The 57,671-nt window shown below is 64.6% G+C and carries 43 protein-coding genes (2 of these 43 only partly in view); 25 read left to right on the plus strand and 18 right to left on the minus strand.

Going from position 1 to position 57,671, the window contains the following annotated elements:
• Both IEW58_RS00275 and IEW58_RS00280 read left to right on the plus strand, forming a co-directional pair.
• Positions 1-301 carry the 3' portion of a response regulator gene (locus IEW58_RS00275; protein WP_188643299.1) on the plus strand. It extends 62 nt beyond the left edge of the window, so 301 of the gene's 363 nt are visible here — the last part of the coding sequence; the start codon falls outside the window, past its left edge; it ends in the stop codon at positions 299-301.
• On the plus strand, positions 298-567 hold the full coding sequence (locus tag IEW58_RS00280; protein ID WP_188643300.1) for an Hpt domain-containing protein: 270 nt from the start codon (positions 298-300) through the stop codon (positions 565-567). The genes IEW58_RS00275 and IEW58_RS00280 overlap by 4 nt, the downstream gene beginning before the upstream one ends.
• On the opposite strand, the gene IEW58_RS00285 is transcribed toward IEW58_RS00280, so the two are convergent.
• From IEW58_RS00285 to IEW58_RS00315, 7 genes are all read right to left on the minus strand, one after another.
• Positions 564-2,003 carry a glycosyltransferase family 2 protein gene (locus IEW58_RS00285; RefSeq protein ID WP_229658345.1) on the minus strand — a complete coding sequence of 480 codons (1,440 nt, stop codon included), beginning with the start codon at positions 2,001-2,003 and terminating at the stop codon, positions 564-566. The two genes, IEW58_RS00280 and IEW58_RS00285, sit on opposite strands and share 4 nt — an antisense overlap.
• Positions 2,000-3,034, minus strand: coding sequence for a HEAT repeat domain-containing protein (locus tag IEW58_RS00290; protein ID WP_188643301.1), 1,035 nt, complete (start codon positions 3,032-3,034; stop codon positions 2,000-2,002). Before IEW58_RS00290 ends, IEW58_RS00285 begins: the two co-directional genes overlap by 4 nt.
• Positions 3,031-4,056, minus strand: coding sequence for a YaiO family outer membrane beta-barrel protein (locus tag IEW58_RS00295; RefSeq protein WP_188643302.1), 1,026 nt, complete (start codon positions 4,054-4,056; stop codon positions 3,031-3,033). The genes IEW58_RS00290 and IEW58_RS00295 overlap by 4 nt, the downstream gene beginning before the upstream one ends.
• Complete coding sequence (locus IEW58_RS00300) at positions 4,056-4,439, minus strand: response regulator (protein ID WP_188643303.1); 384 nt, start codon at positions 4,437-4,439, stop codon at positions 4,056-4,058. The genes IEW58_RS00295 and IEW58_RS00300 overlap by 1 nt, the downstream gene beginning before the upstream one ends.
• Before the next feature lie 626 nt (positions 4,440-5,065).
• On the minus strand, positions 5,066-6,442 hold the full coding sequence (locus IEW58_RS00305) for an alpha-amylase family glycosyl hydrolase (protein WP_229658346.1): 1,377 nt from the start codon (positions 6,440-6,442) through the stop codon (positions 5,066-5,068).
• Positions 6,435-7,952 (minus strand): MFS transporter, encoded by a 1,518-nt coding sequence (locus IEW58_RS00310; RefSeq protein ID WP_188643304.1) that lies wholly within the window; start codon positions 7,950-7,952, stop codon positions 6,435-6,437. The genes IEW58_RS00305 and IEW58_RS00310 overlap by 8 nt, the downstream gene beginning before the upstream one ends.
• A gap of 101 nt (positions 7,953-8,053) precedes the next feature.
• Positions 8,054-9,088 carry a LacI family DNA-binding transcriptional regulator gene (locus tag IEW58_RS00315; RefSeq protein ID WP_188643305.1) on the minus strand — a complete coding sequence of 345 codons (1,035 nt, stop codon included), beginning with the start codon at positions 9,086-9,088 and terminating at the stop codon, positions 8,054-8,056.
• Between the two features lie 256 nt (positions 9,089-9,344).
• Between IEW58_RS00315 and IEW58_RS00320 the strand changes: the two genes are divergently transcribed.
• The 7 genes from IEW58_RS00320 (at position 9,345) to IEW58_RS00350 (ending at position 21,695) form a co-directional block, all read left to right on the plus strand.
• The gene (locus IEW58_RS00320) at positions 9,345-12,041 is read left to right on the plus strand and encodes a TonB-dependent receptor (protein WP_188643306.1); all 2,697 of its coding nucleotides are present in this window, start codon (positions 9,345-9,347) and stop codon (positions 12,039-12,041) included.
• 64 nt (positions 12,042-12,105) lie between these two features.
• The gene (locus IEW58_RS00325; protein ID WP_268237089.1) at positions 12,106-13,623 is read left to right on the plus strand and encodes a tryptophan halogenase family protein; all 1,518 of its coding nucleotides are present in this window, start codon (positions 12,106-12,108) and stop codon (positions 13,621-13,623) included.
• Positions 13,620-15,461, plus strand: a complete 1,842-nt coding sequence (locus IEW58_RS00330; RefSeq protein ID WP_188643308.1) for an alpha-amylase family glycosyl hydrolase — start codon at positions 13,620-13,622, stop codon at positions 15,459-15,461. The genes IEW58_RS00325 and IEW58_RS00330 overlap by 4 nt, the downstream gene beginning before the upstream one ends.
• The gene (locus tag IEW58_RS00335) at positions 15,434-17,083 is read left to right on the plus strand and encodes an alpha-amylase family glycosyl hydrolase (RefSeq protein ID WP_188643309.1); all 1,650 of its coding nucleotides are present in this window, start codon (positions 15,434-15,436) and stop codon (positions 17,081-17,083) included. Before IEW58_RS00330 ends, IEW58_RS00335 begins: the two co-directional genes overlap by 28 nt.
• A 50-nt stretch (positions 17,084-17,133) precedes the next feature.
• The gene (locus IEW58_RS00340; protein ID WP_188645589.1) at positions 17,134-19,131 is read left to right on the plus strand and encodes a glycoside hydrolase family 97 protein; all 1,998 of its coding nucleotides are present in this window, start codon (positions 17,134-17,136) and stop codon (positions 19,129-19,131) included.
• Positions 19,128-20,045, plus strand: a complete 918-nt coding sequence (locus IEW58_RS00345) for an alpha/beta hydrolase (RefSeq protein WP_188643310.1) — start codon at positions 19,128-19,130, stop codon at positions 20,043-20,045. The genes IEW58_RS00340 and IEW58_RS00345 overlap by 4 nt, the downstream gene beginning before the upstream one ends.
• 210 nt (positions 20,046-20,255) lie before the next feature.
• Positions 20,256-21,695, plus strand: coding sequence for an MFS transporter (locus tag IEW58_RS00350; protein ID WP_229658348.1), 1,440 nt, complete (start codon positions 20,256-20,258; stop codon positions 21,693-21,695).
• A gap of 20 nt (positions 21,696-21,715) precedes the next feature.
• Here the strand turns inward: IEW58_RS00350 and IEW58_RS00355 are convergent, their stop codons facing one another.
• Entirely contained in the window at positions 21,716-22,951 is a 1,236-nt protein-coding gene (locus IEW58_RS00355) for an MFS transporter (RefSeq protein WP_188643311.1), read from the minus strand.
• A gap of 49 nt (positions 22,952-23,000) precedes the next feature.
• Positions 23,001-24,506 (minus strand): tryptophan halogenase family protein, encoded by a 1,506-nt coding sequence (locus IEW58_RS00360; RefSeq protein WP_188643312.1) that lies wholly within the window; start codon positions 24,504-24,506, stop codon positions 23,001-23,003.
• 231 nt (positions 24,507-24,737) lie between these two features.
• Between IEW58_RS00360 and IEW58_RS00365 the strand changes: the two genes are divergently transcribed.
• From IEW58_RS00365 to IEW58_RS00415, 11 genes are all read left to right on the plus strand, one after another.
• Positions 24,738-27,890 (plus strand): TonB-dependent receptor, encoded by a 3,153-nt coding sequence (locus IEW58_RS00365; RefSeq protein WP_188643313.1) that lies wholly within the window; start codon positions 24,738-24,740, stop codon positions 27,888-27,890.
• 277 nt (positions 27,891-28,167) lie between these two features.
• Complete coding sequence (locus IEW58_RS00370; protein ID WP_188643314.1) at positions 28,168-29,223, plus strand: LacI family DNA-binding transcriptional regulator; 1,056 nt, start codon at positions 28,168-28,170, stop codon at positions 29,221-29,223.
• 125 nt (positions 29,224-29,348) lie between these two features.
• Positions 29,349-31,826, plus strand: a complete 2,478-nt coding sequence (locus tag IEW58_RS00375) for a glycoside hydrolase family 3 protein (RefSeq protein WP_308419243.1) — start codon at positions 29,349-29,351, stop codon at positions 31,824-31,826.
• Positions 31,827-31,849: 23 nt separating this feature from the next.
• On the plus strand, positions 31,850-33,142 hold the full coding sequence (locus IEW58_RS00380) for a sugar MFS transporter (protein WP_188643315.1): 1,293 nt from the start codon (positions 31,850-31,852) through the stop codon (positions 33,140-33,142).
• 155 nt (positions 33,143-33,297) lie between these two features.
• On the plus strand, positions 33,298-34,092 hold the full coding sequence (locus tag IEW58_RS00385; RefSeq protein ID WP_229658349.1) for a glycoside hydrolase family 16 protein: 795 nt from the start codon (positions 33,298-33,300) through the stop codon (positions 34,090-34,092).
• A gap of 50 nt (positions 34,093-34,142) precedes the next feature.
• A complete protein-coding gene (gene zwf / locus IEW58_RS00390) occupies positions 34,143-35,582 on the plus strand; it encodes a glucose-6-phosphate dehydrogenase (RefSeq protein WP_188643317.1) in 1,440 nt (479 codons plus the stop codon).
• Positions 35,575-37,389, plus strand: coding sequence for a phosphogluconate dehydratase (gene edd / locus IEW58_RS00395; protein ID WP_188643318.1), 1,815 nt, complete (start codon positions 35,575-35,577; stop codon positions 37,387-37,389). The genes zwf and edd overlap by 8 nt, the downstream gene beginning before the upstream one ends.
• Positions 37,389-38,360 carry a glucokinase gene (glk, locus tag IEW58_RS00400; RefSeq protein WP_188643319.1) on the plus strand — a complete coding sequence of 324 codons (972 nt, stop codon included), beginning with the start codon at positions 37,389-37,391 and terminating at the stop codon, positions 38,358-38,360. Before edd ends, glk begins: the two co-directional genes overlap by 1 nt.
• On the plus strand, positions 38,357-38,971 hold the full coding sequence (eda, locus tag IEW58_RS00405) for a bifunctional 4-hydroxy-2-oxoglutarate aldolase/2-dehydro-3-deoxy-phosphogluconate aldolase (RefSeq protein ID WP_188643320.1): 615 nt from the start codon (positions 38,357-38,359) through the stop codon (positions 38,969-38,971). The genes glk and eda overlap by 4 nt, the downstream gene beginning before the upstream one ends.
• Positions 38,968-41,739, plus strand: a complete 2,772-nt coding sequence (locus IEW58_RS00410) for a phosphoenolpyruvate carboxylase (RefSeq protein WP_229658350.1) — start codon at positions 38,968-38,970, stop codon at positions 41,737-41,739. The genes eda and IEW58_RS00410 overlap by 4 nt, the downstream gene beginning before the upstream one ends.
• 130 nt (positions 41,740-41,869) lie before the next feature.
• Positions 41,870-43,327 (plus strand): helicase HerA domain-containing protein, encoded by a 1,458-nt coding sequence (locus IEW58_RS00415; RefSeq protein WP_188643322.1) that lies wholly within the window; start codon positions 41,870-41,872, stop codon positions 43,325-43,327.
• 514 nt (positions 43,328-43,841) lie between these two features.
• Here IEW58_RS00415 and IEW58_RS00420 read toward each other — a convergent pair.
• A complete protein-coding gene (locus tag IEW58_RS00420) occupies positions 43,842-46,085 on the minus strand; it encodes a S9 family peptidase (protein ID WP_229658352.1) in 2,244 nt (747 codons plus the stop codon).
• A 144-nt stretch (positions 46,086-46,229) separates the two neighbouring features.
• Here IEW58_RS00420 and IEW58_RS00425 point away from each other — a divergent pair, with 144 nt between their 5' ends.
• Positions 46,230-48,914: a M1 family metallopeptidase gene (locus IEW58_RS00425; protein ID WP_188643323.1), complete on the plus strand. Its 2,685-nt coding sequence runs from the start codon at positions 46,230-46,232 to the stop codon at positions 48,912-48,914.
• A 139-nt stretch (positions 48,915-49,053) separates the two neighbouring features.
• Here the strand turns inward: IEW58_RS00425 and IEW58_RS00430 are convergent, their stop codons facing one another.
• The gene (locus IEW58_RS00430; RefSeq protein ID WP_188643324.1) at positions 49,054-50,040 is read right to left on the minus strand and encodes an NAD(P)/FAD-dependent oxidoreductase; all 987 of its coding nucleotides are present in this window, start codon (positions 50,038-50,040) and stop codon (positions 49,054-49,056) included.
• A gap of 11 nt (positions 50,041-50,051) precedes the next feature.
• Positions 50,052-50,663 (minus strand): GTP cyclohydrolase I FolE, encoded by a 612-nt coding sequence (gene folE / locus IEW58_RS00435; RefSeq protein ID WP_188643325.1) that lies wholly within the window; start codon positions 50,661-50,663, stop codon positions 50,052-50,054.
• A gap of 178 nt (positions 50,664-50,841) precedes the next feature.
• Between folE and IEW58_RS00440 the strand changes: the two genes are divergently transcribed.
• Entirely contained in the window at positions 50,842-51,432 is a 591-nt protein-coding gene (locus IEW58_RS00440) for a PAS domain-containing protein (protein ID WP_188643326.1), read from the plus strand.
• A 56-nt stretch (positions 51,433-51,488) separates the two neighbouring features.
• On the opposite strand, the gene IEW58_RS00445 is transcribed toward IEW58_RS00440, so the two are convergent.
• Positions 51,489-52,064 (minus strand): fasciclin domain-containing protein, encoded by a 576-nt coding sequence (locus IEW58_RS00445; protein WP_188643327.1) that lies wholly within the window; start codon positions 52,062-52,064, stop codon positions 51,489-51,491.
• 141 nt (positions 52,065-52,205) lie between these two features.
• Positions 52,206-52,655 (minus strand): PaaI family thioesterase, encoded by a 450-nt coding sequence (locus IEW58_RS00450; protein WP_188643328.1) that lies wholly within the window; start codon positions 52,653-52,655, stop codon positions 52,206-52,208.
• 246 nt (positions 52,656-52,901) lie between these two features.
• On the opposite strand from IEW58_RS00450, the gene IEW58_RS00455 reads away from it, so the two are divergent.
• Positions 52,902-53,087: a DUF3606 domain-containing protein gene (locus tag IEW58_RS00455; protein WP_188643329.1), complete on the plus strand. Its 186-nt coding sequence runs from the start codon at positions 52,902-52,904 to the stop codon at positions 53,085-53,087.
• Between the two features lie 21 nt (positions 53,088-53,108).
• Here the strand turns inward: IEW58_RS00455 and IEW58_RS00460 are convergent, their stop codons facing one another.
• On the minus strand, positions 53,109-54,026 hold the full coding sequence (locus IEW58_RS00460; protein WP_188643330.1) for a sulfotransferase domain-containing protein: 918 nt from the start codon (positions 54,024-54,026) through the stop codon (positions 53,109-53,111).
• Between the two features lie 164 nt (positions 54,027-54,190).
• On the opposite strand from IEW58_RS00460, the gene IEW58_RS00465 reads away from it, so the two are divergent.
• Positions 54,191-54,814, plus strand: coding sequence for a thermonuclease family protein (locus tag IEW58_RS00465; RefSeq protein ID WP_188643331.1), 624 nt, complete (start codon positions 54,191-54,193; stop codon positions 54,812-54,814).
• Between the two features lie 162 nt (positions 54,815-54,976).
• On the opposite strand, the gene IEW58_RS00470 is transcribed toward IEW58_RS00465, so the two are convergent.
• The 3 genes from IEW58_RS00470 to IEW58_RS00480 all read right to left on the minus strand — a co-directional run bounded on the left by IEW58_RS00470 (position 54,977) and on the right by IEW58_RS00480 (position 57,348).
• The gene (locus IEW58_RS00470) at positions 54,977-55,159 is read right to left on the minus strand and encodes an excalibur calcium-binding domain-containing protein (RefSeq protein WP_188643332.1); all 183 of its coding nucleotides are present in this window, start codon (positions 55,157-55,159) and stop codon (positions 54,977-54,979) included.
• 117 nt (positions 55,160-55,276) lie between these two features.
• Complete coding sequence (locus IEW58_RS00475) at positions 55,277-56,284, minus strand: hypothetical protein (protein ID WP_188643333.1); 1,008 nt, start codon at positions 56,282-56,284, stop codon at positions 55,277-55,279.
• Positions 56,284-57,348 (minus strand): ribonucleotide-diphosphate reductase subunit beta, encoded by a 1,065-nt coding sequence (locus IEW58_RS00480; RefSeq protein ID WP_188643334.1) that lies wholly within the window; start codon positions 57,346-57,348, stop codon positions 56,284-56,286. Before IEW58_RS00480 ends, IEW58_RS00475 begins: the two co-directional genes overlap by 1 nt.
• A gap of 173 nt (positions 57,349-57,521) precedes the next feature.
• On the opposite strand from IEW58_RS00480, the gene IEW58_RS00485 reads away from it, so the two are divergent.
• Positions 57,522-57,671: the 5' end (the start) of a hypothetical protein gene (locus IEW58_RS00485; protein ID WP_188643335.1), read on the plus strand. 159 nt of this gene lie beyond the right edge of the window; 150 of the gene's 309 nt are visible here — the first part of the coding sequence; the start codon lies at positions 57,522-57,524; the stop codon falls past the right edge of the window.

The raw sequence follows: 57,671 nt of genomic DNA on the forward strand, positions 1-57,671 counted from the left end.
GTCGCTCGATCCCGAGTTCGACGTGCGGGTCGCGGCGAGCGGCGCCGAGGCCCTCGCGCAGGCGGCGGAGTGGCAACCCGACCTGGTCCTGCTCGACGTCATGATGCCAGAGATGGACGGCCCGGCGGTGCTCACGCGTCTGCGGCAGGATCCGGCGACCGCCGCGATCCGCGTCGCCTTCGTCACCGCTCGCGCCCAGCGCAGCGAGATCCAGAACTTCATCACGCTCGACGCGGTCGGCGTGATCGCCAAGCCGTTCGATCCAATCACGCTCGCGGCGCAGGTCCGCACAATGCTGTGAGCGAGGCGCTCAAGGCCAAGCTCGCCGAGCTCGAGCGGCGGTTCGTAGAGCAGGCCGGCGAGCACCGCCAGGCAATCGCCGGCGCAGTGGCGACGGGTAACCGGCAGGATTTGGCCGAGCGCGCCCACAAGCTGGCCGGCATTGCCGGGATGTTTGGCCAGCCCGAAATCGGCGCAGCCGCACTGGCGCTGGAAGAGGTGGCCGACAGCGGCAGCGATCCGCAGCCGGCCGCCGCGCGCCTGATCGACCTCCTCGGAGCACTTTAACCGGCGCTCGCGCCGCCGAAGCCCTTGCGGGTCATCGTGCCCCAGCTCTGCTGCTTGCGCAGGAACTGCCACCAGCCCTGCAAGCGCCAGATGTTGGACAGCTGACGATAGCCGAAGTTCTCGATCACCGCGATCCCCGCCAGCACCGCGATGGCGCGCGCGTGCGGGAACCGCCGCAACTGGATTTCCTCGAGCACTAAGGTCGCGATGCTGACGAACACCCCGAAGGTGAAGGTCACCGCCAGGAAGGCGAGCAGCCACGGCAGGGCCAGCAGCCCGAGCCCATACAGCAGCGGCACCAACACATAGCCGAGCACCTCGACCAACGGCCCCAGGACATCCACCAGCAGGATCTGGCCGAAGCCGAGGAAGCCGATCCGGCCGTAGCGCGGATTGAAGCACATCGCCTTGTGCTTGGCGAAACACTCGAGCGCGCCACGTTGCCAGCGGCTGCGTTGCCGTCCGAGGACCGCGGCGTCCTCCGGACACTCTGTCCAGCACACGGGCTCCGCGATGAACTCAATGCGGTACGGCTGGCCGCGGTCACGCATGTAGCGGTGCAGCTTGAGCACCAGCTCCATGTCCTCGCCCACCGTCGCGTGGCTGTATCCGCCCACGTCGACCACGTACTGGCGCCGGAACAGCCCGAACGCTCCCGAGATAACGGTCAGCACCTGCATCTGGCCGAGCGCGAGCCGCGCCATCAGGAACGCTCGCAGGTATTCCATGATCTGCACGAGCGCCAGGAAGCTGCGCGGCAGGCGGACGTTGACGACCTGCCCGGAATCGATCTTGCAGCCGTTCGCAATGCGGATGGTCCCGCCGGCCGCGATCGTCAGCTCGGGCTCGTCGATGAACGGACGAACTACTCGCAGCAGGGCGTCGGGCTCCAGGATCGAATCCGCGTCGATGGCGCAGAACAGCTCCGTGCGGCAAGTGTTGATACCAGCGTTCAGCGCGTCGGCCTTGCCGCCGTTCTCCTTGTCGATAACCAGCAGGCGGGGTAGCGCCGGGCTGGCGTAGAAGCCCCGGATAGGTGCGTTTTGCATCCGGTCGTCCACGTAGCGCTGCACCGGCCGCAGGTCGAACGCCGCGATAACCCGTGCCAGCGTATCGTCCTTCGATCCGTCGTTGATCAGCAAGACCTCGAAATTGGGATATTGCAGCGCCAGCAGCGAGCGGACGCTCTCGACCACCGTTAGCCCTTCGTTGAACGCGGGCGCGAGCACGGAGATCGGCGGGGCCTGATCGGAATAGCGGCGCCAGAGGGTCGCGCCGCGCGGCACCGGCGGGCGGCTCAATAGCGCCGCGGCTGCGAAAGCCAGCTGTACGATATAGAAGCCGACCTGGAGCAACCCGGTAACGATGACGATGAGCGCGATCACCTCCGCGGTGCCGACCATCCACGGCGCGGCCCAGGCTGGCGCGGCGATCATGCGATGCTCCGTTCGGCGAGCGTCGCCTTCGCCGCACTGCGCGCAACGGGCGCGTCTCCCAAGGCCGCGTGGTGCAGAGCGAGCCGTCCTGTCGAACCAAGCCGGGCGAGCGCCTCGCCCGCGCGCAGGCGTACCCACCACTCGTCGTCGTCGAGCAGCACGGCGAGTTGGGGCACCGCGGCCTTCAGCGCCGAACGGGCGGCGGCTTCCGCGGCGGAAGCGCGCACACGCCAGTCCGGGCTATCGAGGCCGGCAAGAATCGCGCCGTGTCCTGCGGGGTGGCCGATCCGTCCCAGCGCGCGAAAGATGCGCGGGCGCAGTTCGCTTTCCTCGTCCGCCGCCTCGGACATCCACGCGACCAGCAGCGCGTGATCGACCGCGCCGCTTTCAGCCAGCGCATCTGTCGCCGCCAGCTTGACCGCGTCTGGCAACTCGAGGTCGTAGAGCAGCGCCTCGACCGCGTGCGGATCGGTGCGCGCCAAGTCGCGCATCAGCGAAACCGCGAGTAGCGAATGCTCCGTCGTGCCGATGCCCAGACGGCGGACCAGTTCGCCAACAGGCGGCGCACGTCCCTCGTGCGCGAGCGCAAGCGCCGCCCCCAGCCGCACATCGGGATTGCGATCGCCAAGCGCGACTTTGGCCACGGCTTCGGCGTGTTCGGGAAACAGGGCCAGCGCCTCAGCAGCGAGCAGCCTCTCCTGGGGCGCTCGCGCGCGCAGGCGGCGAACGAACTGGTCGGCAGCGCCCGCCGCCCTTGCCGCCGCAATGAGCGAGTCGCGATCGGACCCCCGGACGAGTTCCGCCAACTCGACCGTCAGCCCTGCGGCCACTTCGCGCGAGAGGCGTGTGCCGCCGATGCCGACCGTGTCACCGCGCAGCATGGCGGGCAACAGCATGCGCCGCATCGCCTCGCGCCGCCCGGCGCGGCGTCCTCCTACTCCGCGCGCCAGCAGCAGGCCGCCGACCGCCACCAGCGCCAGCGCGCACAGAAACAGCGAAAACTCCCACAGCGCCTGAAGCGTAGTGATCAAAAGCGCGCCTTCAGTCCCAGCCGCATCTCGGTTCGGTCAATCCCGGCATCGCGCCATTCGCGGCTCAGCGAGCCGGTGAGCGCAAACGGTTTGCCGAGCGGCGCTTCGAGCCCCCCAAACAGGCTCGTTACGCGGGTGACGATCCCCAAGTCGGTGTCCGGCCCATTGGCGGCGCCGACGAAAAGCCGCCAGCGGTCGGCCGGCACGTAGTCGCCGCGCAGCAGTCCGCCCACCTGCAACGGGCCGCCATCGGCAATCGTGCCGATGCCGCGTAACGTGATCCAGGCCCTTCCGCCGGGCAGGTATCGGGCGAGGCCGGGGTTTACCGTGACCACGTCCTGCAAGGGGAACCGTTGATAAGCGGCATCAAAGGTCAACACCGTCTCACGCGCGCTCGCCAGTCGCAGGTCGAACCCGCCGCCGACCTCGATCTCGGGACGAAAATCGGCCTTGGGCGTACCGCCCAGATGCGCGCGGAGCCACAGGTTATCGCTGGGGTGCAGGCCGATGCGGCCGCCCAACTCGACGTCTGTTAGCCCGAACCGGCGGTAGTGCCCGGCGTGTGCGCCCACGGTTATCCGTTCGCCGGCTGGTATCTCGATATCCAGCGCGACTTCGCTCCAGTCGCGCACCCCGGCGGATAGGTCGCTCAGTCCGCTGTCGAGCGCGACAAACCCGCGCCCTTGCGCCACAGATCCCTGCCGGCGCGCTGCGACCAGGCCGAGGCCATCGCGCGCATCGCGATAATCCGGTGCCTCGGCAAGCACCGCCGCGAAACCGGCCTCCGCGGCTTCGAGATTGCCGAGCGCGAGATCGACGTAGGCGAGCTGCAGGTGAGCATCGAGGTCATCGGGATGCGCCGCGAGCCATTGGCCGAGCAGCCGGCGGGCCTCGGCGGGATGGCCCGCCTGCCGCGCGGCGACGCCGGCCTCGTATGCGTTCCGCTCTTGCGCCGCGCCGGGCGCTGCCGCCAGCGCGATTGCGCCCGCCAAAGCCAGGGCGAGCATGTGAAAACGGCCCATCACTTTCTCTTTCCGGCGAGCAGGCGGGCAAGCCGGACGAGCAGCTCCTCGGGCAGGAACGGCTTTACCAGGTAGTCGTCGGCCCCCAGTTCGAGCGCGCCGATCACGTCGGCCTCGCCGCGCCGGGCGGTAAGCATTATGACCGGGGTTGCCGCATGGTCCGCGCTAGCACGCATCCGGCGGAGCACTTCGAGCCCGTCGTGGACCGGCATCATCATGTCCAGGACCACAGCCTGTGGATGAAACTCCTCCAGCTTGGCGAGCGCTTCGCGGCCATCGTGCGCGACGACCGTCTGGTAGCCCCGCGCGCCGAGTCTGAACTCGAGCAGCTCGGTCAGCAGCGGCTCGTCGTCAGCGATCAGGACCAGGGGAGAGGTTGTCATGCCGGCCGATTTATCGTGGGGCAGATGAGCGGTCGGTAAAGATTGGCATAATACATGACTCGAAAGGTCGTGGTCGATGGCTGAACTAGGCGCAAGGGCTGAAGGCGGTAGGAGGTTGGAAACTCGGGACGATTTCTGAGTTTTCGAGGGCGGCCGCGGGTTCAGGCGGTTTGCCATCTGCGCTAGTCTGGACGGACGACGGCTTTCGGGCAAAAATCGCATTCACTCCAATGGCCGAGATCGGATGCGAAGCAGTCATCGGAGGAGCGATTCGGCAGACCAATTCAACGGTCCGGGACTCACACCCTATTCGCCTACAGGGCCATGGGGCCACTATCGGGGCTTCAGTAAAAGCAGGCGTAAGATGTCTTAGTAAATTCAGATAGTTGGATTGCTATGGCGAGTCCTCTTCCGGGCACCATTGGTTCTTCCGCCGCGGTTCGCTGGCGGTCGACAAACCCCCTGTTTTCAGATGGAAAATCGCCAGTTTGATCGCTGGCATTCGCTGCGTTCTTTTCGATCTGAGGGCCTAGGGGCCTTTCTTTGCCTGAGGCCCCGACCGAAAATGGGTCAAAAATGCTGACTTCAGAAGGTGAGGCCCCCATGGCGTCGACCGATCTGTGGTTTCAGCGTCCCGAAAGCAGCCGGAACCCCCAAGCAGGCAGCGTGACTGTGTCGCCTGCGGCAATCGTCACTGGTTCACCGCTCGCGAAGTCCCTGTAACGGGACGCCGGCAAGGCATCGGCGAAGCGCGCGGTCACCGAGGTGTCCGACAGGTTGAACAGCGCCAGCACCTTGTCTTTCCCGCGCTGCCGTACCCAGGCCAGGACCTGCTGAGGCTTATCTGTTTCAACCTTCTGCATGACTGCGCCCCACTGTCCATTGTCGAGCGCGGGGTTGGCTTTACGGAAGGCGATCAGGCGCTCGAGAAGCGTTCCGTACGCGCAGCTTTTCGTCTTGCTCCAGTCGATGGGGTCTTTCTCGAAGAAGGCGAGCCGCCGTTCATTGCACGCCTCCATCCCGTTGTAGACCAGCGGGATGCCCTGGCCAGTGAAGGCCAGTGCAGTCATCGCCGGCAGCGCCGCGGCGTAATTCTCTGCGGTGGTGCCTTCCCACGCGTTGCTGTCGTGGTTCTCGATGTAGGTCATGCGCATGGACTGCCGCGGCCAAAGGCTCTCGTTCTCGGCGTAGTATCCATAGAAGCTCGTCGCATCGCCCTGGCCCTTGGCCACCTTGACCGAAGTGTTGTGCCAGTCCCAGGCGTACGTTGCGTCGAAGGCGGCGAAATGGAAGGCGGTTTGCTGCACTTCCCCGAGCATGAACACTGGGCGAATTTTCTCGAGCCGGGTGCGCATCGTCTCCCAGAAATCGAGTGGGATATAGCCGGCGACATCCGCTCTGAAGCCATCGACCTGAAAGTCGCGCACCCAGTGCTCCATCGCGCCGCCTACATGCGCGCGTACGCCGGGCTTCGACCAATCGAGGTCGATGATGTCGGACCAGTCCCACCACGGGGTGGGGCGGAAGTTGCCGTCCCACGTCTTTTCGTACCAATCGGGATGATCCTTCGCGAGGCGATTGTCCCACGCGGTGTGATTGGCCACGAGATCGAGGATGACGTGCAAGCCTTGCGCATGCGCCGCATCGATGAAGGCGTGCAAATCGGCCTCGGTGCCGAACTCGGGATTGACCGCGTAATAGTCCTGCACCGAGTATGGACTGCCGAGAGCTCCCTTGCGGTTCTCCATGCCGATCGGATGGATCGGCATGAGCCACAGGATGTCGACTCCCAGTGCCTTCAGCCGCGGCAACTGTGCCTGCGCCGCCCGGAATGTCCCTTCGGGCGTGAACTGGCGGGTGTTGATCTGGTAGAGCACGGCCTGCCGGGACCATTCGGGGTGGCTCAGTGTGACCTTGTCGACCGGCCGCCAAGGATCGCCGGGCATGGCCGAGGCGCTCGTCGCGCAACCCAGCAACGCGGCGAATACGAGCGCCTTAAACACAAGCCGCTCCCCCCGGGAGCGCGGCGCGCACCCGCAGCATGGCCGTCGCAGCGACCAGCCAGGAAGCGGCAGCGAACAGCATCGTCCACACCGGCTCTCCCGGGAAGAATGCGAGCATGATCGACCCCATCACCGTCGCCACGAGGAGCTGCGGGATCACGATGAAGACGTTGAAAAGCCCCATGTAGATGCCGAGCTTGGCTTGCGGCAGGCTTGAAGCGAGGATCGCATACGGCATCGCCAGGATGCTTGCCCAGGCGATGCCGATGCCGATTTCGGCCACCAGCAGCGCCTGGGCGTCGCGCACGAAGAAGAAGATGGCGTAGCCCGCAGCGCCGAGCACCAGACAGGCCGAGTGAGTGGTTACCGGCCCGAACCGGCGGCTCATCCAAGGCAGCAGCGCAAGCGCGGCAACCGCGGCAACGCCGTTGTAGACCGTGAACAGCACATTCACCCAGTTGGCACCCGCGTTGTAGGCGGCGCTCGAAGGGTCGGTGCTGCCGAAGACGTATTGCGTCACCACCGGCGTGGTGTTGATCCACATGATGAACAATGCGCTCCAGCTGAAGAACTGGACGACTGCGAGCCGCTTCATCACCGGCGGCATCCCGGAAAAGTCGCCGACGATACTCGACAGCATGTTCGCCGCGCGCCCCTGCTTGGCCATCGAGATCGCGACTGCGCTGAGAAGCCCGTAGAGCGCGAGAAGACCCCCGAGCAAATAGATCTCTTTCTGCAGGCCGAGCGCATCGACCGAAAGGGCAACCGCGAGCCCGGCGACGACCCACAGGAAGCTGCTCGCGTAGCCCTTGGCGGCGAGCGCGCGCAGCGGCTGGACCGTGTCTGGCCTCGCCTCACCGTCGAAAGCTGCCAATTCCTCGGGGCTGTATTCCTTTGTGGTGAGAACGGTCCACAGCACTGCCGCGAGCAGTGCTACCCCCCCAACCCAGAAGCTCCAGCGCACCGTTGCAGGCAGTGATCCCGTGGGCGCGACATTGGCGACGCCTAGGTGTTCCAGCACGAACGGGAAGATGGAACCCACCACCGCGCCCGCGCCAATGAAGGCGGTCTGTACCGCGTATCCGGCGGCATGCTGATCAGTGCCCAGCATGTCACCCACAAACGCCCGGAAGGGTTCCATCGAGATGTTCAGCGAGGCATCCAGCAGCCACAGCAGGGTCGCAGCGAAAATCAACGGCGCAGCCACGGAAGGCGCCAGCGGCATCAGGAAAAGCGCCATCGCGGAGAGCACCGCGCCGGTGAGAAAATACGGACGCCGCCGGCCCAGCCGGTTCCAGGTGCGGTCCGAAAGGTGGCCGATAATGGGCTGGACGATCAGCCCCGTCAGCGGCGCGGCGACCCACAGTGCGGGCAAGTCGTCTATCGAGGAGCCGAGCGTCTGGAACACCCGGCTCATGTTCGAATTCTGTAGCGCGAAGCCGATCTGGATGCCGAAAAAGCCGAAGCTGATGTTGCACAGGTGCGCAAACCCGAGGCGCGGCTTGTCCATTCAGCGATCCTTATCCCATGCAGCCCGGCGCACTCACGGCGCCTGGACGGGCTCACGGCTCGCAGAATAGGGGGCTGAACACAACACGCATACGAATGTGATCAGCCGCCGCTGCTGTTTCGAATGACCAGCTGGGTCGGAAGGGTGGCCGGCGGCCGGCGGTGGCCTTCCACTTGCGCGAGGAGGGTGTCGAGAAGCCGCTCGCCCGCGCCGCGCACGTCCTGCATGACCGTGGTGAGGGGCGGGTTCGCGAGGCTGGCCGCAGGAATGTCATCAAAGCCCACCACCGCGACATCGTCCGGTACGGTCCGTCCAGCCGTCGCCAGAGCCCGCATCGCGCCGATCGCGATCAGGTCGCTCGCGGCGAAAATGGCGTCGAACTCCGCTCCGCACGCCAGCAGTCGCCGGGCTGCCTCGAAACCGGCTTCCTCGGTCGTGATGGCATCGTGCTGAAGTGCCGCTTCCGAAGCAATTCCGGCATCGGTGAGCGCCGCGCACAGCCCAGCATAGCGGTCCGCGAATTCGGGGTAGTGCCCGTCGGCATGGCCGAGGAATGCAATCCGCCGACGCCCGTTGGCGAGCAGGTGCTCGCCTGCGAGGCGGCCGGCGCCGACGTTGTCGGACCCCACGGTCGTGCCGGTGAGATCGCTCGAGACCGAACCCCAGCGGGCGAAATGCGTGTTCTGCCGGTGCAGCTGCTCGAGCCGCTGTTCGTACAGGGTGTAGTCGCCGTAGCCGAGCAGGATCAGCCCGTCGGCACGATGGCTGTCCTGATACCGGACATGCCAATTGTCCTCCATCCGCTGGAACGAAACCAGCAAGTCAAGTCCGCGATTGGCGCAGGCCCGCGTGATCGACCCGAGCATCGCAAGGAAGAACGGGTTGATCATGCTCTCGTCGGGGGTGGGATCCTCGAACAGGAGCAATGCGATGGTATTTGCCCTCTGCGAGCGCAGCGAACTGGCGTTCTTGTCGACAGTGTAGTTGAGGTCCCGGGCAATCTGCTCGATGCGGGCGCGCGTGGCGGCGCTGACCGAACGGTCTCCGCGCAGCGCACGGCTGACCGTTGGCTGCGAGACGCCCGCCATAAAGGCGATGTCGAAGCTCGTCGGTTTCCCGGTCGGCGTACGACCCATTTGCCCTCCTTTGCCAAGCCTAGGCGCACGCATCCGGGTTGGCAAACGCCTGGGCGAGCGGGCGGGCCCGGGGGCCTTTGATGCAACCGGGCCACACCAGAGTATGCTGCGCTGCAACAACATACGTATGCCGGGTTTCGCCCGGCCCCCTGCCACCCGTATTGCGGGCGCCAAGTTCGCGAAAGGGCACAGCCTTTGCGCGCGTAAATGAGAAAAACGAGCCGTCGGGCACGGCTGGGGACTGGGAGAATAATCTGTGGCTTACCGCAAACTTCTTGCTGCCGGCATCAGCGGCACGGCATTGGCATTGTCGCTGACGCCGCAGATCGCGTTGGCGCAGGACTCGGCCGACACTACCGCGGCCGACGCCAACGCAAGCGAGACCGATGACGGGGCGATCGTCGTCACCGGCTTCCGCGCCTCCCTGGCGAGCGCCGTGAGCACGAAGAAGAAAGCGGACGCGGTTGTAGAATCGGTGTCGTCGGAAGATATCGGCAAGCTTCCCGACAACGGCATCGGGGAATCGATTGCCCGGCTTCCCGGCATTTCCGCGCAGCGCAACGCCGGACGCGCCAATATCATCTCGATCCGCGGTTTCGGCCCCGACTTCTCGACCACCACGCTCAACGGCCGCGAGCAGACGACCACCAACGACAGCCGCGCCGTCGAATTCGACCAGTTCCCGTCCGAAATTCTCGCCGGGGTCGATGTGTATAAATCGTCGCAAGCGAACCACACGGCGGGGGGCTTGGTCGGCAGCATCAACCTGCGGACCATTCGCCCGCTCGATTACGGCAAGCGCGTCTTCGCCGTCGGTGCGCGCGGGACATATGTCGATCAGAAGCTGCAGCCGGATTCGACCGACAAGGGCTACCGGGTCTATGGCACGTTCGTCGACCAGTTCGTCAACGACACGATCGGGGTCGCACTCGCGGCAGCCTATTCCGACGAACCTTACCAGACGCGCGATTGGAATGCCTGGGGCTACGGTGGTTACGGCCCCGACGTCTACGGCATGAATGGTATCAAGACCTGGTCGGAATCGGACAGCCTGAAGCGCCTCGGCCTGAACGGCACGGTCCAGCTCAGGGCATCCGATGCACTTATCGTGACCCTCGACGGGTTCTACTCGCATTTCGTCGACCGGATCGACCAGCGCGGTTTCGAGATGCCGTTCAACTGCGGCGGGTATTGCGGCGCCGATCGCATTGTCAGCTATACGGCGGATGAGCGCGGCCTCGTCACTTCCGCGACGATCCAGGGCACCCCGGTAATCGAGAACTACGCCAGCGACCGGGTGGCGGACAGCTACTCGTTCGGCGGCAATATCGCCTGGGACAACGACACCGGTCTGCGCGCCATGCTCGACGTCAACTGGTCGCGCACCAAGCGCACCGACGACCGGCTGGAAACGACTGCCGGTCTGCGGCGCGGCCGCAACGGGGCTGACGGCAAGTTCATCTACCCCCCGACGGCCACCGTTTCCTACTCGCTTACCAACCACGGGCCGGAATTCGTCAGCAACTACGACGGCGCCAGTTCGGCGCTGGTGCTGACCGACGTCGAAGGCTGGTCGGGTGCCACCAACCAGGCCGGGTACGACAAGGTCCGCCGCAGCACCGACGATCTGAAGGCGATCCGCGCCGAAGTGGAACAGGACATTGGCGGGTTCCTCAAGTCGGTCACCGTCGGTGTCGACCACACCTATCGCACGAAGTCGCTGACGCAGGACGAGGCATTCCTGATCCCGCCGGGCGGGGCAGATGGCGCGGTGATCCCCTCCGAACTGCTTCTCACGCCGATCAATCTCGACCGCGGTCTGGGCCCGATCCTGGCCTACGACCCGCGCACGCTTGTCGAGAACGGCGTGCTTAACTTCGTCGCCAACCCGTATGGCGCCTCGCAAGCGTTCGATATTACGGAGAACGTCTGGACCCCGTACGTCATGGGCAAGATCGACGCCCAGCTCGGCGAGAACGTTCTGACCGGCAACTTCGGCGTCCAGGCGGTGCACACCAGCTTGACGTCTCAAGGTGCAGTCAACCCGACGGTCAAGGATGGGTACTGGATGATCCTGCCCAGCGTGAACCTCGCGCTGCGCACCCCGTTCGACATGGTCATCCGCTTCGCCGCGTCCGAACAGATGATGCGCCCACGCATGAACCAGATGAACAACATCGTCTCGTTCGGATATGACCAGCAGCTCAAGACCTATATCGGCAGCGGCGGCAATCCGCTGCTGCGGCCCTACAAGGCCAAGGCGCTCGACCTGAACGTCGAGAAATACTTTGGTGGCACCGGCTACGTCGCCGTGCAGCTCTTCTGGAAGCACCTGGACAAGTATATCGACCCGAGCGGCATCGATTTCGCCTACGATTACTCTCCCTACCCCGTGCCGCCGGGCCAGGTGCCCGCCACGCCGATCGGCGTGTTCAACGGGCCGGTGAACACCAAGGGCGGCTACATCATGGGCACCGAATTTGCCGGGACCCTGCCGTTCGAGGTCATCAGCCCCTCGCTCGACGGCTTCGGCCTGACGGGCGGCCTTGGCATCACCTGGACCAAGGCGACTGACTACAAGGGCGATTCGACCGCCATTCCGGGCTATTCGAAGTACGTCGCCAGCCTGACCGCGTTCTACGAGAAGTACGGGTTCAACTTGCGCGGCAGCATGCGTTACCGTTCGGGCTTCCTGGGCGATTTCGCGCTGTTCAGTGGCGGGCTCGATCGCCAGCAGGTGCTCGCAGAGACCATCTACGACGCCCAGATCGGCTACGACTTCCAGGACGGCAGCGCGCTGCAGGGGCTTTCGCTCTACATCCAGGGTCAGAACCTGACTGACGAACGCTCGGCCACCGTGGCCGACGTTAACGGTGGCGCCTTCCCCGGTGCCTGGCTCAAGTACCAGGCTTACGGTCGCCGGTTCGTCGCCGGGTTCACCTACAAGTTCTGATGCGGCTGAAGCGGGCGCGGCTGGTTTGACCGGCCGGGCCCGCACCGCCATGACCCGAGGTCGCGTGAACACTTTCGATCCTATCCGATCCGGCCCGCTCGACATCGTGATCGCCGGTGGAGGGACGGCCGGCTGGATGGCCGCGGCGGTGCTATCCCGCTTCCTTGGTAACCACGCGACGATCACCCTCGTCGAATCGGACGAGATCGGCATCGTCGGAGTCGGCGAGGCGACGATTCCGCAGATCCACAACCTGCTCATCTCGCTCGGGCTCGATCAGGCCGAGTTCGTCCGCAAGACGGACGCCAGCTTCAAGCTGGGCATCGAATTCGCCGGCTGGACCAAGCCGGGCGACACTTACATCCACAGCTTCGGAACGGTCGGACGGGGAGCTGGACTGATCCCCTTTCGCCAGCTCTGGCTCCGCGGCCGCTCGCTGGGCGTATCCGGCGATTATGGCGACTACAGCCTCAATGCCGCCGCCGCGCACGCGGGGACGTTCGCTCTTAACGAGCCCGGCGCCGAACTCTCGTACGCATACCATTTTGACGCTGCTCAATTCGCGCCCCTTCTGCGTCGCTACGCCGAAGAGCGCGGGGTGCGTCGGGTCGAAGGCAAGATCGAGGCTGTAGAGCGCGATCCGACAAGCGGCGACATCCGCGCCCTTGTTCTCAACGGCGAGCGGCGCGTCCCCGGCAAGCTGTTCATCGACTGCACGGGCTTTCGCAGCCTGCTGCTCGGCGATTCGCTCGGTGTCCCTTATGTCGACTGGACGCAGTGGCTTCCGTGCGACACCGCGCTCGCGGTCCCGAGCGCGCCGGCCGAGGCGATCCGGCCGTATACCCAGTCGATGGCCCGGCCCGCCGGTTGGCAGTGGCGCATCCCGCTGCAGCACCGCACCGGCAATGGGCACGTCTTTTGCTCGCAGTTCATGGACGTCGAGCGGGCGCGCGAGCTGCTGCTCGATTCGCTTGAAACCGCACCGCTGGCTGACCCCCGGCCACTCCGCTTTACCTCAGGTCACCGGCGGGAGTTTTGGTCGCACAATTGCATCGCTCTGGGTCTTGCGGCGGGGTTCATGGAGCCGCTTGAATCGACGAGCATACATCTCGTCCAGTCGGGACTGTCGCGACTGCTCAGCCTGTTGCCGCGCGGCCCGGGCGAGCTTTCCCACGCCCGCGCCACGTTCAACCGCCTATCGAACAGCGAATGGCGGCGGATCCGCGACTTCATCGTGCTGCACTATGTGGCCAACGGGCGCGAAGGAGAGCCGTTCTGGGACCACTGCCGCCGGATGGACGTGCCCGACACGTTAAAGGAAAAGATCGCCCTGTTCGAAGAGGCCGGCCTGTTCGTGCGCGAGGAAGACGAGCTGTTCCTCGACGATAGCTGGGCGCAGGTAATGCTGGGCCAGGGCATAATGCCGCGTACCTGGTCCCCGCTGGCCGACAACGTACCCGCCGAGGACATCGGTCCCTTTTTGCATAGCTTGGCCAAGGCCTGCCGCACCAAGGCGAGCGCGTTGCCCGCCCATCGCCAGGCGATCGCGCGGCTGGCGGGCGCGTCGGCGGAACTCTCATGATGAAGACGATCCTGTCCGCAGCGCTGTTCGCGCTCTCCGTCCCCACCGTCGCCAACGCCCAGAAAGCGCCCGCGCCAGCCTCCGACACCGGGAACTACCGTGAGCGCGCGCCATCGGACGAGGTAATCTACTTCGTGCTGCCCGACCGGTTCGCCAACGGCGATCCGACCAACGACCGGGGGCACCTCAAGGGCGATCGCCTCGCCACCGGTTACGATCCAACCGCCACCGGCTTCTATCACGGCGGCGATCTGAAGGGCCTGACCGGCAAGCTCGATTATCTGCAGGACTTGGGCGTGACCGCCATCTGGTTCGCGCCGATCTTCAAGAACAAGCCGGTTCAGGGCCCGAAGGATGATGAGAGCGCGGGATATCACGGCTACTGGGTGACCGACTTTACCCGGCCCGATCCGCATTTCGGCACCGCGGCCGAGTTCAAGACCTTCGTGGATGCCGCGCACGCGCGGGGGATGAAGGTCTACATGGACATCATCACCAATCACACCGCGGACGTCATTAAGTACGCGGAGGGCGACGCCAACGGCTACAAGTATCGCTCGAAGGGCGATTACCCCTATTCGCGTTCGGGCGGCGTCTCGGGCAGGCCGATCAACCCCGGGTTCCTCGGCGACGAGGATTCGAGGCCGTCCAACTTCGCCCGTCTCGTGGATCCTGCCTACGCCTACACCCCGGTGATCCCGCGCGCGGAACGGACCGCCAAGGTTCCCGCCTGGCTCAACGACCCCGCGTACTATCACAACCGCGGGGACAGCACGTTCACCGGCGAGAGCAGCCGGTTCGGCGATTTCGCCGGTCTCGACGATCTGTTCACCGAACATCCCCGGGTGCGGCAGGGCATGATCGACATCTACGGTCGCTGGATCGACGAGTACGGGATCGACGGCTTCCGTATCGATACCGCGCGCCATGTCGATCCCGGCTTTTGGCAAGCCTTCGTCCCCGCGATCCTCGATCGTGCGAACAAGCGGGGCATTTCCAACTTCACGCTGTTCGGCGAGATTTACCGCGACGTGCCTGACAACGGTTACATCGCACAGTACACCCGGCGCGATGGATTGCCGGCGGTTTTAGATTTCGCGTTCCAGGCGGCGATGCGCGATGTGCTCGGGCGTGGCAAGGGCACCAATGTGCTCGCCGAACTGTTCGCTGGCGATGTCCTGTACGAAGGCGGCGAGCCGGCCGCGTTGAACCTGCCGACATTCCTCGGCAACCACGACATGGGGCGTTTGTCCACCCTGCTCAAGGCTGACAAGCCCGACATCGCGCAGGACGAACTGCTGCAGCGGGTGATGCTCGGCCATGCGATGCTGCTGACGCTACGCGGTGCGCCGGTAATCTATTATGGGGACGAGCAGGGCTTTGTTGGCGACGGCGGCGACCAGGCAGCGCGCGAGGACATGTTCCCGTCGCAGGTCGCTTCCTACAACGACAACGCACTGATCGGGACAAGCAAGCCTGCTGGAGGGCCCAGCTTCGGTCAGGCCAATCCCTTGTTCCTCCTCATCGCCGAGCTGGCGCGCGTCCGCCGGGAGAACCCGGCACTGACCAGCGGCCTTCAGATCATCCGCCACTACGAGCAGGGGCCCGGAATCTTCGCGGTGACCCGCACCGATTCAGCCAGCGGTCAAAGCATCCTTCTCGTATTCAACACCGCCGCCGACCCGCACCGGGCCAACGTGGCGATCGATTACACCACGCGCGGCCTTACGGCTCTGGCGGGCGAGTGCCCGGCCTCGGTAAGGGCACCCGGCAGTGTTGCAGTCGCCCTGCCGGCTTTCGGCTACGCCGTATGCCGCCTGGAGGAAGCCGCGCAGTGAACGAGCAGACCCTCGTGAACGCGGCGGCAACAACCGATCCGGGACGGTGGTGGCGAGGCGCGGCGGTCTACCAGATCTATCCGCGCAGCTTCATGGATTCGAACGGCGACGGCGTCGGCGATCTGCCGGGCATCACCAGCCGCCTCGATCACGTGGCATCTCTCGGGGTCGATGCGATCTGGCTCAGCCCCTTCTTCACCAGCCCGATGCGGGACTTCGGCTACGACGTGGCGGATTATTGCGATGTCGATCCGATCTTCGGCACGCTGGCCGACTTCGATGCACTGGTCGCGCGGGCGCATGCGCTCGGGCTGAAGGTCCTCATCGACCAGGTTTATTCGCACACCTCGGACGAACATCCGTGGTTTGCAGAGAGCCGCTCGGACAGAACCAATCCGAAGAACGACTGGTATGTCTGGGCGGAAGCCAAGCCCGACGGGTCGCCGCCGTCCAATTGGCAATCCGTGTTCGGGGGTCCCGCGTGGACGTGGGACGCCCGGCGCGGACAATATTACCTGCACAACTTCCTCGGGAGCCAACCGCAACTCAACGTGCACAACGCCGCCGTGCAGGACGCGGTGCTGAAAGTGGCCCGTTTCTGGCTCGATCGCGGAGTTGATGGGTTCCGGATCGACGCGCTCAACTTTGCGATGCACGACCCACAACTGCGCGACAATCCACCCGCCCCGCCCACCGACCGCCGGCGCACGCGACCGTTCGATTTCCAGCGCCGAATCCACAACCAGTCACACCCTGACATACCGCAGTTCGTCGAGCGCATTCGCGCGCTGACCAACGAATACGACGCGATCTTCACCGTAGCCGAAGTCGGCGGTGAAGAGGCCGAGGCCGAAATGAAGGCATTTACGCAAGGCCAAGCTCGCCTCAATTCGGCGTACAGTTTCAACTTCCTCTACGCCGAGCGCCTCACCCCTGGCCTAGTCTGCGCAGCACTCGCCGAGTGGCCCGATGCGCCGGGCATGGGCTGGCCGAGCTGGGCGTTCGAGAACCACGATGCCCCGCGCGCGCTCAGCCGCTGGTGGAGTGCCGAGCAGCGCGAGCGTGCCGCGCGGATGAAGATGCTGCTGCTGATGTGCCTGCGCGGCAATGTCATCATCTACCAAGGCGAGGAGCTCGGCCTCACCCAAGTCGACATCCCGTTCGAACAGCTCCATGATCCCGAGGCGATCGCCAACTGGCCGCTTACTTTGAGCCGCGACGGCGCGCGCACCCCCATGCCGTGGACCGCGGACGCGGCCGATTTCGGCTTCGGCTCAACCGAGCCGTGGCTCCCTCTCGGTGCAGAGAACGCGGCGCGCGCGGTCGATCGGCAGAACGCCGACCAGAATTCACTGCTTTCGCACACCCGCAAGGTGCTTCGCCTGCGCAAAGCACACCCGGCGCTGCACCACGGCACGGTCTCTCTATGCACGGCGGAAGGCGACGGTCTCACGCTCGAACGCGTCGCCGATGGTGAAACCGTGCGCTGCCTGTTCAACTTAGGCGCCGGGACGATTGTGCTCGATGGAGGCAACGACGGTCGCGTGCTCGCCGCGGTGAATGGCGCCACTGCCAAACGCCTGCCGCCGTTCGGCGCGCTCGTGCTGGAGATTGCCACGTGAAGCTGTTCGCCGCTGTCGCCGCCGCCGCCGCGATTCTTGCCGTGCCGGCGATGGCGCAGACCACCCCTGCGGTTGTCGCCGCCACCTCGCCCGACGGAAGCATCGCGCTCAGCGTCTCGACCGACAACGATGGGCGGCCGACCTGGTCGCTCAGCCGCAAGGGCAGGCTGCTGATCGCCCCTTCGAAACTCGGCTTCCTGCTGGCTGATGCAATGCCGTTCCAGCGCGGGTTCGCGATCGCCGGCTCTGAAACGGCCGCGGCCGACAGCCGCTGGGAGCAGCCCTGGGGCGAGCGCCGCTTCGTGCGCGACCGTCACAACGCCGTGACGGTTCATTTCCGTCAATCGGCGGACTGGGGCGGGCACCTGATGGACGTCACCTTCCGCCTGTTCGACGACGGGATCGGCTTCCGCTACGAAATCCCCCAGCAAGCCAGCCTGTCGACGATGAACATCGCTGACGAGTTGACCGAGTTCGACCTCGTCCCGCGCGGCACCGCCTGGTGGATTCCGGCGGGCGAGTGGAACCGCTACGAGCAGGTCTACCAGAAGACGCCGATCGACGCGGTTTCGACAGCGCATACGCCGATCACCATGAGGCTCGACGACGGGACGCACCTCTCCTTTCACGAGGCGGCTCTGGTCGATTACTCCGGCTACTGGCTCAAGCGCGCGAGCGGCGGCCTGTTCCGCACCACGCTTTCCCCCGCCGCCGAAGGGCCGCGCGTCAGCCGCAAGCTGCCTTTCAACACCCCCTGGCGCACTATCCGCATCTCCGACAATGCAGCCGGGCTCGTCGAAAGCGATCTCGAGCTCAACCTGAACGAGCCCAATAAACTGGGCGATGTGTCTTGGTTCAAGCCGATCAAGTACGTCGGCATCTGGTGGGGCATGATCTCCGGCAAGTGGAGCTGGGCCGAAGGGCCCGAGCACGGCGCCACCACCGCGCGCGCCCGGGAGACGATCGACTTCGCCGCCAGGCACGGCTTCGGCGGAGTGCTGATCGAAGGCTGGGACAAGGGCTGGAACGGCAACTGGTTCGGCCACGGACAGGACTTCAGTTTCACCGAGGCGACCCCCGATTTCGACCTCGCCGCGGTGGCCGGGTACGCCAAGAAGAAGAACATCCAGCTGATCGGTCACAACGAGACCGGCGGCAACATCGCCAATTACGAAGCGCAGCTGGAAGACGCCTTCCGGCTTTACCAGTCGCTAGGGATGAACTCGGTCAAGACCGGCTACGTTGCCGACGCGGGCGGCATCATCGCGCCCGGCGACACGCCCGGCTCCATGCGCATGGAATGGCACGACGGCCAGCGCAGCGTCCAGCATCACCTGAAGGTGGTGGAGACCGCGGCGAAATACCACATCGCAATCAACGCGCACGAACCGGTCAAGGACACCGGGCTCCGGCGCACATATCCCAACTGGATCGATCGCGAAGGCGCGCGCGGAATGGAATACAACGCGTGGGCAAAGTTCGGCAACGGGCCGAGCCATGAGCCGACGCTGGTCTACACCCGCCTGCTGTCGGGGCCGATGGACTACACACCTGGCGTGTTGAGCCTCGAAGGATCGAACGGCAATGAGCTTGCCTCCACGCTCGGTAAGCAGCTTGGCTTGTACCTGGCGATCTATTCGCCGATCCAGATGGTCGCCGACTTCCCGGAGAAGCTGGCGCTGTACCCGCGGGAACTCGATTTCATCAGCCGCGTGCCCGCCGACTGGGCGGAGAGTCACCTGGTCGACGGAACCGTGGGAGAGTATGCGATCTTCGCGCGAAAGGACCGGAACTCAGCCAATTGGTATGTCGGCGGGATCAACGACGCGACCGCGCGGACTTCGAGTGTGACGCTCTCCTTCCTCGAACCCGGCCGCCCGTACACCGCCACGATCTACCGCGATGGCGATGGCGCCGATGGGCTGGGTGCGCAGGACCTCAAGCACCGCATCGCGATCGAGACGCGCACGATGCGCAAGGGTGATGTGCTTACGACCTGGATGGCCCCGGCCGGCGGCTACGCGGTCGAGCTGAAGCCCGGCAAATGATCGTGCGCCTGATCGCGCTGGCCCTGCTCCTTGCCACGTGCGGCTGTGCGACCCTGCCGCCCGCGCCCGCTGCTCCCGCGCGCACGGTCGAGTGGGAGCAGCTCCAAGCGCCGGGCCTGCCCGAGCACCACGTGACGGTCTGGCTTCCCCCGGGTTACGACGCCAGCGGCGGCCCTTACCCCGTGCTCTACATGTGGGACGGGCAGAACCTGTTCGACCCCGCCAAGACGCAATACGGCAAGGCCTGGATGGTCGACCGTGTGCTCACCGACATGGTGGCGAAGGGTAGGGCCAAACCGCACATCGTCGTCGGCATATGGTCGCCGGTGGGCCTCGACCGCTACCGGCACTATTTGCCGCAACCGGCCGCCGCCGGGGCAGCTGGCGAGGTGGCTGCCGATGTCGCGCGCATGGCAGGCGGCCCGGTAGCCTCGGCCCAGGAACTGGAGTGGGTTGCCGACGTCCTCAAGCCGCGCGTCGATGCCGCCTTTCGCACCCGTACGGCTGCCCGCGACACCACCATCATCGGCTCCAGCATGGGCGGCGTGATGGCCTGCTACGCGATCGTCGCCCGGCCCGACATATTCGGACGCGCCGGCTGCGTGAGCGCTCACTGGCCGGTCGCCGATCCGGATCTCGCCGAGAAGCATCGCACCGAGATCCTCGCCACGTGGCGAACCTGGCTCGCCCGCGATCTCGGCCAGCCGCAGGGGCGCCGGATCTGGCTTGACCATGGCACCGCGACGCTGGATGCCTATTACGGCCCGTGGCAGGACGCGATCGCGCAGGATCTGACCGACCTTGGCTGGATCGAAGGCCGCGATTTTACAGCGCGAACCTACCCTGGCGCCGAGCACGACGAGATTTACTGGAACCAGCGCTTGCCCGAAATGCTCGCCTGGCTCTGGCGATGACCGCCTGCGGGGCGATCCACCAGATTGCCGTCTGGGTCGCTGGCTGGCGCGGGCTGCCATGGGCTTGTCGAGGGCTCGAGGCGCGCATACAGATTTTGGATGATAGCGTTATCAGAACAGGCCCGCGGAGTGCGGAAGCGGACGGCAGCGTTTTGGGGCGGATCGGCGGCCATTTCGCTGGGTGTGCTTCTGCACCTGCCAATGTTGGCGATGGCGCACCGCATGGGCAATCACCTCGTCGGAATGGCCATGGACGGCGGAATGCTCGCAGGCATGGGCTTGATCGCCGTGGGCGCGGTGCTGGCAACCTATGGCGCGCTGCCCGCTCGCAGGCCCATTCACGGCGACCTTGCGCGCACGAGCTTCGAAGCGCCCGATAGGACGCCTCTCAATCGATGGCACGCGGCCACGGTTGCAGTGCTGATACTGGGCCTGGTCATCGACGTGATGAAGCCGGCCACACTCGGGTTCGTGCTGCCTGGCCTGACTGCCGAATATGGCATCTCGCAAAGCCAGGCCGCATGGTTGCCGACCGTCGCGCTATTGGGCACGACGATCGGCTCTTTCCTCTGGGGCTGGATCGCCGATGCCTTCGGACGGCGGGTGGCGATCATGCTGTCCACCATCCTGTTCGCCGCGACCGCGATCTGCGGCGCGATGCCGGCGTTCGGCTGGAATCTTGTGATGTGCTTCCTGATGGGCGCGTCCGCGGGCGGAATGTTGCCGGTGGTATACGCTTTGCTTGCCGAGATCATGCCGCCCCGGCACCGCTCATGGGTGCTCGTTCTCGTCGGCGGCACCGGCTTGATTGGCGGCTACCTCGCGGCAAGTGGCGCGGCACTCCTGATCGAACCGATATTCGGATGGCGGGCGTTGTGGCTCCAGGGTTTTCCGACGGCGCTGCTCTTGCTTGCGCTTAGCCGCATGATCCCCGAATCGCCTCGTTTCCTGGACGAGGAGGGGCGCCTGGAGGAGCTTGCGGATCTCGAGCGCAAGTTCGGTCTCCAGCCAGTTCCCCGCCCCGTGGCGGAGGCGCACACGGGCGCTTCCCATGAGCCGGGACACCGCTATTTGATCACTGCGCTCGTGATAGCGGCGCTTTGCTGGAGCCTCGTCAATTTCGGTCTGCTACTATGGCTTCCGACGGATCTTGCCACGCGCGGTTATAGCGTCGAGGTAGCGAGTGGCATTCTTGCCCGATCGTCGCTCCTGGCCTTGCCCACGATTGCACTTGCCGCTTGGCTGTATGCGCAGGTCAGCAGCAAGTGGACCCTTGTTGCGATGATCGTCTTGACGGCGGCGGGATTGGTGGGCGCGTTGCTGCCGGCCCCGTGGCTGTCGCAGGAACCTGTCCTTGTAGCGGTCATCGCGGTCCTGATCGTCGGCACCAACGGGACGATCGCGGTACTGCTCCCTTATACTGCGGAGAACTATCCGCTGGGCATGCGCGGTCGCGCGACTGGACTGGTGGCGGGCAGCAGCAAGTTCGGCGGCGTCGGAGTCCAATTGGCGGCCCTTGCCGGCTTCATCCCCACTCTGGTTGGAGCCGCTGCCGTATTGATTGTGCCGGCGGCCGTCTCTGCGGGAATGATTGCTTGGGCGGGACGGGAAACCCGCGGCCGGAGCTTACGAGAGCTCGAAGCGGAATAAGCCGGGCTCTGGCCTCGGGGTCATCTTACGCGCCGGATTGCGAGGATAAGCCCTGCGGAAAGCAGCGCGGCCACGGCCGAACCCGAAAAGAACAGCTCGATACGGCTACCTGTCATATCCATCCGCAGCGAAGCGAGCGCGATCGCCGGGGCGACTACCGCCGGGATCGTGTTGGCCAGGTTCATCAATCCGAGCAGGGCTCCCCGCCTCGAGCTTGGGCCGATGAGCTGCGCTACCAGCGCCAGGTCGATGGCGAGGAAACCGGACAGGGCGAGTTGAAACAGCGCATAGGCCCCCAGGAAAACCGGCCAAGCCGTCCCGGCGCCCAACAGCGCAAGGCAGGTTGCCACCCCGGCTGCAGCCACCGCTAGCGGCCAGCGACGGGCGCCGATCCGGTCGGATAAGCGCCCAGCTGCTACGGCGCCGACGATCGCCACGGCACTCGCTGCGAGCGAGAGCACGGCGATCGCCCCGCTCGCGCTGCGCCCGCCCGCCCAGTTCCCATCGCTCTGGACGTTGTGGGAAATCAACAGGAACAGGAACCCGATCACGAACGCCGAACCCAGCTGAACGAGGAAGCGCGCCATCCACGCCAACGCAAAGTCGCGGCCGATGGAAAGCGCCGATCCGCCGGTCGGGCAGGGCAGATCCGAGGATTCTCCCGGGGCGGGGCGAAAGTTCCACAAGAGCAGCAATGGTGCGATGCTGGCGGCGGCCAGGATGCCGTTGGCGATGAACGCCGATGGCGGAGCCTGCGGAAACTGCCATGCCAACAACGCGGTCGCCGCGGACGACAGCGGCAGGGCTGCATTCAGCATTCCTGCGACGGTGCCCTTCGATGCATCCGGGGTATAATCGGCCAGCAGCGTTCCCAGTGGAGCGAACGTGAGGTTGAGCGCGAATTGAAAGAACACCAGTGCGCCGGCGAGCCGGGGAACTGTGTCGGCCAGCCCAAGAATGACGAAGCTGGCGAAAAGAGCCATGACCCCGAACGCGATTATTCCCCGACGATCCCCGTAGGCGGCGAACCAACGGTCGCCCAGGTATCCGCCGGCCACGTGCGCCACGCTGGCCACGATGGCCCCGCCGAGGAGCAGCCAGCTCAGCACGATAGCCGACTGGGGACCCGCAATCGCTTCCACCCTCCGTGGCAGCAGGAACACCAGCAGCGGCATGAAGGCAATGTGAGTGCCAAGATAGGCGAGTGGAAACGTCCAGGCCTCCCGCGAGCGCCCCTGCGCGCCCCGCCCGCTCATGAACGTGGTGCCGGCGCCGGGTCGCCAGGGCGGATGGAGCTGCGTGAAATCAGACGTCCGCGGGGCAATAGGCCTTCACGAACTGTTCGTGGGCGGGCATTGCGTTGACCATGTAGCGGATCGACTGCTCGATACCGTCGATCTCGCGCTTGAGGTCGCTGCCACCCAACCGGTCAGTCATCGGGTTGTGCCCCTCCATCGCGATCCCCTGGCCCATCATCACGGCCGCCCAACTGGTTTCGGTGAATAGCTCGTCTTCCTCACGGAACACCTGCCCTGTCTGACGGAACAGTTCGATTTTTTCCTCGAGGGTGTCCGGAATGCTCATGTTGCGACAGTAATCCCAGAACGGCGAATCGTCACGCGATGTCGCCTTGTAATGCAGGATGATGAAGTCCCTGATCCGGTCATACTCTCGCCCGCTCAGGCGATTGAACGCATTCTCCTGCGTCGGCGTGATTCCATCCAGCGACAAGACCGAGACGAGCTTGGTGATGGCGGTATTGACCAGGTGGATGGAGGTCGATTCCAGCGGCTCCATGAATCCGGCCGCAAGGCCAATGGCCACAACGTTGCGGTTCCAGAACTTTTTGCGCCGTCCACTGACGAAACGCAGGAAATTCGGATCCGCCAACGGCTTTCCTGCGAGGTTCGCCAGCAGGATGTCGAGCGCTTCCTGGTTCTCCATGAACTCGGCACAATAGACGTGGCCGTTGCCGTTGCGGTGCTGGAGCGGGACCTGCCACTGCCAGCCCGCGCTCCAGGCGGTCGAGCGAGTGTACGGCGCCGGCGGGCTGCCATCGTCGCGGTTGCACGGGATCGCCACGGCGCGATTGCAGGGGAGCCAGTGGCTCCAATCCTCATATCCCGTCTCGAGCGCCTGCTCGATGAGCAGGCCGCGAAATCCCGAGCAGTCCACGAACAGGTCGCCATCGATGTGTTGGCCGTCGTTCATCGTCACTGAACGCACGAACCCGCTCTCGCCGTCGAGCGCCACGTCCACGACCATTCCTTCGCGCCGCACGACACCGCGCACCTCCGCATATTTGCGCAGGAGTGCGGCATAGCGTCCGGCGTCGATGTGATAGGCATAGTTGATCGGCGGAAGATCGGCCGGGTGATCGTCGGCCGTGCGGGCGAACCGCTGGAACATTGCCGCCATTGTTTCGGCATTGAACACCTGGATCGGACGCGGATCGCCCTCGCTCCGCAGCTTGTGCCACACGTGGTGGAAGGAGATGCCGTCGATTTCGTAGCCGTACGCACCGAACGGATGAAAGTAGTTATGGCCCTGCTTGCCCCAGTTCACGAACTGAATGCCGAGCTTGAAAGTGCCCTTGGACGCCGCGAGCATCTCGCGCTCGTCGATTTCCAGGAGCTTGTTGAACTGGACAAACGGCGGGATGGTCGCTTCGCCCACGCCGATCGTGCCGATCTGCTCCGATTCGATCAGCTCGATGGAGAGGTCGTGCCCCGCCTTCAGTCGCGATAGTGCGGCGGCTGCCATCCACCCCGCCGTACCGCCGCCGACGATCACAATGCGTCTAATAGCCATGGTCAGGACCCTGCATGTTCGGGCGCGCCATGACTACTGTCGGCCGCCTATGTGAACGATCATATTCTCGCTTGTGAACGCTAACAAGAGCGGATATGTCGGGGGCAATCTGGGGCGAAAAGCTAAATCCGCCACCAGTCATCAGGGGAGGGTAGATTGGCGGTACGCAGCGCGAGTTTCGTCGTTGGTTCACGGCGCATCCGGGTATTGAGCGCCGCGTCTGCCATTGCAATGGCTGCGGTACTCGGCGGCCCCGTCATGGCGCAGGAAGCCGACCAGGTCGATGACCCTAACCAGGCAAAGCAGTCAACCACGGGGACGGTTGAGGCCAGCACAAACGAGACGGACAATGGAGACGATGGCGAGATAGTCGTCTCCGGCTTCCGCGCCTCGCTCGAATCCGCGCAGGGCATCAAGAGAGACGCCGACACCGTAGTCGACGTGATCACGGCCGAGGACATCGGCGCTCTTCCTGATCGCTCGGTCGCCGAGGCGCTCCAGCGCGTGCCTGGCGTGAACGTCAGCCGTTTCGAGCAGCGCGACGACCCCGACCGGTTCTCGGTCGAGGGTTCGGGAGTCATCATCCGGGGCTTGCCCTTCGTCCGCTCTGAGCTGAACGGGCGCGACATCTTCTCGGCGAACGGCGGACGCGAGTTGTCGTTCAATGACGTGTCGCCCGAGTTGCTCGGCCGCATCGAGGTGTTCAAGAACGTCACCGCCGACATGATCGAAGGCGGCATTTCCGGTACGGTCAACCTGGTCACCCGCAAGCCGCTCGACAGGCGCGGTCTGCATATCGCGGGCACGGCGGAAGCCAACTACGGCGATCTTGCCAGGAAGTGGTCGCCGGGCTTCTCGGTGCTCGCTTCAAACACCTTCGACACTTCGATCGGCACGTTCGGTATCCAGCTGGCCTATGCGCAATCGGAACTGCGCACCCGAACCGATGCCTCGCAGATTACCGATCCGTGCTATCGCCAGCCGTCCCTTGATGGGCCGTGCCTGCGCATCCAGCCGGTCGGCTCTGGCGGGATTTCGGGCGACTTCAATTTCGATCCGGATAATTTCCCGCCGGCCGGATCGGTCATTGTCCCCAAGGGCGCCGGCGTGCGCACGACCGATCTCGAGCGTGACCGGAAGGCCTATTCGGGTGTCCTTCAGTGGGAGAGCCTCGACGGCAGCGCGAAGGTCACCGCCGAATATTTGCGCGCGGAGACCGACGCGCGGCTGAACGAGCACGCGATCCTCGCGCTCGTCAACGACGACGGGCTGTTCCCTATTCCCGCGGACACCTGGACCTTCGACGACAACGGAATTTTCCAGACCGGCACCCTGACGCAGGCGCAGCCGTTCAACGGCGGCCGCGGCATCCCTACCGAAATCCTCCGCTTCCAGCGCGAAGACGCCGCGTGGACGCAGGACATGTCGCTGCGGATCGAGCTCTCACCGACCGACCGGCTGCACTTCAATGCCGAGGTCCAGTACATCGACTCTGACCGGACCGAGCAGGGCCTGATCTCGGCCATGCAAACCTATACCGACGTCAAGATCGATGCTTCGGGCAACACCCCCATCGTACAGTTCCTGCAGCCGTCGACCACGGATTCTCCGGCAGGCTACTTCAACGATCCCAGCAAGACGTTTTACTGGTTCCTGATCGACAACCAGGTGCACAACGAAGGGGACCTCCTGACGGTTCGGGCCGACGGGCACTACGACCTGTCCGACACGGGATTCCTCCGCTCGGTAAGTTTCGGTGCGCGCTGGGGCGATCGGAACCGGGTCACGCGCAATGCCAATTTCTCCAATTGGGGCAACCTCGGTGCGCCATGGACCGGGCGTGGCGGCAACTGGAACTGTGCAGACTTCCAGGCCTTCGGTTGCGGCGGCGCCTACGTCGCCGATTTCCCGAACTATGCGCAGGTCCAGAACCCGTTCGGAAACGATTTCCAGCGTGGCGCGGTGCCAGTTCCCCTTGGTAACGGTTCTGCGTTCTTCTTCGGCGGCGACGACCAGGTTGCCGAGTACCTCAGCGGCCTCACGCAACAGCAGGCCGACGAGATCACTGCGTTCACCCTGACTCCCAATGCATGGCACCAGATTTCCGATCGCGGCAACGTGGTGCCTGGCCTGCCTTGGACACCGGGTGAGATCAACCAGGTGCGCGAAAGCACAAATGCCGCCTATCTGAAGGTCGATTTCGGCAGCGAATTCGGCAACGGGATGGAACTTAGCGGCAACATCGGGCTGCGCTATGCCGAGACCGAGTACAAGACCGGCGGCCAGATCGCCTATCCGGATCCCACTTTCTTCGACAAGGACAACAACGGGACCGTCACCCAGGAGGAAATCGCCGCATCGTGCGCAACAGTTCAGCCTGGGCAGGCGGCACCGGGCTACTGCAGCTTGTCGCCCGCGCGCCAGGCCGAGTTCGCAGAGGTGTTCACCGGCGAGGTCGTGCCCGACAATTCCAACATCACGTTCCATAACTGGCTGCCAAGCTTCAACGCGAAGCTTGATGTCGGGAATGGACTGCTGTTCCGGGTAGCGGCGTCCAAGGCCATCTCCCGTCCCGACATGAACGCCTTCGCGACCGGCGGACAAATCTTCGAAAACACCGGAAACCTGCTGGCCGGGGGTACGCTCGCCACAGGCCCGCTGTTCCAGGTATTCACGGGCAACCGGCTCCTGCGACCGATCCAGTCATGGAACTATGACCTTTCGGTCGAGTGGTATTTCGACCGCGTTGGTTCGATCACGGTCGCGGGTTTCTACAAGGATCTCAAGAGCCTGGTTAACTTCGGGCAGCAGGTTCGCACCTTCACCAGCCCGAGCGGCGTCACCACCGAGGTGGCCGTAAACGGGCCCGTCAATGTCGACGAAGGCAAGATCAAGGGAGTTGAACTCGCCTATCAGCAGACGTGGGACTTCCTGCCTGGTCCGCTTTCCGGTCTGGGTGGCCAGTTCACCTATACCTACGTCGATTCCGACCTCGGCAACTCTACGCTGGGCGCGCAGCAAAGTCCGTTTGCGGGCGGTCTGCCGCTGGTCGGCATTTCCAAGCAGACGGTCAACGCGGTCCTGTTCTACGAGAAATACGGGTTCTCGGCGCGCGCAGCATACAACTGGCGCTCAAAGTTCCTGCAAACCCCGCGCGATGTGATCTTCCCGTTCTCGCCAATCTACGGCGAGGCAACCGGGCAACTCGACGCATCGCTGTTCTACGACGTAACCCCGCACATCAAAGTCGGGGTACAGGGGGTAAATCTTCTCGATGAGGTCACCCGCACCAGCCAGGTGATCGACTTCGACGGCACCCGGGTCACCAGATCGGCATTCCGGAACGACCGACGCTATACTTTCCTGGCACGCTTCGAATTCTGAGGATCACCAGGTCCCATTTTATAAACCAATGGGCCCCTGCCAACGCGGGGGCCCATGTTGTTTGCGGCCTGGCGCATTGGCGGACGATGTTCGCGGCAACAGGGCAACGCGGGCTGCTCAGGCAGGCGCATGTGACGATTACCGCATTTCCTGAATTGGTCCGCCGCAGCAGCCCCCTACACCGGTCGGTCGCCGGCAAGGATTTCAGGGTTTTAATCGCCGGCGACAGAGCTACACCATTGTCTTCGAGGGCAGGGGCATTCGAGGGAATTCAACGATGAGCCGGCGGCGGGCGGGGGTCACGATCAAGCACGTCGCAGCAGATGCGAAAGTCTCGCTGCAGACCGTCAGCCGGGTCATCAACAATGAGCCCAACGTGCGCCCGGAGACTCGTTCCCGGGTACAGGCTTCGATCGACAAGCTTGGCTACGTGCCGCTGATCGCGGCCCAGCGGCTCAGCGGGCGGCGATCCTATCTGATCCTCGTTCTTAATGACCGCGATCGCACGATCGCCGACTGGAAGGCGCGGCAGGGCGGTGACTGGGTCAACCAGATGCTGCTTGGGGGAATGCTCAAGGCATCAGAGCACGGCTATCGATTGATTCTCGAACTCGTCGATACGCACAGCGACCAGATCGAGCGTGAACTCGCAACCACCATCGGCGCACTCCAGCCGGATGGAGTGATCCTTACGCCTCCCCATTCGGAAAACGCCCAGATTTGCCAGCTGCTGGAATCGCACGGCATTCCCTTTGTCCGAATCGGCGCCGCCGGCGACGGGCCCGGTTTCTCGGTCACGATGGACGATGCCGGATCGGCCCGCGAGGCGACCGAGCACCTTATCGGGCTTGGTCACCGGCGGATCGGCTTCATCGCCGGCTTGCCCGAATATAGCCTCAGCGCCTGGCGGGTTGATGGCTGGAGGGCTGCGATGGCCGATGCGGGTCTCCCTTGTGAGGATCTGCTTGTCCAAGGTGATTTCGGTTATCAGTCTGGTATCGAAGCCACTAACCGGCTGCTCGCGCTCCATCCTCGGCCTACCGCCATCATCGCCAGTAACGACCAGATGGCGCTCGCAGCACTCGAAGCTGCGCGCAATATGAAGCTGGATGTCCCCGGCAGCCTGTCTCTCGTCAGCTTCGACAATACCCCGGTGGTCCGCTTCATTCAGCCCCCTCTGACCGCGGTGGATCAGCCCATTGCGGAAACCGTTGCGAAAGCTGTTGAGCTCCTGATTGCCGCGGCGCGAGGAGAGCCATCACATGGGCCGGAAGTCGTCCCCGGCCATCTTGTTCCGCGTGAATCCACGGGCCCAGCACGTCCGACTGGCTGACCCGCCGAGTGCATCGGAAAGCCAACGGCGGCGGTCCATCTTACGCGCTTGCCTTACTGCGCCGAAACTGTCACCACAGCGCTTAATGATAACGTTCCCATAGGGACGTGAGGGGAGAATTCTGCGTGGTTGCACGGTGGTTGCGCGGGCTGGGGATCCCGGCGTTTGCAGCGCTCACGCTGACAGGCTGCGCCGGCGTCCAGTCGAGCACGGCATCAGCGCCTGTTTCGGTTTCGGGCCAGGTGCAGGAGGCGGTCGCAAACCCATCGCTCTGGCCTGCCGCGCATAGTCCGGTCGAATTCAGCGATCAGGCAACCGAAGCAGAAATCGGTCGCCTGCTCCAGACCATGACCCTGGAGCAAAAGGTCGGCCAGTTGATCCAGGCCGACATCGGGTCGATCAGTCCCGATGATCTTGAGCATTACCCCCTTGGCAGCATCCTGGCAGGCGGCAACAGCGGTCCCAACGGAAACGAACGCGCATCCGCCGAACAATGGGCGCGGCTGGTCGGGGATTTTCGCGCCGCTTCTCTTCGTCCCGCTGCCAATGGGATCGCCGTTCCGATCATCTTCGGGGTCGACGCGGTGCACGGCCACAACAACATTCCCGGAGCCACGATCTTCCCGCACAACATCGGCCTGGGCGCGGCGCGCGATCCCGATCTGGTCCGGCGGATCGGGGAAGCCACCGCCGCGGAGGTTGCCGGGACCGGTATCGAATGGACTTTCGCGCCCACTCTCGCGGTCCCGCAAGACACGCGCTGGGGCCGCACTTACGAAGGATATTCCTCCGATCCGCAACTCGTCGCCCGCTACGGCGCGGCGATGGTCGCGGGCTTGCAAGGGCATCTTGTCTCGGGTCGCCCGCTGGCGCCTGAACATGTCGCGGCGACGGCCAAGCATTTTCTTGCCGATGGGGGCACCCGCAATGGCACGGACCAGGGCGATGCGGCGATTTCCGAGGCAGAGCTTATCGATCGGCATGCGCAAGGCTACCCGGCCGCCATTGATGCCGGAGCGCTGACTGTCATGGCCAGCTTCTCGAGCTGGAACGGCGTCAAGAATCACGGGAACGAAAGCCTCCTGACCGGGGTGCTCAAGCAGCGCATGGGCTTCGAAGGCTTCGTGGTCGGTGACTGGAACGGCCATGGCCAGGTGCCGGGTTGCACACCCGTCGATTGTCCGGAGGCAATACTCGCCGGCCTCGACATGTTCATGGCACCCGATAGCTGGAAGGGGCTTTTCGACAGTACGCTGGCAAGCGCCAAGAAGGGCGAAATCCCGCTCGCCCGGATTGACGATGCGGTTAGGCGCATCCTGCGCGTGAAATTCAAGCTGGATTTGTTCGCAGGCGATGTGAAGCGGGGAGATACCTCGGCGGTGGGCGCACCTGCCCATCTGGCACTCGCTCGCGAAGCAGTCGCAAAATCGCTGGTGCTGCTAAAGAACAAGGGCTCGGTCCTGCCGATACGCCCAGGTGCCCGAGTTCTGGTGGTCGGGCCGGCTGCTGACGACATAGCCATTCAGACGGGTGGATGGACTGTCAGCTGGCAGGGTACTGACGTCACACGCAAGGACTTTCCCAACGGCCAAACGGTCTGGGAAGCACTGGCAAAGGCCGTGCGGGAGGCGGGTGGGACGGTTGTCCTGGCGCCCGGAGATGCGCCAGCGGGCCAGTTCGATGTGGCGATCGTCGTATATGGCGAGACGCCCTATGCGGAATTCCAGGGTGACCGGCCGAACGTCGATTTCGTCGCCCAGGGGGACAAGCCCCTTGTGCTGTTGCAAGAATTGAAAGGGCGAGGCATCCCGACAGTTTCGCTGTTCCTGTCGGGCAGGCCGCTTTACACCAGCCCCGAACTCGAAGCCTCGGACGCGTTCGTGGCGGGCTGGCTGCCAGGCACGCAAGGCTCGGGCATCGCAGATGTCCTGGTCGCTCAAAATGACGGCAAGCCAAGGCGAGATTTCACCGGCACGCTGCCATTCGCGTGGCCAGCCGATTGCGGGGATGGAAGGACGATCCTGTTTCCGCTTGGCTTTGGCGGCAGCTATGCCCGCCCCCCGTCCGGGGCGACCCTCGATACTTCCTGTGTGACCGACGCCGGCTCCGCCGAAGGATTTGCGATCTTTGCCAAGGGCCTTGTCCAAGGCGTCAGCGCATCGGTATCGGGCAGCGCGCTACCGAACCTGGGCGGTCGCAGTGGTGAGGGGAGTTTCACCGCGACGGCGTTCGACGCCGCGGCGCAGGAAGATGCACGTGAGTTGACGTGGCTCGCCCCCGCCAAGCTACAACTGCGCTGGCCGTCGAAAGCCTTCGGGCGCGCCAGCGCGCTGCGGCTTCGTTTCTCCATCGATCAGCGACCTGCCGGCAAGATTACGATTTCGCCGCTGTGCGACGGATGCAGTCCGTCGGTGGATCTCACATCGACATTTGCCCTCGCAGAAGGGAAGGGGTGGCGCGAAGCCAGGATTCCCTTGCAATGCCTAGACACGGATAGGTTGGAAGGGCTGGAAGTCGCCGCCGTGGCGGGCTTCAGGATGAGATTGCAGGACCTGCGCATAATCCAGCAGGATAACGACGGGAATTGCCGCGGACCGTTTTAGGGCCGCGCGGGGGAGGAGATTACATGGCACTGGCAATCGACACGACATCCAGCACCGATCCGAACGCCGTTGTCGATGATGGCACGCACATCGATGCTCCGGGCCTCCAGTTCTTCGTGTTCGGTCTGTTCTTCATCTTCGGCGGAATCACCTCGCTCAACGATGTGATCATTCCCAAGCTGAAGGAACTGTTCACGCTCAACTACACGCAGGCGATGCTGGTCCAGTTCTGCTTCTTCGCGGCTTACGCAGTCGTGGGCATTCCGGGCGCCCAGCTGGTCAAGCGCCTCGGTTACATGCGAGGCGCCGTAGCCGGCCTGCTCACGATGATGGCGGGGTGCCTGCTGTTCGTCCCTGCAAGCCAATACGCGGTCTATGGCCTGTTCCTGTTTGCCCTCTTCGTCCTCGCGAGCGGGGTGGTCATCGTCCAGGTCGTCGCCAACCCGCTGATCAGCCTGTTGGGCCCGGTCAGGACCACGCACAGTCGGCTGACGTTCGCGCAGGCATTCAATTCGCTCGGCACCACGATCTTCCCCTATTTCGGCGCGATCCTCATCCTGGGCAGTCTGGCGACCGTCTCGGCCGACCAGCTTTCCGGACCGGAACTCGATGCCTACCGCACCGCTGAAAGCCAGGCGATCGTTCACGGCTACATCGGCCTTGCGGCCGCGCTCGCGGTCGTGGCGGCGGTGGTCTTCGCATTCCGCAACCGTTTGCAGGGGGAGCGGCACGAAGCCGCTGCCGCGCTCGGCGGGTTTGACCTGCTGAAACGGCCACGCTTCGGTTATGGAGCGCTGTGTATTTTCCTATACGTCGGCGCCGAGGTGGCGATCGGTTCGATCATCGTGAGCTACCTCATGCAGGTCGAAGTCATGGGCCTGGCGGAGCAGGAGGCGGGCAAACTGATTCCGCTTTACTGGGGCGGTGCGCTGGTAGGCCGGTTCATCGGTTCGGCGGTTCTGCGCATGGTCAGTCCGGGCCTGTTGCTCGCGACGGTCGCCGCCGGCGCGATCGTGCTGGTTACGATCTCGGCCAATAGCAGTGGCACGATCGCGGGCTACAGCTTGCTATCAGTCGGCCTGATGAACGCGATCATGTTCCCGACGATCTTCTCGCTGGCTTCCGAGAGGCTGGGTGCGCGTGCGGCCGACGGATCGGGCATCATCAACGTAGCCATCGCCGGAGGTGCCGTCGTTCCGCTCGCATTCGGCGCAATCGCCGACGCTACCGGCAGCCTGGCGGTTGCGCTCACACTGCCGGCGGTTTGCTACGCGGTGATCGCCGGCTTCGGCATCTTTGCGCGCAGGCCTGCCTGATTATGCGTTGCCGGCTGTCTTCAACCCGAACTGGGGCGGTTCGCATGTCCCGCATGCTTCGTTTGGCTGCCGCCGCATCCCTCACGTTAGTCGGGGGGTGCGTTACACCGCCGCCGGCATCGGTGGCCGGGGAACCAGGTGCTTCGGAACACCTGGTGTTCGCTGACGAATTCGACAGCGGCGCGCTCGACAGGTCGAAGTGGAACGTGGTCGGTCCCGACTTCTGGGTGAACCAGGAAGAGCAGGCTTACCTCGACAGTCCCGAGACCATCGGTTTTCTGCCTGCGGGAACGGTCGAGGGCGCTTCGAGCGGGGTGCTGGTGTTGCGGCCACGCTTCCGCCAGGGATTCGAAACCCCGTCGGGCCGCAAGGCTGACTTCGTTTCGGGTCGCATCAACACGCAAGGCAAGTTCGACTTCACTTATGGCCGGGCGGTCGCGCGCATCCGGATGCCGGCCGCGACCGGTGTGTGGCCAGCCTTCTGGCTGCTTGGTAACGGCAAATGGCCCGAGACCGGCGAGATCGACATCATGGAGTACGTCGGCGAGCGTGACTGGGTGGGCGTCGCCATGCACGGCACCGGCTATTCGGGCGAGACGCCGCTGGTGAACAAGCATTTCTTCGCACCCGGCACCGATGTAACCGACTGGCACGAATACGAGGCGGACTGGGGTCCCGATCGCGTGGTGTTCAAAATCGACGGGCGCCCGATCTACCGCGTTACCCGCAAGATGGTCGAATTCTACGACAAGTGGCGTTTCGACACGCCGCAGCACGTCATCCTGAATTTCGCAGTCGGCGGGATATATCCGTTCAAGACCAACGGGATCGAACGGCCGTACAAGGGGGTTCCGGCCGAAACCGTTGAACGCATACGTATGGGCGAATTGGCGATGGAGGTGGACTGGGTGCGGGTCTACAAGCAGGGTAATCCCGACGCCCGAGAGTAGTTTTTACTGGTGAAGACGCTTTCCATCACCCGCTGCATAGGTTCTCCCGCATGAATTTCTCTGCCGACCGCCTGTTGCTGTTCGGCGCGACGGGGGACTTGTCGCAGCGGATGTTGCTCCCCTCGCTGTGCGCTCTGGCGCATGACGGGCTGCTGGCGCCGGAACTCAAGATCGTCGGCACGGCGCGGTCGGAGATGAACGACGCCCGGTTTCGCAATTTCGCCCGCGAAGCGCTGGAGAGGCATCTTCCAGCCGGGCGCCGCGGCGGGCTGGCGGAATTTCTCAACCGCTTGTCGTACCAGGCGCTCGATGCCTCCACGCTGGAAGGCTTCGATGACTTGGCAAGAAAGGTCGGCACGCCCGGCCAGGGGCTGGCGATATTCCTCTCGACCGCGCCCAGCCTGTTCGAGCCGACCATCGCCGGGCTGAAGTCCGCCGGGCTGACTGGCGCCAACGTGCGGATCGGGCTGGAAAAGCCGCTGGGCACGAGCCTCGAGACCAGCCGCGAAATCAACGACGCGGTGGCCGCTGCGTTCAGCGAGGACCGGATCTTCCGGATCGACCACTACCTCGGCAAGGAAACGGTCCAGAACCTCCTTGCCCTGCGCTTTGCCAACCTGCTGTTCGAACCGATCTGGAACGCCAACTACATCGACCACGTTCAGATCACCGTGGCCGAAACGGTGGGTCTGGAAAGCCGTGTCGCATATTACGACGACAGCGGCGCGCTGCGCGACATGGTGCAGAACCACATGCTGCAGCTACTCGCGCTCGTGGCGATGGAACCACCGACCAGCTTCGATGCGACCGCTGTGCGCGACGAGAAGGTCAAGGTCTTGCGCTCTCTGCGCAAGGTGGGGGAAGGAGAGAGCGTCATCGGCCAGTATCGCGCCGGCGCCATCTCCGGACAGGCAGTGCCCGGCTACGACGACGAACTTGGCAAGGGCAGCGCAACCGAAACCTTCGTTGCGATCAAGGCGCACGTCGACAACTGGCGGTGGAAGGGTGTCCCCTTTTACCTGCGTACTGGCAAGCGCCTGCCGGAGCGGGTGACCGAGATCGTCATCCAGTTCCGCTGCGTGCCGTTTTCGATCTTCGAAGGCCGCGGCGCGAAGACCCAGCCAAACCGGCTGGTGATCGGAATCCAGCCGGAAGAGAACATCCATCTCTCGCTCATGGCCAAGGTTCCCGGACTCGACCGTGACGGGTTGCGCCTGCGCCCGGTGCCGCTCGACATCTCGATGCCCGATGCGCTGGCGGGGGCGGTTCATCGCATCGCCTACGAGCGGCTGCTTCTCGATCTGATCGAAGGGGAGCAAACGCTCTTCGTCCGGCGCGACGAGGTGGAAGCACAATGGGAGTGGGTCGATGCCATCCGTGACCTGTGGAACCGGACCGGGGTCGAGCCCAAGAGCTACCCGGCTGGCAACTGGGGGCCCAGTGCGGCCATCGCGCTCGCGGAACGCGACGGGGTAACCTGGCATGAGTGAACTGCACGACACCGTCCACCGGGTGACGAAGCGCATCACCGAGCGGTCCGCCGATAGCCGGCGCAGCTATCTCGACCTTATGGAGCGGGAAGGCGACCGCCATGCGGACCGCAACGTGGCGCTGGCATGTTCCAATCTGGCCCACGGTTTTGCCGCCACCGGCGAGGACAAGCCATCGATCGCCGCCCGCGCCGGTCCCAACATCGGGATCGTCACAGCCTACAACGATACCATTTCCGCTCATCAGCCGTTCGGCGCCTATCCGCCCCAGATGAAGGTCTGGGCGCGTGAGGTGGGGGCCACCTGTCAGGTCGCCGGCGCCACCCCGGCGATGTGCGACGGGGTCACCCAAGGCACCGACGGGATGGAGCTGAGCCTGTTCAGCCGCGACGTGATCGCGATGGCGACCGCGGTCAGTCTCAGCCACTCGATGTACGACGCTGTGGCCATGCTCGGCATGTGCGACAAGATCGTGCCGGGCCTGCTTATCGGCGGGCTGCGCTTCGGCTACCTCCCGACCATGTTCTTTTCGGCCGGAGCCATGCCGACCGGAATCTCCAACAAGGAAAAGCAGCGCGTCCGCCAGCTATATGCGGAGGGCAAGGCGACCCGCGCCCAACTGCTGGAGAGCGAGGCGGCGAGCTATCATTCGCCCGGCGTCTGCACGTTCTATGGAACCGCCAATTCCAATCAGATGATGCTCGATCTGATGGGGCTGTCGCTCCCGGGAGCGGCTTTCATCAACCCCGGCACGCCGCTGCGGCAGGCGCTTACCCGCGCCTCGGTGCACAGGCTCGCCGCGATCACCCGGTCGGGCAACGATTACCGCCCACTCGCCCGGTGCGTTGACGAAAAGTCGATCGTCAACGCCACCGTCGGACTGCTCGCAACGGGTGGCTCGACCAATCACGCGATCCATATTCCGGCGTTTGCCCGGGCCGCAGGGGTGCACATCGACTGGAGCGACATGGCCGAACTCAGCCGCGTGGTGCCGATGCTGGCGCGCGTCTATCCGAACGGCGCGGATGACGTAAACCATTTCCAGGCTGCCGGCGGTCTGGGCTTCGTGGTGCGCGAGCTGCTCGATGCCGGCCTCATTCACCACGACATCACGACCGTCCACGGCGAGAATCTTGCCGCTTACGCACTCGAGCCCTGGCTCGACGGGGAAACGCTGTCCTGGCGCGATCCGGGTCCCAGCGGTGACGAGACGATCCTGCGCGGGGCCGCGAACCCGTTTGCGCCCGAAGGCGGCATGCGGCTGGTGGAAGGCAATCTCGGCCGGGCGTGCTTCAAGACCAGTGCTGTCAGCGAGGATCACTGGACGGTCGAGGCGCCCTGCGCAGTGTTCGATGACCAGCACGATGTCGCCGAGGCTTTCGCGCGCGGAGAGCTGGACCGCGACGTGATAGTGGTGGTTCGGTTCCAGGGGCCACGCGCCAACGGCATGCCCGAATTGCACAAGCTCACCCCCGTGCTCGGTGTGCTGCAGGACCGCGGCTACCGTGTCGCGCTCGTCACCGACGGAAGAATGAGCGGCGCCAGCGGCAAGGTACCGGCGGCGATCCACTGCACGCCCGAAGCACTCGGCGGAGGACCTCTCGCGTACTTGCGCAACGGCGATATCGTCAGGTTGTGCGCGGAGAGCGGCAATCTCTCGACAAGCGCGGATTTCGCAGGCCGCGAGCCTGCCTCGATGGGCGAAAGCCAGCACGGCACCAGCCGCGAGCTGTTTGCGATGTTCCGCGCAGGCGCCGACTCGGCCGAGCATGGCGCGAGCGCGATGCTGGCTGCGGCGGGGCTGTGATGGAGTTGGTCTCCGTCGACATCGGCGGGACCCATGCGCGGTTCGCGATCGCAACGGTGGCCGACGATGGCACGATCGCCCTCGCCGAACCGGTTACACTGCACACCGAAGATCACGCGAGCTTTCAGACGGCGTGGGAGGATTTTCGTGCGCGCAACGGCGGAACCCTGCCGGATGCGGTGAGCATGGCGATCGCCGGTCCGGTAGGCGGTGAAGTGATCCGCTTCACCAACAACCCGTGGATCATCCGGCCCGCGCTCGTGAAGCCAAAACTGGGAGTCGAACGGTTCACGATCGTCAATGATTTCGCGGCGGTTGCGCACGCAGTGGCGCGGGCGCCCGATGACCATTTTCTCCATCTTGCCGGGCCCGATCGCCCGCTCGCGCCGACCGGCACGATCAGCGTGCTGGGCCCGGGCACGGGCCTGGGCGTCGCGCACTTGAGACGCGAGGGAGATGGTACTTATCGCGTCCAGGCGACTGAGGGCGGACACGTCGATTTTGCACCACTGGACGCCATCGAGGACGCTTTGCTCACTCGGCTGCGCAAGCGGCACAACCGGGTTTCCACCGAAAGGGTCGTCTCCGGACCTGCGATCGTCGACATCTACCAGACGCTTGCCGCGATGGAGGGACGCGCGGTCCTCGATGAAGACGACGTCTCGATCTGGACCCGCGGCACCAGCGGCGAAGACAGCCTTGCCGCCGCCGCGGTCGATCGGTTCTGCCTGTCGCTGGGAAGCGTTGCCGGCGACGTGGCGCTGGTCCAGGGCGGGTTCGCCGGGGTCGTCATCGCCGGGGGCCTGGGCTACCGCATTCGCGACACGCTGCTGCAATCGGGGTTCGCCCAGCGCTTCCGTGCGAAGGGACGGTTTGCCGAACTGATGGCGTCGATCCCGGTCAAGCTGATCGTCCATCCGCAGCCCGGCCTGTTCGGCGCGGCGGCGGCCTTTGCATCGGAGCACGCATGAACGCCATCGAACAGATCATGCGCACCGCGCCGGTCATCCCGGTGATCGTGATCGAGGATCCCGCTCATGCCGTGCCGCTTGCCGAGGCGCTCGTCGCTGGCGGCCTGCCGGTGCTCGAGGTGACCATGCGCACGCCTGCCGCGCTTCCTGCGATCCGCGCGATGAAGAACGTGGCCGGTGCCATCGTGGGCGCGGGAACGGTGACCAACGCCGCGCAGCTGGACGAGGCGCTGGAGGCGGGCAGCGAATTCATCGTCTCACCGGGATTGACCGAGCCGCTCGGCCGGGCGGCCAAGATGGCGGGTGTGCCTTTCCTCCCTGGCATCGCCACTGCGGGAGACATCATGCGAGGGCTCGATCTGGGCCTCAAGCACTTCAAGTTCTTCCCCGCCACTGCCGCGGGCGGGCTGCCCGCGCTCAAGGCATTGGCCGCACCCTTCGGCGAGGTCCGTTTTTGCCCAACGGGCGGCATCACCCTCGCCAGCGCGCCGGAATGGCTGGCGCTGGATCCGGTGTTGTGCGTGGGCGGAAGCTGGGTTTCGCCGAAAGGCGCCCCGCAGCGCGAAGAAGTGGAGCGGCTAGCCCGGCAAGCCGCAGCCTTGGGTCGGTGAAGACGGTTGCCGATCTGGTCGAGCGGCTCCAGGCGCTCCACCTGCGAACCGCGGAGACGCCGCTGTTCAACCCCCTGTTCCAGCTCTCCCTCGATCTTTCGCGTGAAATCGAGAGCGGGCAGCTTTCGCTCGACCAAGTCGAGGCAATGGTTGGTGAGCTGGAATGCACCGCCCTCAAGAGCCGGGCCGACCGCCTGCGTTGCCTGGTCGATCCGGCCGGCGCAGAGGACTCTCTCGAGGGACTGGTCGCCCAGGAGGCGACGTTTGACGAGTTCGCCTCACGCTGGTCGCGTCCCGTGCTGCACGCGGTGTTCACTGCCCATCCGACCTTTCTGCTCTCGCCTGCACAGGCCGACGCGGTAGCCCGCGCCGCCAGCGAGCCTGAGGGCGACTCCGATGCGGTCTGCGCCGTGCGCGCCGAACGTCCACCGATCACCCTCGACAGCGAGCATCGGCAGGCGATGGACGCGCTCGGCCGCGCCCAGGATGCGCGCGACCTGATTGTCGGCCGGCTGCTCGTTCGCGCAAGCCGGGAATGGCCGGATCGCTGGCGCGAATTCTCGCCGATGCCGTTCCGGTTCGCGACGTGGGTCGGCTACGACATGGACGGCCGGACCGATATCAAGTGGCACACCTCGGTGGCTTACCGGCTGGCCGAGAAGGCTGCCCGGCTGGCGCGTTATGCAACCTCGCTTGCTGCGATCGATCCTGCGCACCCGCTGCTCGGGCATCTCCGCCGCGCCGCTGATTACAGCGAGCAGCGGGCGGCTGATTTCACCGCCGAATTGACCGATCCGCCCGCCGTGTCAGCCGCCGCCAATCGGTTGACTGCGGACCATCCGGACAAGCTGTTGTCACTTGGACCGATAATCGGACAGCTGGAGGACGAGGCCGCCGACGTCGATGCGGCGCGCGCCGCCGCGCTGCGGACGCTTGCTGCAGCCATGCGCGCCGACGGGCTCGGCATGGGCTGGATTCATTTCCGGGTGAACGCCAGCCAGCTTCACAATGCCATCCGCCGGCGGCTGCCGAACGACGAGGAGATCGATCTCGGCAGCCGCGGTGCCATCGTAACCCTGCGGGAGATGCTCGCGGAAGCAGAGCCGCTGCGATCCAATTTCGCTGCGCTGGCGATCGAAAGTTCGACGGCGATCCGACAATTCCTGGCGATGGCGCAAATCCTTCAACATGTCGATGCGGACGCGCCGATCCGAATGCTCATCGCGGAGTGCGAGCAGCCCGCGACGGTGCTCGCCGCGCTCTATTTCGCGCGCCTGTTCGGGATCGAGGATAAAGTCGACGTCTCGCCCCTGCTGGAGACCGAGAGCGCTCTGGAGCACGGTGGTCGCCTGCTCGACGCCCTGCTCGCCGAGCCGGCATACCGCGACTATGCCCGTCGCCGCGGGCGGGTCGCGATACAGACCGGCTTCTCAGATGCGGGACGTTTCGTCGGGCAGATCCCGGCCAGCCTCGCGATCGAGCGCCTGCAGGGCCGCATGGCGGCGGCGATGGCATCGAACGGCCTGACCGATGTCGCCGCGCTTGTATTCAATACGCATGGCGAGAGCATGGGACGCGGCGCGCACCCGTCGAACTTCTCCGACCGGCTGGAATGGCCGCTCAGCCCCTGGGCGCGACAAAGGTTTGCCGAGGCGGCCATCCGGCTCGAACCCGAGGCGAGCTTCCAGGGCGGCGACGGATACCTGCTGTTCGCCAAGCCCGAGCTGGCACTGGCGACGCTGACCCGCATCGCTTCTCTGCGGCCGAACGAAGCGCAAGCCGATGCCGCTCGGGATCCGTTCTATGGCCAGACCGACCTCAGCCTCGATTTCTATCGCGCGATCAAGGAGCACCAGCACCAGCATCTCGAGAGCAAGACCTATGCCCGGGCGATCACAGCGTTCGGCCTCGGAATGCTGGTCGAAACGGGGAGCCGGAAATCGCGCCGCCAGTCTGATCTTGCGGGCGATCGCGACTTGTCGCTGCGGCAGATCCGCGCCATCCCGCACAACGCCGTCCTCCAGCAACTCGGGTACCCGGTAAACGTGATAGCCGGGTTCGGGACGGCTGCCGAAGGCGTCTATGACGAGATCGCCAGCCTGCTTGCCTCGAGTGCGCGGGGCCGGCAGATGGTCCGCCTCGTGCGCGCGGCCAACCGGCTCGCGAGCATCAAGACGGTGGCGGCGTACGGCGAGCTGTTCAATTCGGCCTACTGGGCCAGCCGTACCTATCGCGGAATGGAACAGCACCTTGCGCCGGCCTGCACCGCCTTGGCCGAATATCTTACGCAGGACGACCGGAACGGTGTTTTCCGACGTCTTGCCTCGCGCCTGCGGGTCGACGCGCTCAAGCTTCACCGACTGCTCGCGCTGATCCCGGAGGATGACACGTTCGCCGCGCGCGAGCAGGTGCGGCGCGAGATCGGCGTGCTTCAATCACTGCGTCTTGCGTTGCTTCAGCACATGTTCCTCAAGGCCGTCAGCATTCCCGCGTTCGCCCGCGCCAACGATATCAGCCGCACGGACGTTATCGAGATGGTCCTCACGCTACGTATCGACGAAGCCCTGGCACAGCTTCGCCGTGCCTACCCGGCCCAGGCCGCGCGGGCGGATGATTTCGACATCGAGGAACCTGGCGATTATCCGGATCGGGGGACTGAAGGCTTTGGCGCCATCCACCGCGATTACATCGACCGCATCGACTGGGCTCACCAGTTGAACCTGCGTATCGGAGTTGCGATCGCCAACCTGTTCGGGGCCCACGGCTAAAGTCTCGATTGCCCACCGTGGCGATGAATCACGCCAGAAGCCCCACCGACCCGGACCGCGGTCAGGCTAAAGCTGCGGAAAACCCTCGGATTCAGCGTGAGTGCATCGGTCAGGTTGCTACGGGGGCAGGGTGCAGAATCAGATCGATCTTGGCTCCGACAGCGCCGGTGCGCCTGTCTACCTCGACGTAGAGGAACTGCTCGCCACGCGGTTGCTGGTGCAGGGGAACAGCGGTTCGGGCAAATCCCACCTGCTCCGCCGGCTGCTGGAGAAGAGCGCTGGCATCGTTCAGCAGATCGTGATCGATCCCGAAGGGGACTTCGTAAGCCTGGCCGAGGCGTTTGGTCACGTGGTGATCGACGGAGCCGCCTACCCCGATACCGAAATCGTCCGGCTCGCTGCGCGGGCGCGCGAACACCGCGCCTCCATCGTGCTGGCGCTCGACGGGCTGGAAATCGAAAACCAGATGCGCTGCGCAGCGCTGTTCCTCGACGCCCTGTTCGAAGCTCCGGACAAGCATTGGTATCCCGCTCTCGTCATCGTGGACGAAGCGCAGCTCTTCGCGCCCTCCGCGGCAGGGGAAGTCAGCGACGAAGCTCGCCGAACCTCTCTCGCCGCGATGACGAACCTCATGTGCCGCGGTCGCAAGCGCGGTCTCGCCGGAGTGATCGCGACTCAGAGATTGGCGAAACTGGCGAAGAACGTGGCCGCCGAAGCGTCCAATTTCCTGATGGGCCGGACTTTTCTCGATATCGACATGGTCCGCGCTGCCGATCTGCTCGGAATGGAGCGACGCCAGGCGGAGCAGATTCGGGATCTCGAACGGGGACATTTTCTCGGCCTCGGTCCAGCGATCAGCCGCCGTCCCGTGGCAGTCCGGATCGGGAGCGTAGAGACCCGCGCCAAGTCGACCGTGGCGGGCCTGCCCCCTCCACCCGCAGCCAGCGGGCAGGACATGGCTGCGCTTCTCCATGCGCCGCCGGAAGAGCCGCCGGCCCAGCCCGACTTGTGGAGCATGGCGCAGCCCGCGCGTGTGACGGCCGCTTCGCTCCAGGACCGTATCGAACGGCAGGCAGCCCCCGCAAACATTCCTGCTGAGGTGGAATTGTCGCAAGAAGAGGCGGACGCGGTCGCGCGCGACGTACTGTGCGAAATGTCCGGGGAGGAAGGATGCACGTTCCTTCCCTCAGCTACCCTGTTTCAGGATTTTACGGTCCGGTGCCGGATGCGCGGCCTGAAGAACCACGGCCTCGATGCGGCCCAGTTTCGCAGGAGTTTCGCGCAGGCCGTGGCAGGTCTCGATCCCCATGCGCCGGACGAGCATGAGGAGCAGCTTCTGGGATTGGCCAATGCAATTCCGGAAGAGTTGCTCACACCCTTCCTGGCGATCGGGAAGGCGGCCCTTGGAGGCAAGCCTTGCCCTGACGACGAGACCTTGGCGGTGCTTTATGGCACCAGGTCGGTCGGTCGTGCCCGGCGCATGCTTGAACATCTTGAGCGAAGCGACCTCGTGGTCGTCCGGACAGACTTGGCGGGCCGTCGCTCGGTAGCGATACCGCGGCTCAACGTGGCGACGCCGATGGCGTAGCCCAGCGTCTTCAGGTCATCCTGACATTCTGCCTCGCTCGATGAGCGCACAGATGACCGCCCATGGCCCCAATCGGCTCGCGAAACCAAAGACCGCTCCGCCAGGCTGGGTTTATTCCGCACGACAGCGTTCACAGCTCGCCGTGGGAGCGCCATCCTGCCGCACACAAGTCTCAAGTTTGGCGAGACGATTTCGGGAACCCGAAAGGGCGTAGGCAGCTTCTTTCAAACCAAGCTCGTGGGCACAGGCTGCACCAAGGGCAATGCTGGGAGAATGTGAAATGAAAAAAGCTCTGATCGCCCTCGCGCTGACAAGCGGGTTGCTCCTGTCGGCTTGCAACACCGTTCGCGGCGCTGCCAATGACGTCGAATCTGTCGGCGATTGTGCCGACGGCCGGCCTGGCAATTGCTGACGTATCAAGTGTCAGCGCTCGCGCTGACCTGAACGGTTGAAAAAGGTGCGGCGAAGGTGATGCCCGATTGGTGCAAGGCCTTCGCCGGTGATCGACCGACGGTTACGGAGCCGGAACGGGCTTCAGCTTGCGCGCGAAGAAATCGAGCGAGGCCAGCGTGCGATGCAGGAGTGTCGCCTGTGACCATCCGGCCCGGTGACGAAGCCCTGGATAGAGCTGCATCTCGAACGGAATCGAGCGGGCCTGCAGGGCCGCCATCAGTCGGGTGGAGTTGTCGAACGTGACGTTGTCGTCCGCCATCCCGTGGATGAGAAGCAGTGAGCCAGGCTCCATGTTGTCCAGCCGCGCGGTAACTTCCGAATTTTCATAAGCTTTGCCGTCCGATGCCGGCGTGCCAAGGTATCGTTCCGTGTAGGCCGTATCGTACAGCGTCCAGTCGGTGGGAGGAGCTCCGGCAATACCGGCCGCGTAGGGGCTGTCCGGCACCGTCAGCAGCATGAGCGTCATGTAGCCGCCATTCGACCATCCGGTGACGCCGATCCGGTCGCCATCAACGAAGGGTAGCGTCTTGAGGTGGGCGACCCCGGACAACTGATCGGCTACCTCCAGCTCGCCCATGCGCCGGTCGATGGCCGTCTTGAAGGCGACCGAACGGTTGGGTGTGCCGCGGTTATCAAGCGTAAAGAGAATATAGCCGGCCTCGAGCCAGAGCTGATCGCGAGGGCTCATCCACCCGTTGTTGACCAGCGCGCCCGCCGGGCCACCGTAGACCTGGACGACGACCGGATATTTCTTTGCCGGATCGAAGCCCGGCGGCGTCCGCATCGACCACCAGAGCTTCTGGCCATCATCGGCGTCGATGGTGCCGAATTCCGGCGTGCGCAGGCGCTCGCGATAGGGCCAGTAAGGATGCGACGCGTCGAGACGATTTTCTTCGATCCAGCGGATGCGGCTTCCGTCAGCGCGGTATAGCGCGGTCTGTGGCGGAGTGGTCGGATTGGAGAACGTGCCGGCAAATGCGCCGCCGGTCTTGGAAAGCTGGGCGGACCACCACCCGTCGCCCTGCGTCAGCTGGATAGGGCTTTCCGATTTGGTGTACGATACCGAGTAGAGCTGCTGCTCAATCGGGCTGTCCTTGCTGGCGAGGAAGAATGCACGCTGCTTCGCTTCGTCCACGCCAAGCAGATCGCCCACCGGCCAGTTGCCGGATGTTAGCTGCAGCAGCTGGCGACCGTCCGCGGCGTAACGATACAGGTGGCGGTTGCCCGATGCTTCCGAACTCCACAGGAAGTCACCGCCCTTGAGCGGCTTGAAATCATGCGTGAGTTCGACCCAGTGCGGGCTGGTCTGCGACAGCAGCACCCTGGACGACCCGGTTGACGGGTCGACACCGAGCAGGTCCAGCGTCTTCTGATCGCGGCTCAGGCGCTGGACATAGAGGGTACGCCCATCGGCGGACCAATCGACCCTCGCGAGATAGATGTCCGGATCCGGCCCAAGGTCTACCTTGATCCGGGCTCCGTCTGCCACCGACGCGATGTACAGATCCACTTTCGCGTTCGGCCTGCCGACCCGCGGATAGCGCTGCTGCACGATGGTTGCGCCTTCGGCTCCGATATCGGGCCGGGGCACGATGTCGACGCCGGTCTGGTCGACGTAAGCGAGCGCGATCCTGTCCTCTCCGGGCGCCCACCAGTATCCGGTGTCGCGGTCGAGCTCCTCCTGCGCGATGAATTCAGCGGTTGCCCAGCTCTTGTCGGGCGTGCCGCCGGTCGTAATGGCGCGCGGATCGCCTCCCGCGGAGGGAACGATGAACAGGTTGTCGCCGCGAACGAAGGAGACATATCGACCCTTGGGACTGACCTTGGCGTCGATCTCGTCTTCCGCCGTGTCAGTCAGCTGGCGGACCTTGGAGGCGGCCCGCTCGAACAGCCAGATGTCGCCTTGCACGGGCACCACGATGAAGCGGCCCTGATCGTCCCAGGAGTAGTCGACCACCCCGTTCGACTGGATACCCTGGCGCTCGCGGCGGCTTTTCTCCGCCTCGGAAAGTTCGCGGCCCACCGGGATCAGGGCTCGTCCATCGACCAGCAGGCGGGGGGCGCCACCCTTGACGTCAGCGGCCCAGAGATCGGTCATCCGCTGGTTATCCGGTTTGGCCTTCAGGTAGGTGACCACCGTGCCATCGGGGGAGAGTCTCACCCCGCGCGCGCTTGGTCCCGAAAGGTCCGGATCGGCGAACACGCGCTCCGGCGTCAGGCGATCGCCGCCCGGCACCGTGTCCTGCGCATTTGCAACAACGGAAACCAGGCCAAAGGCCATCAGCAGATGCTTCAAATGGAGCAAAGGTCAAATCCTCTTTCGATGTGCGGGCGATGAGTGCGGAGCGGAGCGGCGCGGGTCAAGCATTTGTCCATGTTTTTGATTCGGCTTCGGGAAAAATGCGAATTATGGCGCCTGGACCAGTCTTACGAGAGAGAGCCAACATCCATGCGCCTTGCCTTTGCACCGACCGTCGCCGCCCTGCTTCTGGCAGGTTGCGCCAGCATGTCTTCAGAGGCGCCCGTCGCGCCGCAGAGTGCGACCTTGTCGCCGCTGCCCGCAAACATCCCCAGCGACCTGCCGCGTATAGCCCGGCCTTCGCACTATGCGATCACGGTCACTCCCGATGCGGCGAACTTGCGTTTCGCAGCGTCGAGCGCGGTGGACTTCGAACTGTTCGAGCCCAGCGACAAGGTGACCCTGAGTGCGAACGGGCTGCGGATCACTGACGCGCGGCTGGTTCCGGCGACTGGCGGCGACCCGATCGCGATGAACGTGACGACCGACCCCGAAGCTCAAACCGCCACTTTCGCCGCTCCGGCTGCGCTCGCTCCGGGGCGGTATCGTCTTGAAACCAACTACACCGGTCCCATCGGCACCCAGGCCAACGGGCTGTTCGCTCTCGACTATCCGGACAAACGGACCGGCAAATCGGTCCGCGCGCTGTTCACGCAGTTCGAGGCGCCCGATGCCCGCCGGTTTGCACCCACCTTCGACGAGCCAAGCTACAAGGCCACCTTCGACCTCACCGCGATCGTTCCGCAGGACCAGATGGCGGTCAGCAACATGCCTTTCGCCTCTGAGACCCCGCTCGGCGATGGCCGCAAGCGCGTCGTCTTCCGCACGACCCCCAAGATGTCGTCGTATCTGCTGTTCTTCGGGCTCGGCGATTTCGAGCGGCTGACAAAGATGGCTAGCGATGGAACCGAAGTCGGCATCGTGCAGCCTGCCGGAAGCGGCGAGCAGGGCCGTTTCGCGCTCGATGAGCTGGCCAAGTTGCCCCCGTACTTCGGCGATTACTTCGGAGTGCGTTTTCCCTTGCCCAAGCTCGACAACATCGCAGGGCCGGGTAGCTCGCAGTTTTTCGGCGCAATGGAGAACTGGGGGGCGATCTTCACTTTCGAGCGAATCCTGCTCGACGATCCGGCGATCACCTCGCCGGGCACCCGCCAGGCTATTTCCGAGGTCCAGGCGCATGAAACCGCGCACCAGTGGTTCGGCGACCTGGTGACGATGGCCTGGTGGGACGACCTCTGGCTGAATGAAGGCTTCGCCAGCTGGATGCAGACCAAGACGACTGCCCACTTCCATCCCGATTGGTACCCGCTGCTGACCCGCGTGGGCGGCCGCGAAGCGGCGATGGGCCTCGATTCCTTCGCAACAACGCACCCCGTGGTGCAGAAGATCCGCAGCGTCGCGGAAACCAACCAGGCCTTCGATGCCATCACCTATCAAAAGGGCGAGGCGGTCATTTCGATGCTCGAGGCTTATGCCGGGGAAGATGTCTGGCGCGAAGGACTTCGCCGCTACATGCGCGATCATGCGTATTCCAACACGCAGAGCGACGACTTGTGGAACGCGATCGAGGCGGCAGGTGCCCCGGGGCTGACCTCGATCGCACATGATTTCACCCTCAAGCCGGGCATACCGCTGGTGCGGGTCGATAGCGCCAGCTGTACGGGAGGAGGCACGCAGGTGACTCTGTCACAGAGCGAATTCAGTCGCGACCGGATGAAAGAGGCGGCTGCAAATCCGCAACAATGGCGGGTGCCGCTTCTGCTTTCCCACGGATCGGGGGCAGGGCAACGCCAGATCTTGCAGGGCCAGGGCACCTATACCGTTGCAGGATGCGGTCCGCTGATCGTCAACGGCGGACAGCTTGGTTACTTCCGAACGCTCTACACCGCGCCGATGCTGGCCGAACTGACGAAGGCGTTGCCGAAGCTCCAGCCGATCGACCAGCTCGGGTTGCTGGCCGACAACATGGCGCTGTCCAACGCCGGTTATCAATCGATGGCTCCGGCGCTGGATCTTCTCGCCGCGGTACCGCGCGATGCCAATCCGCTCGTCGCGACCGACGCGATCGGCCGGTTGGCGGGCATTTACCAGATGCTGGAAACCGCCACCGACGCAAGCGGAGCGCGCTCGCGTCTGCTGGCGATCGCCAAGGATCGCTTCGGAAGCCGGCTTCAGGCGCTGGGGTATGAGCCGCGCGCAAACGAGCCGGTTGCGGAAGCCAACCTGCGAATTGCCCTGCTGGGCGCGTTCGCGGAGATGGGCGATCCGGCGGTCGTGGCCGAAGCGCGCCGCCGCTTTGCCGGGCTCAGGTCGGATCCCAAAGCCCTCGACGGCCCGCTCAAGACGACGTGGCTCGGGATTGCCGCCCGTAATGCCTCGCGGGCGGATTGGGAGCAGTTCGTCCGGCTTGCCGAAAGCTCGGGCAGTTCGGTCGAGCGCAGCACTTACTGGACGCTCGCAGGCGCGACCAAGGACGAAGCGTTGGCGCGCGCGGCGCTCAAACTGGCTCTGACCGACCGCCCCGGCGCCACCAACAGCTCCCCGATCATCTCGGCCGTGTCCCGGCTCCATCCCGAACTTGCGTACGACTTCGTGATCGCCAACCGCGCCAAGGTGGATCCCCTGGTCGATGCTTCTGCGCGTACGCGCTTTATCGCGGGGCTGGCCGGGCGTTCCGAGGACCCCGCCATGATCGCCAAGTTGCAGGCGCTCCGGGCAAGCCTGCCGGCCAACGAGCGGAGGCCGGTCGACCAGGCCCTGACCTCCCTGCAGTACCGGATCGAGCGTACGCCGCGAGTTCAGCAAGAATTGCTCGCCTGGCTGGCCTCGCACTGATCGAATACCGCGCAACGCCTGTTGGGTACGAGTGTCACAGCTCTCCCGGCAGGCGGAGTGCACTTGAGGGAGATTGAGAAGGGGCGCGCTGCCGGCTCGTCAGGCATGCGCTCTTTTCCTCAATGGGTGATGCGCGTCATCACTGGTCGCAAGTCACGCTCGTCAGGCTCACCGATTGCCGCGCCTCCTCCGGGCGGGCGCTCATTTTCCCGGCGAGCAGCCGTCCTGACATCCAGGCGCATTCGACGCGGGGACCCAGCAGCCAGTCTCCGCAAACACCCAGTCTGAGCGCCGGATTCCACAAGGCCCCGTCTCCGGTGCCGGCTGACAGGGCGTAGCGCCAGAGGTGGGCCTGGCCAGCGATCGGATGGAGATTGTCGCTCCCGGTGATGAGGGAGAATTCCTCGAGCAATACCTGCGCTACGTGCTCGGCCCGCCAGTCCAGGCGCTCCCGCGACCAGCCAGGGCTCGCCTGGACGACCCACGCCTCGGGGCCGGTGCGCCCGGGCCGGGACTTGTTGCCTGCAGCCCATGCGATGGCGCCGCTGCTGCGCAGGGCACCGGGGAGATCGGCAAGTGGCGGTTCGAACGCGAACATCGCGGCCCAGCACGGCTGTGACCGTGCGCCGAGAGCGAGGCGGGTCATCTCCAGGTCGTGCAACGACAGGATGACAGCCGCCTGCTCGGCCGGAATCGCCAACACGGCGGCGTCGAAGGGGCCGCGTTGACCGGTTTGGCAAGCAAGGTGGAACCGACCCTGGTCGCGAACCAGTCCCTGCACCACGCAATTCCATGTGACGTCGTGCCGGCGAGCCATTTCGCCGACCACTGAGTTCATTCGCGGGACACCAACCCAGGCATCTGGCCCCGCGATCGGCCATGGCTCTGCCAGTCCGAGATTCGCCCATACGGCAACCTGCCGGCTGAATTCTGTGTCGCGAACGGTGAAATATTGCGCCCCGTGATCGACGGCGACTTCCCCTGCCGGGGTTTGCAGACGCCTGGTGGACATGCGCCCGCCCGCTCCGCGTGCCTTGTCGAACAGGGCAACGGAGTGCCCTGCCGCCGTCAAGCCATCCGCGCAGGCCAGCCCGGCGATACCTGCCCCGATGATCGCAATGTGCATCGGTCGCCCTCTCAGGCCCCGCGAATGAGAGACAGCACTTCCTGGCGGCTGTCGCGGTCGGTCAGGAAGCAGCCGAGCATCCGGCTCGTGACCATGCTCACTCCGGGAGTCCGAACCCCTCGCCCCGTCATGCAGCCATGGCGTGCCGTGATCACGACGGCGACTCCTCGCGGCTGCAGGTTGTCCCAGATTGCCTGGGCCACTTGGGCGGTAAGGCGTTCCTGCACCTGCAACCGCTCCGCATAGCCGTGCAGGACCCGCGCAAGCTTGGAAATGCCGACGACTCGCTCCCCGGGAAGGTAGGCCACCGATGCGCTACCGGTGATCGGCGCAAGGTGGTGTTCGCAGTGGGATTGGAAGGGAATGTCGCGCAGCAGCACGATCTCGTCATATCCTCCCACTTCCTCGAAAGTGCGGGACAGGTGGACTGCGGGATCATCCTCGTACCCGCGGCAGTATTCCCGCCACGCGCGTGCGACGCGCGCCGGCGTGTCCTGCAGGCCTTCGCGGGAAGGATCGTCCCCCGCCCACCGGATCAGGGTGCGGATGGATTCTTCCACCTCCTCGGGCACGAGAACCTTTCCAGCCTCGTCGAACTGGAAGTGGCCGGACATCGAATTCATCGAAAGTTTCCAATAACAACAAAGGCGAGGGAGCAGCTTGCCTTTCCCCTGCGAGTTGAACCGCGGCGCAAGCTAAAGCCCGGCGACCTCTTCGGTCTGACACGCGGGAGCAGCCCATCAAACATGTCCGAAGGGGCACTTTTCGAAGAGCCGGCAATCGCCTAGTTTGCGGGTGATTATGTCGGTTTCAGCGATGATCGGGTCGAGCCCAATAGCTGCGGTGGTCAGCAACCCCCGCTTGCCCGACAACCCCATCATCGAGTGCAACGAAGCTTTCGTCAGCCTGACCGGCTACACCTCAGGCGAGATCATCGGCCACAACTGCCGTTTCCTGTCCGGTGCAGGTACGGAGCCATGGCTTACCGAGATGCTGCGCAACGGCATTCGCCGCAGGCAACCCGTGATGGTCGAGATCCTGAACTACAAGAAGGACGGGACGCCGTTTCGCAACGCCGTCATGGTTGCCCCGATCTTCGATGCGCAGGGAGAGCTGGAATACTTCCTTGGCTCACAGGTCGAGATTGCGGAGGACGTGGCGAGGGCCAACGACAGCCGCCGCCAGGCCGCACATGCGCGTATCGCGGCCCTCAGTCGCCGCCAGCGCGAAGTGCTGCTCCACATGGCAGGGGGCAAGCTCAACAAGCAGATCGCATTCGAACTGGGCCTCAGCGAGCGCACGGTTAAGATGCACCGGGCTGCGGTCTTCGCGGCTCTCGGCGTCAGGACCAGCGCGGATGCAATCCGCCTGGCCATCGAGGCCGGTTATTGAGCTAAGGGAGAGGCCGCCGGAGGGGGGAAGCAGCCTCTCCCCGCTCATGTCCACGCTCAGCCGGGAAGGGAAACCGCGTCTGTTACGTGGATGACGCCATTGGACTGCATCACGTCTGCCTGGGTCACGTGGGCGGTGCCGCCCTTGCCGTCGGTCAGCATCACCGTGTCGCCCATCAGGGTGGCGGTGAGCGTCCCGCCCTGCACGGTCGTCAGGCGTGCCTGGCCTCCGCCCGCGCGGATCTTCTCGACCAGGTCAGCTGCCGTGACCCGGCCGGGAACCACGTGGTAGGTCAGCACGGAGCGCAAGGTTTCGACGTTCTCCGGCTTGAGGAGCGTCTCGACGGTCCCCGCCGGAAGCTTGGCAAAGGCGGCGTTGGTGGGGGCGAACACCGTGAAGGGTCCCGGACTTGCCAGCGTGTCGACCAGGCCGGCCGCCTTGACTGCGGCGACCAGCGTCGTGTGGTCCTTCGAATTCACCGCGTTTTCGACGATGTTGCGCGAGGGGTACATGGCGGCGCCGCCGACCATCGGAGCACTGTCCGCCGCAGTTTCGCCAGCCAGCGCCGCGGCGGAAACCCCGAGAGGTGTGAGGCCGAGCGTGAGGGCAACGGCGGTAGTCAGTCTGAACATGTCGGTCCTCAGCAATTGTTCGTGAGGATCCCTGGTTAGGTCGGCCACCGGGGGAAAGTAACATGTCCTTTGTGCCGTGCCGGATGAACGCATGGCCGCTTTCCCGTTTGCCGGAACCGCCGGGGTTGATCGGAAGGCGGCCTACGACCCTGCCAATGCGACCTGCGAAGCAGCCTCGATCCGCGAACGGGACAGCAGGCGTATGGTGGAGCTGCCCTTGGCCAGCACCATGCCCTGGGCATCGAGCAGCCGGCCTTCGGCAAAACAGGTCGAGCGGCCATCGAGCTCGACCCACGCCTCTGCCGTCACCGGTCCCGGGCGCGCGGGCGCGAAGAAACTGATCTTGAGCTCGAGAGAAACTGGGGTGACGTCCCTATTTCCGCGCTGCGCGTGCAAGTCGATGACCGCATGGGCCATAGCGGAATCTATCCACCCGCTCACAAAACCGCCCTGCACCACTCCGCCCGAGTGGCACATGTGCATCCCGGCATCGAACTCGATCGCCGCGCGCCCGCCGCCGATGGACGCAATCCGGCGGAAACCGAGCGTCTGCAGCAGGTCGTGTGCGGAGGATGTGGGCGCTTCGTTCATCGCAGCACACCAGAGCCCGCGGCAGCGATAGTCAAGAGTAGAGGGGGACGGCTTTCGCGCGTTCGACCTGCGCTTTCCCGATCCACGAGGGATGCGGGAGCGTGCCGCGCGGCGCGGATGCCTGCTGGCCGATGGCTCCATCGGGTTGAGGTGCATGATCATCCGTCCCGTCTGGCCTGCCGCCGGAAAAGCCGCCGGAAACCAATCGCGACTCGGGCTGTTGGAGCGAATGAAGGAGAGTTTACCATGTCCGACGACACCAATAATCGCGGCGCTCAGGACCGCGCGCGGGTAGCAGGCGGCGAGGGGTACGAAGTCCGCTATTTCGCCGAGAAGCACGGCATCAGCATGGAGCAGGCGCAGGAACTGATCGACCGCCACGGCAACAGCCGCGAGGTCCTCGACCAGGCAGCGCAGCGCCTCAAGGGCTGATTTCCCGCCCGCTCGGGCCCCTCAGGCGCCGAACCGCTCTTCCACCCCCCGGGCCATCGCGGCCCAATCGCGGTGGCCGGTAACCGGCAGGACCCGCTCGGCCCACATTTCATCGATCCGCGCCGCGATCGAAGGCGGAAGCTCCTTGGCATCACTGGCGGTCGCCTGGACCTTGGTGGAATCGCTGTCGGCCGGAATGCCCACGCGCCGCTCCAGCGCGGCGCTGACCATCGCGTCGTCGAAGCGGTTTTTGTGCGCGTACATGAAATCGCGGCTGGTCATCCGATCGACCTCGGCCACCAGCGCGTCGGTCGTCTCGATCCCGATGAACCCTGCCAGCCGCCGGATCATCGCGGGCCGGTTGCGCGCCGCCCAGCGATAGGTCGTGAGCAGGGTGTCGCTTTCGCCTGCCCGCGCATACCAGCTCAACAGGTGAGTGAAATAATCGCACCCGTTGGGCCCGCCGCCGAGCCATAGGGGAAAGAATTCCTCGAGCCCGACCGCGCCACGTTCCAGGTGCCAGCCATCGAAGAAGCGGTGGAACGAGCAGTAAGTCTCCTTCGGATCGCGCAGCGTCACCACATAGCGCATTCCCGCCGGCAGCCGCTCGTACTCCCGGTGCGACTTGAACCCTCGCGGGGTGGCGCGCTGGGGGCCGTTGATGTCGTGATCGATCAGCGGGGCGCTGTCTTCCCACGGAACCACCCGGCTGATGTCGTCGAAATCCATGTCGCTGGATCCGGTGGCGGCGATCATGCGGATCTGGTGGAACATCTGCTGCATCATCGTCGTGCCGCTCTTGGCCCAGCAGGCGATGAAGACATCACCCGGCTCGTTTTCGAGCGGGCGGAAGTGGTGCAGCGGTTCCGCCATGATCGCGGCGACGTTGGCGCCGAATTCCTCGACGCTGCGCGCGCGCCGGCCAAGCCCTGCGGTCATCCCAGCCCCTCCTGTCCGCGCGACCCGGGGGAGGGTATGCCACGCAAGCGGGCGCGCGGGAAACGGTTTGGCCGGGCCTGCGCCGCGATCGCGTTTCCCTCGGAGGGAGGCCGGTCGAGGATTGCCTTTGCGGGCAGTGGTCCGAGTGGCCATAGAATGACGGAATGCCCCGCCGCCTGCGCAACCCCTGGCCGAAGACAGGCTACAACGTCGTCAAATTCCGAAAGCGCAGCCGCTGGACCCGGCCCGCGGCTTATGGCGTGAAGCCTGCGCGCTTTCGCCGCCCGCGCCTGACATGGCGGCAGGCGTGGTTCGAGACGCGCCCGTGGATCTTCCTCATCGCGATTGTCACGCTGTCGGTGATCTACCAGACCCCGGCGTTCTATGAGCCGCCCGGCTGGCTGCAGGGCGATCCCACCCGCGTGGAGGGCGGCTTCACCCGCTGCGGGCCAGGGCGCGGGGCGATGTGCGTGATCGACGGCGATACCTTCAAGATCGGCGAGACGAAGTACCGCGTCACTGGCATCGACACCGCCGAGGTCAAGGCCCGCTGCCCCGCCGAGGCAGCCCAGGCCGAAGCCTCGACCAGCGCGCTCCAAGGCTGGCTCAGCAAGGGCGCGTTCCAGATCACCACCCGGCTCGACGAGCCGACCGACCGCTACGGCCGCACCCTTGCCATCGTAAAGCGGGTGAAGGCGGACGGCAGCGAGGAACGGCTGGCCGACTGGATGCAAGCCCACGGCGGCGCGCGGGGGTATGACGGCGGGTTTAGGGGTGGATGGTGCTAGGCAGGAAGTGCGAAGTGGCAGACGCCCGCAACTGCAAGGCCCACAACTGGTGAGGCCAATAGCACGATCCACGGCCAGCGCTCCGGCCTCGCTCGGATGAGCGGCGGGAGCCGCAATCCGCGGTCGGTGAAGACGGTTTCCCGCAGTTTGCTTGGCGCGTCACTACCGATACGGCTCACAGGCGATGCCATCGCCATCCCCGTCCATGTCGATCCTGTAGCCCGGCTGTCCGGAGTAGAGCGGAGCTTTGCCCAGCAACCGAACCTCATCGCACCCGGCATAGTGCACGCTGGCCTCTACGGCGGCGCGCTTCTCCACGTTCTCTTCCATCGCTGCGGGAAGCATCGGTAGGATCGCCCAGAGTGTTCCGCCCGCTGCCCCAGCGAGGCCTGCAAAGGAAAGGATAAAACCCGCTTTCACGGTCAATCCACTGCACCAATCACCATTTCAAAACTGTAAATGCTATTGAAAGATCATGTAGTTTCGATCGAAAAATTCTGCTGCCTTGAGATCTTGGAAAACGGAGCCCGAGTGTCCTCGCCTAAAGGTGTAATCTGCCCAGTTCTCGGCGCGACCACTATCTTCACGAGACATCTGATAAGATGTCCCAAATATCTGCTTTATTGCTCCTTCAGGTTCTTGAGCTTGTTCGAGGAACCTCAGATTAATCGCTCCGAAGGAAAAGCCGACAAAGACAATTCTCGTCGCTGCCTGCAGCAGGCTATAGATCCGGTGAGAAGTAGCGCTGTCCACTTGCTCGGTAAATGTCTTTATGCGGTCAGCAAGAACACCAGCGCTGGCTGGAAAGGGCGCGCTGCCGTAGCCGCAAAATGCGTCGGCCGAGGTCAAGCTTCCAATTGAGCCATACACATGTTCGCAAGGAACATTGGAAGCAATCAAGGCTGCGTCCCGGTAATTTATGCGATAGGATTGAGAGATCGCCAATGTAAGGAATTGCTCAATACATCGATCATAGTTGAAAGTAACAAAAGAAGTTTTAGGAAGTGGATTGTCGACTTTTTTCGTAGCTCCGCCTACATTTCCGAGCGCCCAGATCCGACCGATCCAAGTATCAGAGAGGCTTTTCCAATCTACGGTTTTCTTGGCATTCTGCGAAAGGGAACTCGTAGCTTCCCTGCTCGCGATTATATGAGAGATGGCTAGTTTACCGAGAAATGAAGTCGCATCGCCGTGTTCTGAATTTCGATCGAGGAACGTGTCGATCGAGGGCGAGAGGGGAATTGTCTCAGCCATCCACTCGCAGTGGCGGAACAGGGGGTCTCCATACTGGATGCCCCTTGATCTGAGGCCCTCCAAATTAAACATAATGAGCGGATGTAATCCGTCCGTGTGCGAACGACTTGGGCGTATCAGGTCGCCAATTTCGATTTGCAGCTTTTTGCCGACCGGAAATCCAAAGTCGAAGGAAGCTCCCGCTCCTACGATAAAGACAGTCTCGGTTTGGCTCATTACTCCGCCGCCACAGCCCCGGCATCATCCCCGAACAACCCCGGCTCGCTCGCGTCGGCGACGTCGTTCGCGCCGTCGCCGGCCTTGGCCTTCTGGCGGCTATCGAAGCTCGACCACACGTCGTTCCAGTTTCCGCGGGTGGCGGCCTTGGAGTACTCGGTCGCGCGGGTTTCGAAGAAGTTGGCGTGCTCGACGCCGTTGAGCAGCGGGGCGAGCCAGGGGAGGGGGTGGTCCTCGACCATGTAGATCGGCTGGAAGCCGAGCTGCCCCAGGCGCCAGTCGGCGATGTAGCGGATGTAGCGCTTGATCTCCTTGGCGCTCATGCCCGGGACCGGCCCCTGCTCGAACGCGAGGTCGATGAAGGCGTCTTCCAGCCGCACCGTCTTCTGGCAGGCGTCGATGATGTCTTCCTTCACCGCCTTGGTGAGGCACTGGCGCTCGGCCACGAAGGCGTGGAACAGGCGGGTGATGCCTTCGCAGTGCAGGCTCTCGTCGCGCACCGACCAGCTGATGATCTGCCCCATGCCCTTCATCTTGTTGAAGCGCGGGAAGTTCATCAGCATCGCGAAGCTGGCGAACAGCTGCAGCCCTTCGGTGAAGCCGCCGAACATCGCCAGCGTGCGGGCGATATCCTCGTCCGAATCGACGCCGAACTGCTGCAGGTAATCGTGCTTGGCCTTCATCTCCTCGTATTCGAGGAACATGCCGTATTCGCTTTCAGGCATGCCGATCGTGTCGAGCAGGTGCGAATAGGCGGCGATGTGGACCGTCTCCATGTTGGAGAAAGCGGCGAGCATCATCTTGATCTCGGTCGGCTTGAACACCCGGCCGTATTTCTCGTGGTAGCAATCCTGCACGTCGATATCGGCCTGTGTGAAGAACCGGAATATCTGCGTGAGCAGGTTGCGTTCATGATCCGACAGCTTCTGCGCCCAGTCGCGGCAGTCCTCGCCCAGCGGCACTTCTTCGGGCAGCCAGTGAACCTGCTGCTGGCGTTTCCAGAAATCGTAGGCCCACGGGTATTCGAAGGGCTTGTAGGTCTTGCGGGCTTCGAGCAACGACATGTTGTGGCTCCGGGCTTTCTGGAAGGTTGTTCTGGGAGGGTTCCAACGTAGGCGTTTCGGTCGCCGATTCGAAGGCAAATCTCGATATTGTTGCGGGGATAACCTCGGCTCGGGCGGGCGGCGGAACCCGCCTTGGGCGCGGCGCGTTCGACGGACAAGGAAAGGAACCCACCATGTCCGAATACGAACCCGACGATTCGCGCGACGTGACCCAGAGCCAGAACTGCGCACCCGGAGAGCCGCCGCGCACCGGCCCGCGCGAAGGCGAGGCGCGTGCGCAGGCCGAGCAGGGCGGAAAGAGCCCCGGCCAGCCCTTCGACCGC

Origin of the sequence: Tsuneonella deserti (genome assembly GCF_014644315.1) — a bacterium.
Lineage (GTDB): Bacteria > Pseudomonadota > Alphaproteobacteria > Sphingomonadales > Sphingomonadaceae > Tsuneonella > Tsuneonella deserti.

Excerpts from the sequence above, each read along its gene's own strand:
- folE (WP_188643325.1), bottom strand. The coding sequence starts at position 50,663 with ATGAATTCGATGTCCGGCCACTTCCAGTTCGACGAGGCTGGAAAGGTT.
- IEW58_RS00285 (WP_229658345.1), bottom strand. The coding sequence starts at position 2,003 with ATGATCGCCGCGCCAGCCTGGGCCGCGCCGTGGATGGTCGGCACCGCG.
- IEW58_RS00360 (WP_188643312.1), bottom strand. The coding sequence starts at position 24,506 with ATGGCTATTAGACGCATTGTGATCGTCGGCGGCGGTACGGCGGGGTGG.
- eda (WP_188643320.1), top strand. The coding sequence starts at position 38,357 with ATGAACGCCATCGAACAGATCATGCGCACCGCGCCGGTCATCCCGGTG.
- IEW58_RS00380 (WP_188643315.1), top strand. The coding sequence starts at position 31,850 with ATGGCACTGGCAATCGACACGACATCCAGCACCGATCCGAACGCCGTT.
- IEW58_RS00470 (WP_188643332.1), bottom strand. The coding sequence starts at position 55,159 with ATGCTTCCCGCAGCGATGGAAGAGAACGTGGAGAAGCGCGCCGCCGTA.
- IEW58_RS00350 (WP_229658348.1), top strand. The coding sequence starts at position 20,256 with ATGGCGCACCGCATGGGCAATCACCTCGTCGGAATGGCCATGGACGGC.
- IEW58_RS00335 (WP_188643309.1), top strand. The coding sequence starts at position 15,434 with ATGCCGCCTGGAGGAAGCCGCGCAGTGAACGAGCAGACCCTCGTGAAC.
- IEW58_RS00355 (WP_188643311.1), bottom strand. The coding sequence starts at position 22,951 with ATGAGCGGGCGGGGCGCGCAGGGGCGCTCGCGGGAGGCCTGGACGTTT.
- IEW58_RS00430 (WP_188643324.1), bottom strand. The coding sequence starts at position 50,040 with ATGCACATTGCGATCATCGGGGCAGGTATCGCCGGGCTGGCCTGCGCG.
- IEW58_RS00460 (WP_188643330.1), bottom strand. The coding sequence starts at position 54,026 with ATGACCGCAGGGCTTGGCCGGCGCGCGCGCAGCGTCGAGGAATTCGGC.
- IEW58_RS00455 (WP_188643329.1), top strand. The coding sequence starts at position 52,902 with ATGTCCGACGACACCAATAATCGCGGCGCTCAGGACCGCGCGCGGGTA.
- IEW58_RS00295 (WP_188643302.1), bottom strand. The coding sequence starts at position 4,056 with ATGGGCCGTTTTCACATGCTCGCCCTGGCTTTGGCGGGCGCAATCGCG.
- IEW58_RS00315 (WP_188643305.1), bottom strand. The coding sequence starts at position 9,088 with ATGGGTCGTACGCCGACCGGGAAACCGACGAGCTTCGACATCGCCTTT.
- IEW58_RS00370 (WP_188643314.1), top strand. The coding sequence starts at position 28,168 with ATGAGCCGGCGGCGGGCGGGGGTCACGATCAAGCACGTCGCAGCAGAT.
- IEW58_RS00450 (WP_188643328.1), bottom strand. The coding sequence starts at position 52,655 with ATGAACGAAGCGCCCACATCCTCCGCACACGACCTGCTGCAGACGCTC.
- IEW58_RS00475 (WP_188643333.1), bottom strand. The coding sequence starts at position 56,284 with ATGAGCCAAACCGAGACTGTCTTTATCGTAGGAGCGGGAGCTTCCTTC.
- IEW58_RS00425 (WP_188643323.1), top strand. The coding sequence starts at position 46,230 with ATGCGCCTTGCCTTTGCACCGACCGTCGCCGCCCTGCTTCTGGCAGGT.
- IEW58_RS00300 (WP_188643303.1), bottom strand. The coding sequence starts at position 4,439 with ATGACAACCTCTCCCCTGGTCCTGATCGCTGACGACGAGCCGCTGCTG.
- IEW58_RS00440 (WP_188643326.1), top strand. The coding sequence starts at position 50,842 with ATGTCGGTTTCAGCGATGATCGGGTCGAGCCCAATAGCTGCGGTGGTC.
- IEW58_RS00445 (WP_188643327.1), bottom strand. The coding sequence starts at position 52,064 with ATGTTCAGACTGACTACCGCCGTTGCCCTCACGCTCGGCCTCACACCT.
- IEW58_RS00365 (WP_188643313.1), top strand. The coding sequence starts at position 24,738 with ATGGCTGCGGTACTCGGCGGCCCCGTCATGGCGCAGGAAGCCGACCAG.
- IEW58_RS00465 (WP_188643331.1), top strand. The coding sequence starts at position 54,191 with ATGCCCCGCCGCCTGCGCAACCCCTGGCCGAAGACAGGCTACAACGTC.
- glk (WP_188643319.1), top strand. The coding sequence starts at position 37,389 with ATGGAGTTGGTCTCCGTCGACATCGGCGGGACCCATGCGCGGTTCGCG.
- IEW58_RS00345 (WP_188643310.1), top strand. The coding sequence starts at position 19,128 with ATGATCGTGCGCCTGATCGCGCTGGCCCTGCTCCTTGCCACGTGCGGC.
- zwf (WP_188643317.1), top strand. The coding sequence starts at position 34,143 with ATGAATTTCTCTGCCGACCGCCTGTTGCTGTTCGGCGCGACGGGGGAC.
- IEW58_RS00330 (WP_188643308.1), top strand. The coding sequence starts at position 13,620 with ATGATGAAGACGATCCTGTCCGCAGCGCTGTTCGCGCTCTCCGTCCCC.
- edd (WP_188643318.1), top strand. The coding sequence starts at position 35,575 with ATGAGTGAACTGCACGACACCGTCCACCGGGTGACGAAGCGCATCACC.
- IEW58_RS00340 (WP_188645589.1), top strand. The coding sequence starts at position 17,134 with ATGGCGCAGACCACCCCTGCGGTTGTCGCCGCCACCTCGCCCGACGGA.
- IEW58_RS00480 (WP_188643334.1), bottom strand. The coding sequence starts at position 57,348 with ATGTCGTTGCTCGAAGCCCGCAAGACCTACAAGCCCTTCGAATACCCG.
- IEW58_RS00310 (WP_188643304.1), bottom strand. The coding sequence starts at position 7,952 with ATGGACAAGCCGCGCCTCGGGTTTGCGCACCTGTGCAACATCAGCTTC.